Source organism: Nocardia colli (assembly GCF_008704205.1).
Classification (GTDB): Bacteria; Actinomycetota; Actinomycetes; order Mycobacteriales; family Mycobacteriaceae; genus Nocardia; species Nocardia colli.
The window spans coordinates 344660-400283 of record NZ_VXLC01000006.1 but is presented as its reverse complement, the minus strand read 5'-3'; the positions used below and the strand labels follow the sequence as shown (position 1 = coordinate 400283).

At 67.3% G+C, this 55624-nt stretch carries 61 protein-coding genes, 2 tRNA genes and 1 pseudogene (2 of these 64 cut by a window edge); 27 read left to right on the top strand and 37 right to left on the bottom strand.

What is annotated here, in order from left to right; genetic code table 11:
• Positions 1-97 carry the 3' end of a lasso peptide biosynthesis protein gene (locus F3087_RS18865; RefSeq protein ID WP_191094032.1) on the top strand. Its footprint begins 407 nt before the window's first position, so the window shows 97 of its 504 coding nt (coding positions 408-504); its start codon lies off the left edge, out of view; its stop codon occupies positions 95-97.
• A gap of 171 nt (positions 98-268) precedes the next feature.
• Positions 269-1945, top strand: a complete 1677-nt coding sequence (locus F3087_RS18860; protein WP_150403280.1) for an ABC transporter ATP-binding protein — start codon at positions 269-271, stop codon at positions 1943-1945.
• Positions 1946-2447: 502 nt separating this feature from the next.
• Here F3087_RS18860 and F3087_RS18855 read toward each other — a convergent pair.
• From F3087_RS18855 to F3087_RS18835, 7 genes and pseudogenes are all read right to left on the bottom strand, one after another.
• A pseudogene (locus F3087_RS18855) lies at positions 2448-2912 on the bottom strand (ABC transporter permease); the annotation flags it as partial.
• A gap of 10 nt (positions 2913-2922) precedes the next feature.
• Complete coding sequence (locus tag F3087_RS18850) at positions 2923-3348, bottom strand: hypothetical protein (protein ID WP_150403278.1); 426 nt, start codon at positions 3346-3348, stop codon at positions 2923-2925.
• Positions 3349-3355: 7 nt separating this feature from the next.
• Positions 3356-3619, bottom strand: coding sequence for an HNH endonuclease (locus F3087_RS46620; protein ID WP_223885185.1), 264 nt, complete (start codon positions 3617-3619; stop codon positions 3356-3358).
• On the bottom strand, positions 3616-3864 hold the full coding sequence (locus F3087_RS46615; RefSeq protein ID WP_223885184.1) for a hypothetical protein: 249 nt from the start codon (positions 3862-3864) through the stop codon (positions 3616-3618). Before F3087_RS46615 ends, F3087_RS46620 begins: the two co-directional genes overlap by 4 nt.
• Before the next feature lie 510 nt (positions 3865-4374).
• Positions 4375-4506 (bottom strand): hypothetical protein, encoded by a 132-nt coding sequence (locus F3087_RS47135; protein ID WP_263407216.1) that lies wholly within the window; start codon positions 4504-4506, stop codon positions 4375-4377.
• Positions 4503-4712, bottom strand: a complete 210-nt coding sequence (locus F3087_RS18840; protein WP_150403276.1) for a hypothetical protein — start codon at positions 4710-4712, stop codon at positions 4503-4505. Before F3087_RS18840 ends, F3087_RS47135 begins: the two co-directional genes overlap by 4 nt.
• Positions 4713-4862: 150 nt before the next feature.
• Positions 4863-4938, bottom strand: a tRNA-Lys gene (locus F3087_RS18835).
• Positions 4939-5201: 263 nt separating this feature from the next.
• On the opposite strand from F3087_RS18835, the gene F3087_RS18830 reads away from it, so the two are divergent.
• Positions 5202-6419: a L,D-transpeptidase gene (locus F3087_RS18830; RefSeq protein ID WP_150403275.1), complete on the top strand. Its 1218-nt coding sequence runs from the start codon at positions 5202-5204 to the stop codon at positions 6417-6419.
• Positions 6420-6475: 56 nt separating this feature from the next.
• Here F3087_RS18830 and F3087_RS18825 read toward each other — a convergent pair whose 3' ends face one another.
• The 3 genes from F3087_RS18825 to orn all read right to left on the bottom strand — a co-directional run bounded on the left by F3087_RS18825 (position 6476) and on the right by orn (position 7685).
• Positions 6476-6709: a hypothetical protein gene (locus tag F3087_RS18825; protein ID WP_150403274.1), complete on the bottom strand. Its 234-nt coding sequence runs from the start codon at positions 6707-6709 to the stop codon at positions 6476-6478.
• 197 nt (positions 6710-6906) lie between these two features.
• Positions 6907-6979: transfer RNA gene (locus tag F3087_RS18820), tRNA-His, on the bottom strand.
• 55 nt (positions 6980-7034) lie between these two features.
• Positions 7035-7685: an oligoribonuclease gene (gene orn, locus F3087_RS18815; RefSeq protein WP_150403273.1), complete on the bottom strand. Its 651-nt coding sequence runs from the start codon at positions 7683-7685 to the stop codon at positions 7035-7037.
• A gap of 190 nt (positions 7686-7875) precedes the next feature.
• Between orn and F3087_RS18810 the strand changes: the two genes are divergently transcribed.
• Positions 7876-9654, top strand: coding sequence for a helicase HerA-like domain-containing protein (locus tag F3087_RS18810; RefSeq protein WP_191094031.1), 1779 nt, complete (start codon positions 7876-7878; stop codon positions 9652-9654).
• A gap of 81 nt (positions 9655-9735) precedes the next feature.
• On the opposite strand, the gene F3087_RS18805 is transcribed toward F3087_RS18810, so the two are convergent.
• From F3087_RS18805 to F3087_RS18790, 4 genes are all read right to left on the bottom strand, one after another.
• Positions 9736-10998, bottom strand: coding sequence for a diaminopimelate decarboxylase family protein (locus F3087_RS18805; protein WP_223885183.1), 1263 nt, complete (start codon positions 10996-10998; stop codon positions 9736-9738).
• A 177-nt stretch (positions 10999-11175) separates the two neighbouring features.
• The gene (gene lysA / locus F3087_RS18800; protein WP_150403271.1) at positions 11176-12519 is read right to left on the bottom strand and encodes a diaminopimelate decarboxylase; all 1344 of its coding nucleotides are present in this window, start codon (positions 12517-12519) and stop codon (positions 11176-11178) included.
• A gap of 151 nt (positions 12520-12670) precedes the next feature.
• A complete protein-coding gene (gene cmrA / locus F3087_RS18795; RefSeq protein ID WP_150403270.1) occupies positions 12671-13474 on the bottom strand; it encodes a mycolate reductase in 804 nt (267 codons plus the stop codon).
• A gap of 18 nt (positions 13475-13492) precedes the next feature.
• The gene (locus tag F3087_RS18790) at positions 13493-14842 is read right to left on the bottom strand and encodes an MFS transporter (protein WP_150403269.1); all 1350 of its coding nucleotides are present in this window, start codon (positions 14840-14842) and stop codon (positions 13493-13495) included.
• Between the two features lie 109 nt (positions 14843-14951).
• Here F3087_RS18790 and F3087_RS18785 point away from each other — a divergent pair, with 109 nt between their 5' ends.
• Both F3087_RS18785 and F3087_RS18780 read left to right on the top strand, forming a co-directional pair.
• A complete protein-coding gene (locus F3087_RS18785; protein ID WP_150403268.1) occupies positions 14952-15509 on the top strand; it encodes a PadR family transcriptional regulator in 558 nt (185 codons plus the stop codon).
• 26 nt (positions 15510-15535) lie between these two features.
• Positions 15536-17566, top strand: a complete 2031-nt coding sequence (locus tag F3087_RS18780) for an NADPH-dependent 2,4-dienoyl-CoA reductase (protein ID WP_150403267.1) — start codon at positions 15536-15538, stop codon at positions 17564-17566.
• 63 nt (positions 17567-17629) lie between these two features.
• Here the strand turns inward: F3087_RS18780 and F3087_RS18775 are convergent, their stop codons facing one another.
• The gene (locus F3087_RS18775) at positions 17630-18058 is read right to left on the bottom strand and encodes a pyridoxamine 5'-phosphate oxidase family protein (protein WP_150403266.1); all 429 of its coding nucleotides are present in this window, start codon (positions 18056-18058) and stop codon (positions 17630-17632) included.
• A gap of 87 nt (positions 18059-18145) precedes the next feature.
• Here F3087_RS18775 and F3087_RS18770 point away from each other — a divergent pair, with 87 nt between their 5' ends.
• From F3087_RS18770 to F3087_RS18760, 3 genes are all read left to right on the top strand, one after another.
• Complete coding sequence (locus tag F3087_RS18770) at positions 18146-18652, top strand: hypothetical protein (protein WP_150403265.1); 507 nt, start codon at positions 18146-18148, stop codon at positions 18650-18652.
• A gap of 365 nt (positions 18653-19017) precedes the next feature.
• Positions 19018-20259 (top strand): oxygenase MpaB family protein, encoded by a 1242-nt coding sequence (locus F3087_RS18765; protein ID WP_150403264.1) that lies wholly within the window; start codon positions 19018-19020, stop codon positions 20257-20259.
• A 147-nt stretch (positions 20260-20406) separates the two neighbouring features.
• Positions 20407-21423, top strand: a complete 1017-nt coding sequence (locus tag F3087_RS18760; protein WP_396897566.1) for an alpha/beta hydrolase — start codon at positions 20407-20409, stop codon at positions 21421-21423.
• 6 nt (positions 21424-21429) lie between these two features.
• On the opposite strand, the gene F3087_RS18755 is transcribed toward F3087_RS18760, so the two are convergent.
• From F3087_RS18755 to F3087_RS18735, 5 genes are all read right to left on the bottom strand, one after another.
• Complete coding sequence (locus F3087_RS18755; protein ID WP_150403330.1) at positions 21430-22575, bottom strand: RNA polymerase sigma factor; 1146 nt, start codon at positions 22573-22575, stop codon at positions 21430-21432.
• Positions 22575-22982 (bottom strand): YciI family protein, encoded by a 408-nt coding sequence (locus F3087_RS18750; RefSeq protein WP_150403263.1) that lies wholly within the window; start codon positions 22980-22982, stop codon positions 22575-22577. Before F3087_RS18750 ends, F3087_RS18755 begins: the two co-directional genes overlap by 1 nt.
• Positions 22983-23043: 61 nt before the next feature.
• Complete coding sequence (locus tag F3087_RS18745; protein WP_150403262.1) at positions 23044-23541, bottom strand: pyridoxamine 5'-phosphate oxidase family protein; 498 nt, start codon at positions 23539-23541, stop codon at positions 23044-23046.
• Between the two features lie 77 nt (positions 23542-23618).
• The gene (locus F3087_RS18740; protein WP_150403261.1) at positions 23619-24278 is read right to left on the bottom strand and encodes a CPBP family intramembrane glutamic endopeptidase; all 660 of its coding nucleotides are present in this window, start codon (positions 24276-24278) and stop codon (positions 23619-23621) included.
• Positions 24279-24423: 145 nt separating this feature from the next.
• Positions 24424-25044, bottom strand: a complete 621-nt coding sequence (locus tag F3087_RS18735) for a TetR family transcriptional regulator (protein ID WP_223885181.1) — start codon at positions 25042-25044, stop codon at positions 24424-24426.
• A gap of 205 nt (positions 25045-25249) precedes the next feature.
• On the opposite strand from F3087_RS18735, the gene F3087_RS18730 reads away from it, so the two are divergent.
• Genes F3087_RS18730 through F3087_RS18720 form a run of 3 tightly spaced genes read left to right on the top strand, consistent with a single transcriptional unit; the run spans position 25250 to position 27849 of the window.
• Positions 25250-26365, top strand: a complete 1116-nt coding sequence (locus F3087_RS18730; protein WP_150403259.1) for a ferredoxin reductase — start codon at positions 25250-25252, stop codon at positions 26363-26365.
• 20 nt (positions 26366-26385) lie between these two features.
• Positions 26386-27534 (top strand): fatty acid desaturase family protein, encoded by a 1149-nt coding sequence (locus F3087_RS18725; RefSeq protein ID WP_150403258.1) that lies wholly within the window; start codon positions 26386-26388, stop codon positions 27532-27534.
• A gap of 42 nt (positions 27535-27576) precedes the next feature.
• Positions 27577-27849 (top strand): hypothetical protein, encoded by a 273-nt coding sequence (locus F3087_RS18720; RefSeq protein ID WP_317983929.1) that lies wholly within the window; start codon positions 27577-27579, stop codon positions 27847-27849.
• Here the strand turns inward: F3087_RS18720 and F3087_RS18715 are convergent, their stop codons facing one another.
• Positions 27850-28383, bottom strand: a complete 534-nt coding sequence (locus F3087_RS18715; protein WP_150403256.1) for a DUF4254 domain-containing protein — start codon at positions 28381-28383, stop codon at positions 27850-27852.
• Positions 28384-28778: 395 nt separating this feature from the next.
• Here F3087_RS18715 and F3087_RS18710 point away from each other — a divergent pair, with 395 nt between their 5' ends.
• Positions 28779-29099, top strand: a complete 321-nt coding sequence (locus tag F3087_RS18710) for a hypothetical protein (protein ID WP_150403255.1) — start codon at positions 28779-28781, stop codon at positions 29097-29099.
• Here F3087_RS18710 and F3087_RS18705 read toward each other — a convergent pair.
• A complete protein-coding gene (locus F3087_RS18705) occupies positions 29096-29758 on the bottom strand; it encodes a TetR/AcrR family transcriptional regulator (protein WP_150403254.1) in 663 nt (220 codons plus the stop codon). The two genes, F3087_RS18710 and F3087_RS18705, sit on opposite strands and share 4 nt — an antisense overlap.
• A gap of 128 nt (positions 29759-29886) precedes the next feature.
• On the opposite strand from F3087_RS18705, the gene F3087_RS18700 reads away from it, so the two are divergent.
• On the top strand, positions 29887-31944 hold the full coding sequence (locus F3087_RS18700; RefSeq protein ID WP_223885180.1) for a CocE/NonD family hydrolase: 2058 nt from the start codon (positions 29887-29889) through the stop codon (positions 31942-31944).
• Here the strand turns inward: F3087_RS18700 and F3087_RS45985 are convergent.
• Together F3087_RS45985 and F3087_RS18695 are read right to left on the bottom strand one after the other, a co-directional pair.
• Positions 31941-32099 carry a hypothetical protein gene (locus F3087_RS45985; RefSeq protein WP_191094030.1) on the bottom strand — a complete coding sequence of 53 codons (159 nt, stop codon included), beginning with the start codon at positions 32097-32099 and terminating at the stop codon, positions 31941-31943. The genes F3087_RS18700 and F3087_RS45985 overlap by 4 nt on opposite strands.
• A gap of 111 nt (positions 32100-32210) precedes the next feature.
• Positions 32211-32426, bottom strand: coding sequence for a class I SAM-dependent methyltransferase (locus tag F3087_RS18695; RefSeq protein ID WP_223885179.1), 216 nt, complete (start codon positions 32424-32426; stop codon positions 32211-32213).
• A 134-nt stretch (positions 32427-32560) separates the two neighbouring features.
• On the opposite strand from F3087_RS18695, the gene F3087_RS18690 reads away from it, so the two are divergent.
• Positions 32561-33265, top strand: coding sequence for a DUF4389 domain-containing protein (locus F3087_RS18690; protein ID WP_150403253.1), 705 nt, complete (start codon positions 32561-32563; stop codon positions 33263-33265).
• A 32-nt stretch (positions 33266-33297) separates the two neighbouring features.
• Here F3087_RS18690 and F3087_RS18685 read toward each other — a convergent pair whose 3' ends face one another.
• From F3087_RS18685 to F3087_RS46610, 3 genes are read right to left on the bottom strand one after another with little or no spacing between them, the layout of a single operon-like run.
• Positions 33298-34287 (bottom strand): ABC transporter ATP-binding protein, encoded by a 990-nt coding sequence (locus tag F3087_RS18685; RefSeq protein WP_150403252.1) that lies wholly within the window; start codon positions 34285-34287, stop codon positions 33298-33300.
• A 1-nt stretch (position 34288) separates the two neighbouring features.
• Complete coding sequence (locus F3087_RS18680) at positions 34289-35116, bottom strand: ABC transporter permease (RefSeq protein WP_150403251.1); 828 nt, start codon at positions 35114-35116, stop codon at positions 34289-34291.
• Positions 35109-35963 carry an ABC transporter permease gene (locus F3087_RS46610; protein ID WP_150403250.1) on the bottom strand — a complete coding sequence of 285 codons (855 nt, stop codon included), beginning with the start codon at positions 35961-35963 and terminating at the stop codon, positions 35109-35111. The genes F3087_RS18680 and F3087_RS46610 overlap by 8 nt, the downstream gene beginning before the upstream one ends.
• Positions 35964-36093: 130 nt before the next feature.
• Between F3087_RS46610 and ectB the strand changes: the two genes are divergently transcribed.
• From ectB to F3087_RS18655, 4 genes are all read left to right on the top strand, one after another.
• Positions 36094-37350: a diaminobutyrate--2-oxoglutarate transaminase gene (gene ectB, locus F3087_RS18670; protein ID WP_150403249.1), complete on the top strand. Its 1257-nt coding sequence runs from the start codon at positions 36094-36096 to the stop codon at positions 37348-37350.
• Positions 37351-37504: 154 nt separating this feature from the next.
• A complete protein-coding gene (locus F3087_RS18665) occupies positions 37505-37828 on the top strand; it encodes a hypothetical protein (protein ID WP_150403248.1) in 324 nt (107 codons plus the stop codon).
• Positions 37825-39243 (top strand): hypothetical protein, encoded by a 1419-nt coding sequence (locus F3087_RS18660; protein WP_150403247.1) that lies wholly within the window; start codon positions 37825-37827, stop codon positions 39241-39243. Before F3087_RS18665 ends, F3087_RS18660 begins: the two co-directional genes overlap by 4 nt.
• Positions 39230-40249, top strand: a complete 1020-nt coding sequence (locus tag F3087_RS18655) for a hypothetical protein (RefSeq protein WP_150403246.1) — start codon at positions 39230-39232, stop codon at positions 40247-40249. Before F3087_RS18660 ends, F3087_RS18655 begins: the two co-directional genes overlap by 14 nt.
• Positions 40250-40252: 3 nt before the next feature.
• On the opposite strand, the gene F3087_RS18650 is transcribed toward F3087_RS18655, so the two are convergent.
• Positions 40253-41491 (bottom strand): MFS transporter, encoded by a 1239-nt coding sequence (locus tag F3087_RS18650; RefSeq protein ID WP_150403245.1) that lies wholly within the window; start codon positions 41489-41491, stop codon positions 40253-40255.
• A 211-nt stretch (positions 41492-41702) separates the two neighbouring features.
• Between F3087_RS18650 and F3087_RS18645 the strand changes: the two genes are divergently transcribed.
• Both F3087_RS18645 and F3087_RS18640 read left to right on the top strand, forming a co-directional pair.
• Entirely contained in the window at positions 41703-42410 is a 708-nt protein-coding gene (locus F3087_RS18645) for a respiratory nitrate reductase subunit gamma (RefSeq protein WP_150403244.1), read from the top strand.
• Between the two features lie 107 nt (positions 42411-42517).
• Complete coding sequence (locus F3087_RS18640; protein WP_150403243.1) at positions 42518-43972, top strand: purine-cytosine permease family protein; 1455 nt, start codon at positions 42518-42520, stop codon at positions 43970-43972.
• On the opposite strand, the gene F3087_RS18635 is transcribed toward F3087_RS18640, so the two are convergent.
• Together F3087_RS18635 and F3087_RS18630 are read right to left on the bottom strand one after the other, a co-directional pair.
• Positions 43945-44208 (bottom strand): GlsB/YeaQ/YmgE family stress response membrane protein, encoded by a 264-nt coding sequence (locus tag F3087_RS18635; RefSeq protein WP_150403242.1) that lies wholly within the window; start codon positions 44206-44208, stop codon positions 43945-43947. The genes F3087_RS18640 and F3087_RS18635 overlap by 28 nt on opposite strands.
• Before the next feature lie 119 nt (positions 44209-44327).
• Positions 44328-44990 (bottom strand): TetR/AcrR family transcriptional regulator, encoded by a 663-nt coding sequence (locus tag F3087_RS18630; protein ID WP_150403241.1) that lies wholly within the window; start codon positions 44988-44990, stop codon positions 44328-44330.
• Positions 44991-45060: 70 nt separating this feature from the next.
• On the opposite strand from F3087_RS18630, the gene F3087_RS18625 reads away from it, so the two are divergent.
• Together F3087_RS18625 and F3087_RS18620 are read left to right on the top strand one after the other, a co-directional pair.
• Positions 45061-45702, top strand: coding sequence for a TetR/AcrR family transcriptional regulator (locus F3087_RS18625; RefSeq protein ID WP_150403240.1), 642 nt, complete (start codon positions 45061-45063; stop codon positions 45700-45702).
• A gap of 18 nt (positions 45703-45720) precedes the next feature.
• A complete protein-coding gene (locus F3087_RS18620; RefSeq protein ID WP_150403239.1) occupies positions 45721-46398 on the top strand; it encodes an oxygenase MpaB family protein in 678 nt (225 codons plus the stop codon).
• A 20-nt stretch (positions 46399-46418) separates the two neighbouring features.
• Here F3087_RS18620 and F3087_RS18615 read toward each other — a convergent pair whose 3' ends face one another.
• Positions 46419-48440: a putative bifunctional diguanylate cyclase/phosphodiesterase gene (locus F3087_RS18615; RefSeq protein WP_223885178.1), complete on the bottom strand. Its 2022-nt coding sequence runs from the start codon at positions 48438-48440 to the stop codon at positions 46419-46421.
• 227 nt (positions 48441-48667) lie between these two features.
• On the opposite strand from F3087_RS18615, the gene F3087_RS18610 reads away from it, so the two are divergent.
• Entirely contained in the window at positions 48668-49474 is an 807-nt protein-coding gene (locus tag F3087_RS18610) for an SAM-dependent methyltransferase (protein ID WP_150403237.1), read from the top strand.
• A 7-nt stretch (positions 49475-49481) separates the two neighbouring features.
• Here the strand turns inward: F3087_RS18610 and F3087_RS18605 are convergent, their stop codons facing one another.
• Complete coding sequence (locus tag F3087_RS18605; protein ID WP_150403236.1) at positions 49482-50021, bottom strand: hypothetical protein; 540 nt, start codon at positions 50019-50021, stop codon at positions 49482-49484.
• A 179-nt stretch (positions 50022-50200) separates the two neighbouring features.
• On the bottom strand, positions 50201-51019 hold the full coding sequence (locus tag F3087_RS18600; RefSeq protein WP_150403235.1) for a M15 family metallopeptidase: 819 nt from the start codon (positions 51017-51019) through the stop codon (positions 50201-50203).
• Positions 51020-51177: 158 nt separating this feature from the next.
• On the opposite strand from F3087_RS18600, the gene F3087_RS18595 reads away from it, so the two are divergent.
• Both F3087_RS18595 and F3087_RS18590 read left to right on the top strand, forming a co-directional pair.
• The gene (locus tag F3087_RS18595; protein WP_150403234.1) at positions 51178-52092 is read left to right on the top strand and encodes a hypothetical protein; all 915 of its coding nucleotides are present in this window, start codon (positions 51178-51180) and stop codon (positions 52090-52092) included.
• Between the two features lie 121 nt (positions 52093-52213).
• Positions 52214-52891 carry a PAS and ANTAR domain-containing protein gene (locus F3087_RS18590; RefSeq protein ID WP_150403233.1) on the top strand — a complete coding sequence of 226 codons (678 nt, stop codon included), beginning with the start codon at positions 52214-52216 and terminating at the stop codon, positions 52889-52891.
• Between the two features lies 1 nt (position 52892).
• Here the strand turns inward: F3087_RS18590 and F3087_RS18585 are convergent, their stop codons facing one another.
• The 4 genes from F3087_RS18585 to F3087_RS18570 all read right to left on the bottom strand — a co-directional run bounded on the left by F3087_RS18585 (position 52893) and on the right by F3087_RS18570 (position 55323).
• Positions 52893-53906, bottom strand: coding sequence for a YdcF family protein (locus tag F3087_RS18585; RefSeq protein WP_150403232.1), 1014 nt, complete (start codon positions 53904-53906; stop codon positions 52893-52895).
• A gap of 131 nt (positions 53907-54037) precedes the next feature.
• Positions 54038-54337: an ANTAR domain-containing protein gene (locus F3087_RS18580; RefSeq protein WP_150403231.1), complete on the bottom strand. Its 300-nt coding sequence runs from the start codon at positions 54335-54337 to the stop codon at positions 54038-54040.
• An 82-nt stretch (positions 54338-54419) separates the two neighbouring features.
• Positions 54420-54806, bottom strand: a complete 387-nt coding sequence (locus tag F3087_RS18575) for an NYN domain-containing protein (RefSeq protein ID WP_150403230.1) — start codon at positions 54804-54806, stop codon at positions 54420-54422.
• Between the two features lie 79 nt (positions 54807-54885).
• A complete protein-coding gene (locus tag F3087_RS18570; RefSeq protein ID WP_150403229.1) occupies positions 54886-55323 on the bottom strand; it encodes a MarR family winged helix-turn-helix transcriptional regulator in 438 nt (145 codons plus the stop codon).
• 75 nt (positions 55324-55398) lie between these two features.
• Here F3087_RS18570 and F3087_RS18565 point away from each other — a divergent pair, with 75 nt between their 5' ends.
• Positions 55399-55624, top strand: partial view of a maleylpyruvate isomerase family mycothiol-dependent enzyme gene (locus tag F3087_RS18565; RefSeq protein ID WP_150403228.1) — the 5' end (the start) only. Its footprint extends 440 nt past the window's final position; 226 of the gene's 666 nt are visible here — the first part of the coding sequence; its start codon is at positions 55399-55401; its stop codon lies beyond the right edge, outside the window.

The window sequence follows — 55624 nt, the reverse complement described above, 5'->3', positions numbered from 1 at the left end:
TGGCGTAGTTATCAACGACGAGCCCGATGTGCAGCTGGGGTACCGGGTCCTGCACCGAGTCACGGGATTAAGAGGAGAACCGAGGAGCAGCCGGTGAGCATCGCATAGTCATTACTCTGCCTTGCGTGAATTATGTTGGTGCTCAGCCGAATCGAGCATTCCTATGCTGATTTGATAGGTTTTGCGGCGATCATCGAGGACAGGGCTTCTATTCGGCTACTTCGATGCCGATGCCGATGCAGTTCAGAGAGGGACGAAGGTGGGGGTAATGGCTAACAAGGGCAGCCTGCGAGCGTTGGCATCGCTGGTTCGAGGCCATCGCGGTGCTGTCGCAGTAGCTGTAAGTTTGTCTCTGGTGGGCACTGGTGTGGGTTTGGCTGAACCGCTGCTGGCCAGTGCGACGGTCAGCGCGGCCGCCGAGCACCGGCCATGGGGGTGGCCGGTCGCCGCACTGGTGGTGTTCTTCGTTGCCGAGGCGGTGATCTCGGCGTTGTCGCAATATATGCTCGACCGCACTGGCGAAAACGTGGTCTTGGATCTGCGGATACGGATTGTCGACCGCCTGTTGCGGCTGCCGATCCGCCGCTATGAAGACCACCGTCTCGGCGACCTGCTCACTCGCACCTCCAGTGACACCACTTTGCTGCGCAACACGTTGTCCTCGGTGATGGTACAAACCGTCACAGGAGCATTGTTTGTGGTCGGAGGTGTGATCGCGATGATCCTGCTGGACCCCGTGATGTTCATCATTGTCGCGGTCACCGTCCTCGCTGGAGTGGTACCCGCGGTCGCGGCAACGTCGCGGATCCGGCAAGCGACACTATTGGCGCAGGAAAGCCTCGGAGGGATGGCTGCGGAACTGGAACGCGCCCTCTCAGCGATCCGTACCGTACGAGTCGCCGGCGCCGAAGATCGCGAACGCGACCGCATAGCCGAACCGGCCAGGAAGGCATATCGAGAAAACATATTTGCGGCTCGTCGAACGGCTGTCATCTTTCCAGCAATCACGCTAGCGCTACACGGATCGATGATCGTCGTACTCGTAATCGGCGCCCTGCGGGTATCGACGGGGTCGGTTTCATTAGCGGATCTGGTCGGATTTCTACTCTATGTCAGCTTCATCGTCAGCCCTATCGCCAATCTGGCTTTTGGCGTTGTCGCGATGCATAAAGGCCTGGCGGCTTTACAACGAGTCCAGCAGATTACGGACCTACCGACCGAAATCACAGACCAACCTGGCACGGCAGTACTACCAATCCCTTTACGGTCGGGTGCAGCCGCCGTCGAGTTCCGCAATGTGTGGTTCGGCTACGACCCCGAAACTCCTGTGCTGCGTGGGCTATCGTTCACCGTGCCCGAACATAGCCACGTCGCACTAATTGGACCGTCCGGGGCAGGTAAAACGACGGTACTGGGACTGCTGGCACGGTTCTTTGATGCCAACAGCGGGCAGATACTGATTGATGGTAGAGATATAACCGAGATGAGCCCAGCAGAGTGTCGCTCACGGATCGGTCTGGTAGAGCAGTCCGCGCCGGTCCTGTACGGCACCCTTGAGGAAAACATCCGCTATGGGTGCCCCGACGCCACCATCGACGAGGTCGAGCGCGTGGTTGCGCTCGCCGGACTCCAGGAATTGATCCGAAGACTGCCAGATGGTCTACACACACCTGTCGGAGAGCACGGCAACCTACTGTCTGGCGGTGAACGCCAACGCGTAGCAATTGCCAGAGCACTCCTGCCCAGACCACAACTGCTGCTTCTCGATGAGCCCACCTCTCAGCTCGATTCCGCGAACGAGGCGCTGCTCATTCGCACGATCAATCACATCTCTACAGAGTGCACACTACTGGTGGCCGCGCATCGCGCCTCAACCATCGAAGCAGCGGATGCACGCATCACCCTCAATCAGTCCGCAGAACTTGCGAGCACGCCAACGCCGTAACCCGCCACCCAACATCGCAATATGAATCGGATGTCCCGTTCTCGTACCGGGCTGGTCCATCCCAGCCAACAGCGCCAGGGCCCGCCGAAACAGCGGTAAGATGTTTCCGATGGCCCTCCGTGAGTTCGGAGATCTGTTGTGATGTAGCAGCTTTCGCTGCGGTTGGTGTCGGATGAGTTGTGAGTCTTGGTCGAACAGTTGGTCCGGGAGTTCGCCCCGTGACCGCAAGGCGGTGACACCGCGCCAGTCGGGTGCTCACTGTGGTCGCGTGTACGTGCTGACCAGCGGCTGCGCCTGATGATATCTGCAACCATCTTTCGTGGTCACGGGTTCTCACCGCACACCGTCGATTCACCCGGCGATTGGCTGGTAACCGCAGAAGGTAACGCGGGCCGGCCGTCCACTTGATCACCAACATCGGCTCACACGGCGCAGATCTCGATACGACGTGCGTGCTGGATTCGATCGGTCGGCATGTCGCGAAAGGCATCTGACCTGCCCTTTAAACCCAATACGGAACGCGAGAGCGGAACTTGCGCAACGCCATCAGGGCGACAGCCCAGCCGAAAATCGTGATGGCGATGACGATATACCAGTGGTAAGCCACGACCGGCTGCCCGAGCATCGGTGCCCGAACAATCTCAAGATAGTGATAGGTAGGGATGAGCTCCACTAGTTTTGCGGCTGGCCGGTGGGTGCACTGAAGGTTATTGGTGTCCCAAATAACCGGTGTCAGCAGGAATAATACCAACGTCACACTGCCCAGGATGGGCGCGATGTCGCGGAACCGGGTGGCGAGAATGCCGAACGCAATCGATACCCATGCAGAGTTGAGCACGACCAGTGCCAACGCAGGGAAAGCAAGCAGCGACGACCAGCCCAAATGTCGCCAAGTCCCGAACGCGAACAGCACTATTACGTAGATCACGAGATTATGGCCGAAGAACAATAGATGCCGCCACACAAGGCCGTGTCGTCTACCCCTTGGGGGTATGTGTTCCTACCCCCGGCGCTGCGGCCCCGGCGGGAAAAAGGGAGGTCGGCGCTTTGGTGTCCGCCGGGCGGCCAGCCAAAGAACCGGCGGCGGCGCGAGCTTGTGAGGCAATGACGGTGTTCGGTTCATCAGCGAGGCGGGCCAGGGCGACGCGGCCCGCGTCGGCGGGCCACACGTCCGGGCAACCCACCCCGGCCACGTGGTGGACATACAGCGGTACGCCCTGCACACGCGTGAGCAGCAGCTCACCACCGGACAGCACGGTAGCGCTGTTGTCGCTGTCCACACGCACGCGCCCGTGCTCGTTGGGCTCCACGTCCAGCGGCAGCAGCCGGGCAGTGGTCCGGGTCAGTCGCCACGCCAGCGGCGCACCGCAGCCACGGCAGTAGGTTTCGGTATCGAGTTCCATTGCAGCGCTACCACTCTCGGGACGGGGCCGCCGTGGCGGCCTGGTATCGACGCGACGCGTACCACTCGTGTAGCCACATGTCGCCGCGTGCGGAGTTGCACGACTTGTGCGCCGGGCGCAGGTTCTCCAGCGCGTCGGGGCCGCCCTTGCTGTGCAGGATGAGGTGATCGGCGGTGTTCGCACCGGGCCGCCCGCACAGGTGACACGTCGTGCCGTAAGTCGCCAGGCACAGCAGCCGCAGCGCTTGCGCCCGGCGGCCCGACCAGCTCACGGCCGGACCGATTTGTCGGGCACCGGAGCGAGTCCGGCCGGCTCGGCGGCCACCGGCGGCGGGCCGAGGTACTGGGGTGGCGGGCCGGGCCGCTCGATCGGCCCGCCGACGATGACGTGATCCGGTTCGCCGATCCGATCGGCCAGCGGCAGCAGGCCGGGTCGGGCAATGTTTCCCTGAGGCTTGATCAGCTCTGGAACCTGTAGCAGTTCGCCGCCGTTTTTCGGAGGATCGGTGGTAACCATTCAATTGCTCGTTTCCGTTGTGGTGCATAGATATTTGTCTGATGGATAGAGATCAAGCCTTGCCGGGTAGCCTCCCAGCGCTTGCCTCCCAGTTTTTCCGCTCACCGCCTGCTACCCCAGCGCCGATAGCCCCATGTCCGTTGGGACACAAGGCTTTCGGTATGTCCCACCGTGGTCGATGATCAGTCGATTCGGGTGAGCCGTACGCCGGTTCGCACGGGATTAGTTGAGTGAGCACATACCGGGGGCAGTCGGTTTACGGCGGACTTGCCAGATAGCGCCGTGGAACGGCTCAGCCTGCGTAGGCATCACCCCGGCGGGTAGTGGGTGCCCAGCCGCTACCGGGACCGGTGTCGACCGGTAGCGGCTGGGAGCTGGGATCGGCGCGGCACTCGGCGCAGCGCCACACCGCACCCGTAGGCAGTCGCGGAACGCGTGCCTTCGGATGGAAGGGGCGGCGGCAGTGCGGGCAGCGCGGAAGCGGGTAGTTACGCCGCACCGGGCGGGGCGTCATGGCTTGACCTCACGAGCGGAGGCCAGGGCACGGTCCATCTCGGCAGCGCAGCTGTATCCGAATGCTCGCGCGATGGCGTCGAGTTCGGCGGGCGTGGCGATGGAGTCGTCGGCGTAGCGCGGCGTCATTCGGCACCGCCGGATTCGAGCGCATCGGCCAGCTCGCGCAGCTTGGCCACGGCCAGGGCTACGGGCGGCGCGGCCGGGCCGTCGTCGGCCTGAAACGTGTGAGCCACGACACGGTCCGGGTGGTCCGGGTCGCGGCCGATGGTGATGACGGTCGAGGCGTAATAGACCGCATCCAGCAGTTCTACGGGCGTAGCGTGCCTGCTCACGACAAAGCCCCCTGTTCCCAGGTGGGAAAGGGGGCTCTCGTTAGGTCACGCGACGCGCGTAGGGCCGTTAGGATGCCTGCATGACTCTTAACAACTACGCGCACAACGGTGCGCCGAGTGATAGCGAAATCGCATCGCTCGGCACCGTTTTGGTGCGCCATCAGGGACTCGAACCCCGAACCCGCTGATTAAGAGTCAGCTGCTCTGCCAATTGAGCTAATGGCGCTTGCTCCGTGTTCCGGTGCGGGACAAACTTTAACAGGCCGAGGCGGCAGAAGTGAAATCGCGCTCTGAGCGGGGACGATGCGCGGTTCGGGCGCGGTGTTAACGCCGAACCGGGCAGTTCGGATCTATCCCGTGTAACACCCCTGTGTCGACGCGGTATTTGCGTTGGTGCGAGCTCCTCGCACTGGCAGAATGACCGGACGTGGTCTCGACCGCTCCGCGGGCACGGCGGGTTGAGCTGTAGGGACTTGAAACGGGGTTGAGATGAGCGTTGGTCGAGGTCGGCGTCGGTGGATACGACATATCACCGCACCTGTCGTGGTGTTCGCGGTGGCCGGACTGGTGTTGTCGGGGTGCTCGTCGTCGAAGACGCCGGATGCGTCCACGGTCGCGATCGACCGTAACCCGCTGCTCGAGCTCATCAAGCCGAAGTTGTTGTCCCCGATCAAGGATGGCGAGATGGGGGTCTCGCCGGGGGTGCCGCTGGCCTTCCAGGTCGAGGACGGCAAGTTCACGAACGTCACCCTGATGAATGCGCAGGGTCAGCCGGTGGGCGGCGGCAAGCTGGCCGCCGACGGCCGGTCGTGGGAGACCACCGAGGTGCTCGGTTACGGAAAGCCGTACCGGCTCAAGGCCGATGCGATCGGTCTCGGCGGCGCCAACTCGACTGTGTTGAGCTTCACCACCAGCTCCCCGGACAGCCAGACCAAGCCATATCTGCTGCCGGGCGAGGGTGAGGTGGTCGGTGTGGGCCAGCCGGTCGCGGTGCAGTTCGACGAGACGATTCCGGACCGCAAGGCCGCCCAGGATGCGATCAAGATCACTACCGAGCCGGCTGTCGAGGGCGCGTTCTATTGGGTGAACAATCGTGAGGTCCGCTGGCGTCCGGAGAATTTCTGGGCGCCTGGGACCAAGGTCACGATCAATGTGAACGTGTATGGCCGTGATCTCGGCAACGGGCTGTTCGGCCAGGACAACATCCAGTCCTTCTTCACCGTCGGCGACGCGACCATCTTCACCGCCGACGACAACACCAAGCAGGTGACGGTCGAGCAGAACGGTCAGGTCATCCGGACGATGCCGACCTCGATGGGCAAGAACAGCACGCCCACCGACAACGGCATCTATATCGTCAGCGACCGGCTCGAGAAGATCATCATGGACTCCTCGACCTACGGCGTGCCGGTGAACTCGCCGGACGGTTACAAGACGCCGATCGACTTCGCGACCCGAATCTCCTACAGCGGCATCTTCTTTCACTCCGCGCCGTGGTCGGTCGGGCAGCAGGGCTACAGCAACACCAGTCACGGTTGCCTGAACCTGAGCCCCGCGAACGCGCAGTGGGTGTATCAGAACGCCAAGCGCGGCGACATCACCATCATCAAGAACACCGTCGGCGGAACCCTTTCCGGCGTAGACGGTTTGGGCGACTGGAACATCCCGTGGCCGGTGTGGAAGGCGGGTAACGCCGACCCGCGTTGAGCCGCAACGTCAACGGGCCACCAGTGTGAACTGGTGGCCCGTTTGCTGTCGGTGGATCAGGGGAGCATGTTGCAGCCCAGGTGCGCGTCGCCGATGATGGCCAGCGCGCTGCCGGTGGCGATGCACGCCAGTTTGCTGCCGGATCCGGTGCCGACGAGCCCGCCCGCCGACCCGCTGGACGCCGAACCGGAGTCCGGCATGCCGGGCAGCCCGATGCCCGCGGCCGCGGTCCCGGTAGCTCCGGTGAAGAGGGTGGCGCCGAAGAAAGCTGCGATTACCGCGGAACGCATCACGACCTGTGTCTTTCTGGTCAAACCGGGGTGATGCTCCAGCGGCACCGCCCACGCGCCGCAGTCTACGGACGGGGTGCGCGATCCGTCCCGCAATCGGAAGAAGGATGTTTCACATTGTGATGTGGGCGGTGAGGCACCACCGGGCAAATGAAAAAGCCCGGGTCGGAGATTTCTCTCCGACCCGGGCCCCTCAGGGTGACCGACGGGACTCGAACCCGCGACAGCCAGGATCACAACCTGGTGCTCTACCAACTGAACTACGGTCACCATCACCGGATGAATACCGGCGCCGTCGATATTAGCGTGTCACCCCTTCGTCTCCCTAATCGGTTTCCGGCGAGGCGTTGACCTGGGCCGATTCGGCGGCCGTCGCGGCGCTGCTGATCTCGGCGGCGACCGCGGCGATCTCGGTGGTGGACGGTCCGGGGGCGGCGACGAACGCGGTGCGGCGGTAGTACTCCAGCTCGCGGATGGATTCCTTGATGTCGGCCAGGGCGCGGTGGGCCAGGCCCTTCTCCGGCTGGCCGAAGTAGATGCGCGGGTACCAGCGGCGGCACAGCTCCTTGATCGAGCTGACGTCGATCATCCGGTAGTGCAGGTGGGTGTCCAGCGCCGGCATGTCGCGGGCGATGAAGCCGCGGTCGGTGGCGATCGAGTTACCGGCCAGCGGCACGGTGCCCGGGGTCGGCACGTACTGCTTGATGTAGTCGAGGATCTGCTGCTCGGCCTCGGCCATGGTGACAGTGGAGCGGCGCACCTCCTCGGTGAGCCCGGAACGCGCGTGCATGTCCACGACCACCTGCGGCATGGCGGCCAGCGCCGCGTCGTCGGCATGGATCACGACATCCACACCCTCGCCGAGGATGTTGAGATCGCTGTCGGTGACAAGCGCCGCCACCTCGATCAGCTTGTCGCTGTCCAGGCGCAGCCCAGTCATCTCACAATCCATCCACACCACATATTTATCCGACACGGCAGCAACATTAGCTCTGTCTGATTTGTGACGCCTGTAGCGCGGCGTGATTGCGGCCCGCTTCCTGGGTGGGAGGCGCACAACGGGCACTTGCGGGGATACAGTTTCTGCAGATCGGCACAGGCGTTTTCGGTACGACAGCAAACACTGCGTAATGCAGTTCGAGTCTGATCAGACGGAGGATCGTGCGATGACAACCCCCCAGGAGAAAGCGGCCGCTGCGCGGAAGGCTGCGGAGGAGGCGGCGAAAGTCGCTGCGGAGGCGGCGGCTGCCGCGGAGGCCGCGGAACGTGAGCTGGCCGAGCAGGAGACGGGCGACAGCGGGAAGGCGAAGCAGAAGGCCGAGAGTGCCGCTGCCAAGGCCGACGAGACCGCCGCTGCCGCCGCCGAAGCCGCGAGCAAGGCGGAGCAGAAGACGGCGGACGCGGGGGAGGGCGCGAAGCCGGGCACGGGGTCGGCCGCCGCGCAGGAGATCGCCGCCGGGTACGCGTTCGACGGGGTGGCGCTGGAGCTGGGCACCGTCGTGGTCGATGGCGAGGTGGATCCCGCTGCGCGCGTACGCATTCCGATGCGGACGATGAACCGGCACGGCCTGGTGGCCGGCGCGACCGGCACGGGTAAGACGAAGACGTTGCAGGGCATCGCCGAACAGCTGTCCGCCGCAGGCGTTCCCGTGGTGCTCGCCGACATCAAGGGCGACCTGTCCGGCCTGTCGCAGCCGGGCGCGGCCAACGACAAGCTGAGCGCGCGCGCCGCGGAGACCGGCGCCGAGGACTGGAAGCCGACCGGCTTCCCGACCGAGTTCGTCTCGCTCGGCACCAACGGCATCGGCGTCCCGATCCGCGCGACCATCACCTCGTTCGGCCCGGTGCTGCTCAGTAAGGTGCTGGGGCTCAACGAGACTCAGGAATCCACGCTCGGCCTGATCTTTCACTGGTCGGACACGAACGGCCTCGCGCTGCTCGACCTCAAGGACCTGCGCGCGGTGATCACGCACCTCACCAGCGCCGAGGGCAAGGAAGACCTGAAGGGCATCGGCGGCGTCTCGGCGGCCACCGCGGGCGTCATCCTGCGGTCGCTGGTGAACCTGGAGGCCGACGGCGGCGACACGTTCTTCGGTGAGCCGGAACTGGATCCGAGCGATCTGGTGCGGGTCGCGGGCGGGCAGGGCGTGATCACGCTGTTCGAGCTGGGTGCGCAGGCGGCGCGGCCGGTGATGTTCTCCACCTTCCTGATGTGGGTGCTGGCGGATTTGTTCCAGACGCTGCCGGAGGTGGGTGACGTGGACAAGCCCAAGCTGGTCTTCATCTTCGACGAGGCGCACCTGCTGTTCGCGGACGCGTCGAAGGCGTTCCTGGACCAGGTGGAGCAGACGGTCAAGCTGATCCGCTCCAAGGGCGTCGGTGTGTTCTTCTGCACCCAGTTGCCCACCGATATCCCGAATCAGGTGCTGTCCCAACTGGGTGCGCGCATCCAGCACGCGCTGCGCGCCTTCACCCCGGACGATCAGAAGGCGCTGTCCAAGACGGTGCGCACCTACCCGAAGACCAGCACCTACGACCTGGAGAAGGCGCTCACCTCGCTCGGCACGGGCGAGGCCGTGGTGACCGTGCTTTCGGAGAAGGGCGCGCCGACTCCGGTGGCGTGGACCAGGATTCAGCCGCCGCGCTCGCTGATGGACACCATCGGCGACGACGCGATCAAGTCGCGGGCGCTGTCGAGTTCGTTGCACAGCAAGTACGGCCAGACCATCGATCGGGAGTCGGCGTACGAGATCCTGGCGGCGAAAGTCGCTGCGGCAGAACAAGCTCCGCAGTCTGCCCCGGCCCCCGGCCGCTCGCCGAAGGAAGCGGACACCACCGCCGAGCGCATCATGAAGAACCCCGCGGTCAAGAGCTTCCTGCGTTCCGCGGCCACCGCCGCCGGCCGTGAGATCAGCCGCAGCATCTTCGGCACCCGGAAGCGCTGACCGCCGCACACCTCTCGATTTCCCGCACAGGGGATCGCATGCAATTCCCTGTGCGGGAGGTCAGAAGGTATGCGGCTGCGGTCAGCTCGCGTCGCGGTCGAGGAGGGTGGGCTCGCGGCGGACGAGTTGTGCGTAGTGGCCCTCGCGGACCGCGATGACCCGGGTGCGCGGGGAGCCGTGCTGGTAGGCGCCGGTGCACGGCACGGCGAGCAGCTCGCCCGGGCGCAGATCGGCGGGGAGCCGTGCGTCGGTGGCGAGGATGACGTCCCCGGCCCGGCCCGCGACGGTCGCGCTCACCAGCGACCCGGCCGCCCGCCGATTCGCGACCATCACGCCCGCGAAACTCCCTGTCCTGGTGCGGGTCTCGCTATCGATGACAACGGACACATGCCCGCCGTCGCTGTGCTTGACCGACAACACCCGATACAACGTCACCCCGGCCCGCGCCACGATCCCGCGCCCCGGCTCCAGCGCGATGTTCGGCCGCGGGAAATGCTGCCGCGCGCACGCCGCGTCCAGCGCGTCCTCGATGATCGCGGACAGCTCGGCGAGATTCATCTCGGCGTCCCCGTTGCGGTAGGCGATCGCATGCCCGCCACCGAGATCGAGATCGGTCAGAATCCGATCGTGGTCGTGCCGGACCAGCGCCATCTCGGCGACCATCCGCCGGATCGCCTCGCCGTAGTGATCGGGGTTGTAGATCTGCGAGCCGAGATGGCAGTGCAACCCGATCAGCTCGAGCATCGGCGTGTCCAGCACCTGCGCCACGGCCGCGGCGGTGGCGTCGCCGAGCGGGAACCCGATCGGCTCGGCCGAGTCGCACTCGACACCGGGGCACACCCGCAACAGCACCCGCTGCGGACGGGTGGCGACGGACGCGAGCAGGTCGATCTCGGCGAGCGAGCCGACCACGATCCGGCCGACCCGCCGGGCTACCGCGGTCGCCAACGTCTCACGGGATACGCCATTGGCGTGCAAGATGATCCGCCGTGGTTCGACCCCGGCGTCGAGCGCGGCGGTCAGCTCGCCGAACGAGCACACCGCGACCGAGAGTCCTTCTTTGGTGATCCAATCCGCCACCGCACCGACCAGCAACGCCGTTGCCGCGTAGGCGATCTCGGCCTCCGGAAAGGTCTTGCGATAAGCGCGGCAGCGCTGCCGGACCTCGCGCTCGTCGAGCACCCGCGCGGCGGTGCCGTACGTTTCGGCGATATCGGTGAGCGCGACGCCACCGACGACGATCCGCCCCTCGGCGTCATACCGGGCCTCGGCGGGCCATACCGCGGAATCCAGGTGTGCGGCCGTTCCCGGCCGAGTCGGCGAGAAGAAGTCCACAAGCGTCACGGGTGCTCTCCTGATCCGCTCCCCGCTTTCTCCATCTGCGGGGCCTACCAAGAACTACGCCGACCAGCCCGGCGCCGGTAGCCCGCTTAGCGCAACGTTGACCACCGCCGACCTGATCTTGACGGATCACTGACACGCCGGGGCCGCGCGGCTGCCGCGCGGCCCGCGTCGTTCAGCTCACCAGCCGATGTCGCGGCACATCAGATCCGCGACCGTCTCCCGGCGCACCAGCTCCCGGCACTGCCCGTGCCGCACGGCCACGATCGGCGGCCGGCCCACGCTGTTGTAGGACGAGGCCAGGCTGTGGTGGTACGCGCCGGTGCACGGCACCGCGAGCACCTCGCCGGGCCGCAGGTCGACCGGCAGTTGCACGTCGGTGGCCAGGATGTCGCCGGCCTCGCAGAACCGTCCGGCCACGGTCGCGGTCATGCTGGCGCAGGTCGGGTGCCGGTTCGCCACGACGACGCTGTAGCGCGCGCCGTACAGCGCGACGCGCGGGTTGTCGCTCATGCCGCCGTCCACCGTGACGTAGGTGTGCCCGCCCTCGATGTGCTTGACCGACAGCACCCGGTACAAGGTCACCCCCGCGTGCGCGACGATCGCCCGGCCCGGCTCCAGCGCGATCTGCGGGCGCGGAAAGTGCTGGCGCGCGCAGGCCGCGTCGAGGGCGTCCTCGATGATGGCGGCCAGGTCGCCGAGGTTCATCTCGCCGTCGCCGGTGCGGTAGGCGACCGCGTGCCCGCCGCCGAGGTCCAGCTCGGTGAGCACGTGCCCGTGCTCCTGGCGGACCCGCGCCATCTCCGCGACCACCCGGCGCACGGCCTCGCCGTAGTGGTCCGGGTCGCTGATCTGTGAGCCGAGGTGGCAGTGGAAGCCGACCAGGTTCAGCTTCGGCTGGCGCAGAATCCGCGCGACCGCCTCCGCGGCGGTGTCGCCGCCGAGCGGGAAGCCGAACTTCTGATCGGTGACCCCGGTGCGCACCGCGGGATGCCCGTGCACGTCGATGCCGGGGGACAGGCGCAGCAGCACCTTCTGCGAGTCGGTGACCAACGCCGAGAGCAGCGTGATCTCGGCCAGCGAGTCGACCACGATCCGGCCGACCCCGGCCTTGATCGCGGCGGTCAGTTCGTCGAACGATTTTCCGTTGCCGTGCATGATGATTCGCTGCGGCAAGACGCCGGCGGCCAGCGCGATGGCCAGCTCGCCGGAGGAGCACACGTCCACCGACAGGCCCTCCTGGGAAACCCAGTTGGCGACCGCGCGGATCATCAAAGCCTTACCCGCGTAGATGATCTCGGCCTCGGGGAACGCCTTGCGGTAGGCCCGGCAGCGCTCCCTGACCTCGCGCTCGTCCAGGACATAGGTCGGAGTGCCGTACTGATCCGCGATGTCGGCCAGGGCCACCCCGCCGATCGTGATCCGGCCCGCGTCGTCGTAATGCGTGTCGCGCGGCCATACGGCCGAGTCGAGGCGTGAGGGCATCCCCGACTTCAGCGACGGGAAGATTTCCAGCAGCGTCACGGTGTCTCCTGTGTGCGCCCCCGCTATTCCGTAGGCGGGGCCGCTGTCAGGACTACGCCGCTTTCCTCTTGGGCAAACGTCCAGCTTACGACTGCTTGACGACCGGGAGCCCGATCTTGACGGATCCCTGACCCGGCGGTGACGGGCGTCTCTAGCTGCCGAGCTTTTTGTAGAACTTGCCCGCGATCGGCGCGGTGACGGCACGCGGACCGTACTGCCCCGCCACGCTCATTCCCTTGCTGATCAGGCCGGGGACCACGCGCATCTTGTTGCGCGCCAGCGCGTCGATGGACACCTTCGCGGTGTACTCCGAGGACACCCACATGAAGTCGGGCACCAGCCGGTCGACGATCGAGGCGTCGGCCGGATCCGGCACGTCGGTGCGCACCGGGCCGGGGGCGAGCAGCGTGACGTTGACGCCCGATCCCTTCAGCTCGCCGCGCAGCGACTCGGAGAAGGTGTTGGCGAACGCCTTGCTGGCCGCGTACGTCGCGTTGTTGGGGATCGGCATGTTCCCCGCCGCCGACCCGCTGATCAAGATGCCGCCCCCGCCGCGGGAGATCATCCCCGGCAGCACCGCGAGCGTAAGGTCGTGCACCGCAACCGCGTTCAGCTCCATCTGGGCGCGCTCGTAGTCGAAATCCAGCTCGGCGACCGCCCCGAAGGTCGCGATCCCGGCGTTGTTGCACAGGATCGCGATATCGCGCGCCGACAGCTCCTCGACCAGCGCCCCGCGCTGCGCCCGGTCGGACAGATCCACCGCCCGCACCTCCGCGGTGATCCCGTGCGCCAGCGTCAATCGCTGCGCCAGCTCGGTGAGCACGTCGCCGCGGCGCGCGACCAGAATCAGCGAATAGCCGCGCGCGGCCAGGTCGGCGGCCAGCGCGGTGCCGATGCCGGAGGAGGCGCCGGTGACGACCGCGCGGTTCTCGGAAGTGGGGGAGGGCAGGCTCACGCGAGGGAGCCTAGCGGGTCAGTCGAGCCGGTCGATGGCGGCGATCTCGGTCGGGTCGGGCGAGCGGACGGGCAGCAGCGCGATCAGGCCGACGGCGAGCACCAGGATGATGCCTATGATGCCGGCCCGGTCGTTGTCGAAGAACCAGACGAACAGGCCGAAGAAGGTGGGCGCGAGGAAGGAGACGGCGCGGCCGGTGGTGGTGTAGAGGCCGAAGAGCTGGCCTTCGCGCCCAGGCGGGGCGAGGCGGGCGAGGAAGGAGCGGGCGGCGGATTGGGCGGGGCCGACGAAGACGGTCAGCAGCAGGCCGAAGATCCAGAACATCAACGGGCCGGAGACCACCAGCAGGGCGACGCCGCAGACGATCATCGAGGCCAGCGAGACCACGATGACGATCTTCGGCCCGCCGCGGTCGTCGAACCGGCCCGCGACGATCGCGCCAAGCGCCGCAACCACATTGGCGGCGATGCCGAACAGCAGCACGTCGGAGTCGGCGATGTCGTACACCCGGACCGCAAGCACCGCACCGAAAGTGAACACCCCGGCCAGTCCGTCGCGGAAGACCGCGCTGGCGATCAGGAATCCGGCGGTGCGCCGATCGGTCACCCAGAGCTCGCGCAGGTCGCGGAACAGCACCCGGTAGGAGGCGAAGAAGCCCGCGTTGGCCGCGCCGGGATCGGCGTCGGTGCGCGGCAATTCGGGCACCGCGAACAACACCGGCAGCGCGAACGCGGCGAACCAGACCGCCGCCACGATGGCGACGAGACGGATGTTGAGCCCGTCGTCGGTCGGGATGCCGAGCAGCCCGCGACTGTCGCCGCTGCCGGAGATGAAGCCGAAGTAGCAGATCAGCAGCAGGAAGATGCCGCCGAAATAGCCCATCGCCCAACCGAATCCGGACACCCGCCCGACGGTCGCCGGGGTCGACACCTGACGCAGCATGGCGTTGTAGGGCACGCTGGCCAGCTCGAAGAACGCGGAACCGAACCCGAGCAGCAACAGCCCCAGCCACAGATAGTGGTAGTCGTCGTGCACGAAGAACATCAGCGTCATCGACGCGATGCAGAGTCCGGTCAGAACCGCAAGGGAGCGTTTACGTTTCGCGGACGCGTCGAACCGCTGCCCGCTGACCGGCGCGGTCACCGCGACCACCAGCCCCGCGAGCCCGAGCGCCCAGCCGAGCCAGGCGCTCGGCGACACCCCGCCCGGGAGATCGTCGCCGACCTTGTCGGTCAGATACACGGAGAACACGAAGGTCAGGATCACCGCGTTGAACGCCGACGATCCCCAGTCCCAGAAGCCCCACGCCACCACTTGCCCGCGCCCGGCGGCCTGCCCGACAGTCGCCCGCGCGTCTACCTCACCCATGCCGCGCAGCCTAGTGTGATTTCCCCCTCGGAACGGGTCCAACACCGACACCGAAACCGGGGTATGCACCCAGTTGCATAGTACTGGGTGTCACGGCTACTCTTGCCGCATGGCCCTCGAGCACGCGTTGCTGGTTTCGCTGACCGAGCGGGCCGGCTCGGGGTATGAGCTGGCGCGCCGCTTCGACAAGTCCATCGGGTACTTCTGGAGCGCGACGCATCAGCAGATCTATCGCGTGCTCAAGCGGATGGAGGAGTCCGACTGGCTGATCAGCGAGTCGGTCACGCAGGAGGGCCGTCCGGACAAGAAGGTGTACGCGGTGAGCGCGGCGGGTCGCGCCGAGCTGGCCCGCTGGATCGCCGAACCGTCCGACACCGGCACCCCGCGCAACGAGCTCGCGGTCAAGATCCGCGCCGCCGCGTACGGCGATATCGGCGCGCTGCGCACCGAGGTCGCCCGGCATCGCGACGAACACGCCCAGCGCCTCGAGGTCTACCGCCTCATCGAGAAACGCGACTTTCCGGCACCGGATCAGCTCTCCGGTACGGCTCTGCACCAGTACCTCGTCCTGCGCGCGGGCGTCCGCGTGGAGGCGGGGTTCGTCGAATGGTGCGACGAAGTTCTGCACGCCCTGCATCCGCCCGCGACAGCCCCGCGCGCGGAGTGACCAACGGAGAAAGGTGAGACTCGCCGATGAGTTCCTACCCTCATTTATTCGAGCCTCTTGACCTCGGCTTCACCACTCTGCGCAATCGCGTGGTGATGGGGTCGATGCACACCGGCCTGGAAGACCGAGCCTGGGATACGAACAAGCTGGCCGCCTATTTCGCCGAACGGGCCCGTGGCGGTGTGGGTCTCATCATCACCGGCGGTTACGCGCCCAACCGCACCGGTTGGCTGCTGCCGTTCGGCGCCAAGCTGACCAACAAGTCCGAGGCCTACCGGCATCGGGCGATCACCAAGGCGGTGCACAAGGAGGGCGGCAAGATCGCCATCCAGATCCTGCACGCCGGCCGCTACTCCTACATGCCCGGCAGCGTGTCCGCGTCCTCGATCAAGGCGCCGATCAACCCGTTCCGGCCGCGCAAGCTCTCGGCCAAGGGCGTCGAGCAGACCATCGACGACTACGCGCGCTGCGCGAAGCTGGCCCAGTTCGCCGGCTACGACGGCTGCGAGATCATGGGCGGTGAAGGCTATTTCATCAACCAGTTCCTCGCGCCGCGCACCAACAAGCGCACCGACAAGTGGGGCGGCTCGCCGGAGAACCGCCGCCGCATCGCGGTGGAGATCGTGCGCCGCACCCGCGCCGCGGTCGGCCCGGACTTCATCATCGTGTTCCGGCTGTCCATGGCCGAGCTGGTGGAGAAGGGCCAGACGTTCGATGAGATCGTCGCGCTGGCAAAGGAACTCGAGGCCGCGGGCGCGAACATCCTGAACACCGACATCGGCTGGCACGAGGCGCGCGTCCCGACCATCGTGACCTCGGTCCCGCGGGCGGCTTTCGTCGAGTTCACCGCGAAGATCACGCAGCAGGTGAACATCCCGGTCTGTGCGTCCAACCGGATCAACATGCCGGAAATCGCCGAGGAAATCCTGACTCGCGGTGACGCGCAACTGGTTTCGCTGGCCCGCCCGTTCCTCACCGACCCCGAATGGGTGAACAAGGCCAAGCAGGACCGGGTCGACGAGATCAACACCTGCATCGCCTGCAACCAGGCCTGCCTGGACCACGCCTTCGTGCACAAGACCGTGTCCTGCCTGCTGAACCCGCGCGCCGGGCACGAGACCGAGCTGAAGCTGCTGCCCACCCGGCGCACCAAGCGCGTCGCGGTCGTCGGCGCGGGCCCGGCCGGTTTGTCCGCCGCGGTCAACCTCGCCGAGCGCGGCCATCACGTCGACCTGTTCGAGGCCGACGACAAGATCGGCGGCCAGTTCGACATCGCCCGCCGCATCCCGGGCAAGGAAGAGTTCAACGAGTCGATCCGGTACTACCGGCGCAAGCTCGAAATCACCGGCGTCACTGTGCATTTGAACAAGCGGGTGAGCGCCGCCGAGATCGTCGCCGGCCGCTACGACGAGGTGGTGCTGGCCACCGGCGTCAAGCCGCGCATCCCGAACATCCCCGGCATCGACCACCCGATGGTGCTGTCCTACGCCGAACTGGTCCGCGAGGAGCGCCCGGTCGGCAAGCGGGTCGCGGTCATCGGCGCGGGCGGCATCGGGTACGACGTGAGCGAATTCCTCACCGTCGAGGGCCATCCCACGCTGAAGCTCGACGAGTGGAAGGAAGAGTGGGGCGTCGACGCCGACGACGAGCAGGTGCGCGGCCAGCTGACCAAGCCGAAGCCGTCCCCGGCCGCCCGCGAAGTCGTTCTGCTGCAACGCAAGTCGACCCCGTTCGGCAAGGACCTCGGCAAGACCACCGGCTGGGTGCACCGCGCTGCGCTGAAGGCCAAGGGCGTCGATCACATCGGGGGCGTCAACTACGAGCGCATCGACGACAACGGCCTGCACATCAGCTTCGGTGAGAAACGTCAACGCCCGCAACTGATCCCGGTCGACAACGTGATCATCTGCGCGGGCCAGGAATCGGTCCGCGACCTGGAGGACGAGTTACGCGCCGCGGGCGTGAACCTCTATCTCATCGGCGGCGCCGAACTCGCCTCCGAGCTGGACGCCAAGCGCGCCATCGATCAGGGCACCCGCCTGGCCGCGCGCCTCTGAAATAGGCTCGGTGTCGTTGCGAGGCAACGACACCGAGTACTCGGACGATATCCGTGCAGGTGGTTACATTTGGCTGTAGTCCTGGCTGCTCCAGCGGTCGGGGCGCACGGTGAACAGCACGGACGCGGTGCCGTCCATGCGATCGACGAAGGCGCGGCCCTCTTCGGGGCCGAGGTAGCGCGTCGCGATCGCCTCGCGCGCGTCCCGCGGCGAGGGAGTGGCGGCGTCGACGACCGTGCCCTCGACGATGACGTATTGGTACGGCAGCTCTTCGCGCTGCACCGTCAGCGTCACCACACCGGCCTCCTGAACGAGCCGGGCCTTGCGCCGCCCGGCACCGGTATTGATCCGGATGTCGCCGCCGGGCGTGTAGTCGTACCAGATCGGGACGGCCGCGGGCGGACGCCCATCGGTCGCCGCGACCGACAGCACCGCAATGTGCTTGCCCGCGAGGAATTCCTGACGTTCGATCTCCGTGAACGGTCTCGGCATGCGCAGACCAACACCCCGGGCCGGGAGTGTTATTCCCGTCGGACTCGACGCGATTTCGCAGGCCGCGGGCGGGTTCCCGCATCGGCCTTGATCGTCTCGGCCGTTGCCGGCACCGTGGTCGGCGCGGCTCCGGCGCAGGCCGAGTTCGCCTACTGGCTCATGTACAACCGCGGCAACGGTCAGTGCATGACCATCGAGAACGACCCGCACAACGCGGTCGGCGGCACTGCCCGATTCGCGCCGTGCAACGCCAACGATCGACGCCAGTGGTGGCTGCGCGCGACCACCGGGCCGGACACGATCGCGTTCAGCACCCACGACCTGACCCGGGGCAAGCATCAGTGCATCGAAAACGCCGCGGGCGGCTGGGGTTTGGCCTTCCTCGGGGATTGCGACTCGGGCAACTACAAGCAGAACTTCACCCTCGAGTACGTCTTCTTCCCGGACGGGAAGGCCAGCACGGTCTACAAGGCGGCGCTGGACACCCGCAGGCTCAGCGTCCCGTCGGCCGCGGGGACGTCCTACGTCACCATCCGCGACGGCTTCGCCAATGAAGACGCGCGGATGCAGTGGGACCAGCTCCCCACGCCGTGACGTCAGGCTGAGCACATCCCGCGCGGGATGTGCTCAGCTGCGTCCATGAAGTGACTGCAAGTTATCGACTCTCAAAAATCGATGTAGCGCGGTTGCCGCCTATCCGGGATGCCGCATGGGGGATCGCTACGAATCGCGACACTGTTCAGTTCGCTGTCAATACCCCTGATAATGGCAATATTTCAGCTCCCTTGCTGCTCAGTGCTACGCAATGAGAGAGAATCGGCCTCAGTTTCTCAAAGTCGAGACGACGAGCTCGTCGCAGAGTTAAGTTAATGACTATTCCTCCACTGAAAGGCGCGAACCGGCGCTACTCGCCGTCCCTGCGCCGACCCGGTGGTGTCAGCTCAGCGAGGAGTAGCGACATGGACGGATTCAGCAGGCGCAACGCGTTGAAGGCCGGCGGAGCATTGGGCGCGTTCGGCGCACTGGCAATGGCCGGGCCGGTCCGGGCGGAGCCGTGGAGCTGGTCACCGGGCGGCTCGGTGGCCGGCAGCGGGTCCGGAGCAGACCCGCTGACCGTGTGGGATGCCGAGGCGGATCCCCTCGTCGCGGGCTTGATCGACCGCGGCGAAGTGCCCAGGGTGAACGACCTGCTCCGGACGTGGACCCGGAACGGTCAGCCCCTGCCTGCCGGATTGCCCACGGAGCTAAGGGATTTCATGGAGTACGCGCGCCAGCTCCCGCAGTGGACCGATCAGGGCAAACTCCGCACCGCCGTCGAGTTCAACAAGAAGCGCGGCCTCTATCTCGGCGTCCTGTACGGCTTGGCCAGCGGCATGATGAGCACGGTCATCCCGAAGGAGGCGCGCGCGGTCTACTACTCCAAGGGCGGCCAGGACCTCAAGGACCGCATCTCCAAAACCGCGAAGCTCGGCTACGACATCGGCACCGCGAACGCCTATGCGCCGGACGGTGAAATGGTCGTGACCTGCGTCAAGACCCGGCTGGTGCACGCCGCCGTGCGCCATCTGCTGCCGCAGTCGCCGCACTGGGTGAACTCCGCCGCCGAGGACATCCCGATCAGCCAGAACGACATCATGGTCACCTGGCACAGCCTGCCCACCACGGTGATGAAACAGCTGACCGCCTGGCAGGTTCCGATCCCGGTCGGCGAATCCGACGCCTTCCTGCACTCCTGGCAGGTGTGCGCACACATGCTCGGCGTCCGCGACGAATACATCCCCAATTCGTGGTCGGCGGCCAACTCCCAGTCCGCGCAGGTCCTCGACCCGATCCTGGCACCGACCCCGGAGGGCGTGGCCCTGGCCGACCGGCTCCTGCGACTCGGGGTCAACCTCGACCTCGCCGTGCTCAGCAAGCCGGTCCTCGGCGCGTTCACCCGCTTCCTGCTCGGCGACAAGATCGCCGACGGTCTGGCCATTCCGCGCGAACCGGTCTGGGATCCGCTGCTCCGGGTGAGCTGGGGACCGTTCATCGCGGTCCGCGAGGGCCTGCTCCCGGTCGTCCCGCTGGCGCCGGAGGCGTACTGGCTCTTCGACGAGTTCCTCCGCCAGGCGGCCCTGATCTACCTGGCCGAACTGCGGTTGCCGATCAGCATCGAGATCCCGCAGATGAATCGGGACATGAGCCAACCACCGCGCTGATCGAAAAAGATCGGCGTCGGACCAAACCGGTGATCGTAGCAACGCGAATTTCTATCCGATGCCAAGTCAGGGCGTCAGCCGCTAGTGCGGCGTGTCCTGGCTGCCATCGGGGATAGTGGCCGACTGCGAGGAGAGGTTCTGGTGACTTTGAGACAACGGCGATCGACACGCACAATAACGCTGAGCTGGGTTCTTGCCGGGGTAGTCGCCGCGGCAGGCCTGATTGCGACGGCGGGCACCGCGGCCGCGGCGCCCGCCGTCGTTTCGGTACAGGATGTGAACGACCGCCAGCAGGTGGTCACGGTTTTCTCACCCGCGATGAACCGGCCGATCCCGTTACAGATCATCCGCCCCGCCGACCGGGGGACGCCCCGGCCGACGCTGTATCTGCTCAACGGCTCCGGCGGCGGCCCGAACGAGAGCGGCTGGGATGTGCAGACCGACGCCGTGAGCTTCTTGAGCGGCAAAGACGTCAACGTCGTCACCCCGTTCGGTGGCGCCAACTCCTACTACACCGACTGGATCCGGGCCGACGCCGTCCTGGGCTTCAACAAGTGGCAGACCTTTCTCAACGACGAGTTGCCGCCGGTGATCGAGGAGTTCCTGGGCGCCAACGGAAGTCGCGCGCTGGCGGGCGTTTCCATGAGCGGCACCTCGGTGCTGAACCTGGCGATCGCCAAGCCCGGCTTCTGGAACAGCGTCGCGTCCTACAGCGGTTGCGCGCAGACCTCCGACCCCATCGGACACGAATTCGTCCGGCTCACTGTGGAGAACTGGGGCGGCGGGCAAAGCGTAGAGAACATGTGGGGCCCGGCCAGCAATCCGCTGTGGCGGGAGAACGATCCGCTGGTCAACGCGGAGCGGTTGCGTGGAACCGCGGTGTATCTGAGTTCGGGCAGCGGTATCGCGGGCATACCGCACGACACCCCGTTCGACCGGCGCGTGCTGGAGGGCCGGATTCCGCTGCCGGTGCAGATCGCCTTCGGCGGGCCGATCGAGGCGGCCATCCACTACTGCACGGTGAACCTGACAAACCGGTTGCACGAGTTGAACATTCCGGTCACCTTCGACGATCGTCCGGTCGGCACCCACTCGTGGGGTTACTGGGAGGACGACCTGCGCACCTCCTGGCCGTTCCTCGCGCAGTCGGTCGGCATCAGCTGAGATCGCTCAACCACGCAGCTGTGCGTTGAGCCGGGCGGCCTGCCGGGTGAGGTGATCGCGTTCGGGCAGGCTGGTCGCCGCCTGGGCGGCCTCGGCGTAGCGCTGGGCCGCCGTCGCCGGGTCGCCCGCACGTTCGTGCAGGTAGGCCTCGACGGCGGCATAGCGGGGCAACGTGGGGTCGAGCCCGGCCAGGGCGGCCAGGCCGGCTCGCGCGCCGTCCGCCTCGCCGACCGCGACGGCCCGATTGAGCTGGGCCACCGGGCTTTCGGTGATCCGCACCAGTTCGTCGTACCACTCGACGATCTGCACCCAGTCGGTCTCCTCGGCCCGCTGCGCGTCGGCGTGCAGCGCGGCGATCGCGGCCTGCGCCTGGAACTCGCCGAGCCGGTCGCGGGCGAGGGCGGCTTGGAGGATGTCGACGCCCTCGGCGATCAGGCGGGTGTCCCACCGGCCGCGGTCCTGCTCGGCCAGCGGCACGAGGCTGCCGTCGGCGCGGGTCCGGGCCGCACGCCGGGCATGGTGCAGCAGCATCAGCGCGAGCAGTCCCGCCACCTCTTCGTGGTCGGTCATGGCCGCCACCTGGCGGGTGAGCCGGATCGCCTCGGCGGCCAGGTCGATATCGCCGGAGTAGCCCTCGTTGAAGACCAGGTAGAGCACGCGCAGCACGGTCGCCACGTCACCGGTCTGGTCGAACCGCACGCTCGACACGGTCCGCTTGGCCCGGCTGATCCGTTGCGCCATGGTCGCTTCCGGCACCAGGTAGGCCTGCGCGATCTGTTTCGTGGTGAGGCCGCCGACCGCGCGCAGGGTCAGCGCGACCGCCGAAGCCGGCGTCAGCGACGGGTGCGCGCACAGGAAATACAGCTGCAACGTGTCGTCGGTGTGCTCGGTCGGTCCGGGCGGCGGCTCGGCCTCGATCCGCTGCTCCCGATCCCGGCGCGCCGCCTCGGAGCGGTGCGCGTCGAGGAACTTGCGCCAGGCGACCGTGACCAGCCAGCCCCTGGGATCGGCGGGCTGCTGGTCCGGCCAGCTCAGCGCGGCCTGGATCAGCGCCTCCTGCACGGCGTCCTCGGCGGTCGCGAAGTCGACCCCGCGATGCACGAGCACGCCGATCACGGCCGGCGTCAGCTCCCGCAGCAGCAGTTCGTCGATCACTCGGTGACCGTCGGCGTCGCGCCGTAGGCCGGGCGCAGCTCGAGCCACTCGTGGATCGGCTTCCCGCCCGCGCCCGGCGCCGCGGACAACTCCGCCGCCAGTTCCAGCGCCCGCTCGTAGGAGTCGACGTCGATCACCATCCAGCCGGCGATCAGATCCTTGGTTTCGGCGAACGGGCCGTCGGTGACCGGCGGGCGTCCCTCGCCGTCGTAGCGGACGAACGTGCCCTCGGGGGAGAGCGCCTGCTCGCCGACGAATTCGCCGGTCCGCTCGAGCCGGGCGGCGAAATCGCGCATGTACTGGATGTGCGCCGTAACCTCTTCCGGCGTCCACTGATCCATCGGCACGTCGTTGGCCGAGGCCGGGGCACCGCGGTAGTGCTTGAGCAGCAGATACTTGGCCATCATGTTCTCCTCGTGCGGTTCGGGCCGTCGTGGGCGTTTCTACTATGGGACGCAGCGGCGCTCAAGCGTGCTGCCGCGCCTCGCGCTGCTGGAACAACTCCTCGACCGCGCTCGGCAGCGTCGACTCGAAGTCGATCAGCTTGGCCCAGGTCGGGGTCACCACGATGCGGACCATCTGGTCGTAGAGCGAACGCACCTCGGCCTCCCAGTGCACCCGCTGCTCGGGGGTCATCTCGTAGGTGGTGTTCATCTCGAGGTACTCGTCCGGAATGCCGTCGACGACGTCCAGCTCGGCCCGGCCGCGGATGAGCAGGATCTTCGGCGGATGCACCTCGGTGTCGATGGTCAGGGCGACCATCGGGTTCGCCCGCAGCGCGGGCAGTTTCGGCGCGTTCGTCGTGGTGCACATGACGATCTGCGATCCGTTCCAGCTGAACGAGATCGGGATGTTGCGGGGCGTGCCGTCCTTGGCGACGTAGGCCAGCCGGGTCAGGTCGCGGGCCAGCATTTCCTGGCTGAGCGGCCGGTTCAGCACCTCGGCGATCTCGTTGCGGTCCATGGCAATTCTCCTTCGTCCGCGCGGCCCGTCGTGGCCGCTGATACTCCTGGGACGGAGCCGGAGTCGCCTTCTCGACATCACCTGTTCGGCAGGGCTTCAGTGCCGTGATAGAAGTACGTGCCCAGGCCGACGGTGAACACCAGGATCCCGTAGATCGAATGCTCGACCGACGCGGTGAACAGCGACTGCGTCTGCTGGTACCGGACCGCGAAGATCGCGCCGCCGAGCCCGCTCAGCACCACCGAGATCCAACTGCCGAACACGATGTGCACGTAGGCGAAGGCCGCCGCACTCGCGACCACGATCCCGGTGCCGTCACCGAAGGCCGGCGCGTACCGGTGGAACAGGAACGACCGGAAGATCAACTCCTGCGGATACACGCTCAGCACTGGATACAGCACCATCACCGCCAGCCAGATGGCCGGATTCTCGCGCGGCAGGTCGAAGAGGCTCCTGCGCCGCAGCAGCGCCACCGCCGCGGTCAGCGCGAGCGCACTCGATCCCGCCAGCCTCGCCATCGACCGAGTCTGCCCGGGCAGCGCCTGCGGCCGCCACAGCGCCCCCCGATCGAAATCCGGCGATCGCCGCAGATAACTCGCCGCGAGCGCGGCCGACACCACCAGCGCCGGAATCGGACTCGTGCCACGCATATACCGGTGGTAAACCGTTGCGCCCCCGAAGAACAACGCCGCGTACTCCGCGGTCAGATACGCCCGCCGCCACCGCCGAATCCGCACCAGCTCAGCCTAGTGCCGCCGACGGTCCGTCGCCCGGCGAGCAGCGGGCCGCGTCCCTCGCGCCCGGTGTCCAGCATCGGGTCCAGTGCTCCCCGTGGACGGCGGCCGCTCAGTCCTGGCCCTCGACCCCGAGGCTCGCTGAGGATCAGCGTTCCTTCGGCGGCCACCAGGCGCCCATGCCCAGCGAGATCAAGCGCATCTGCTGCACGGTGCGGTCGATGATGTTGTCCTGTTCGCGCGGCAGGGCGGAGATGTAGGCGACGATGCCGTCGGTGACGGTCGAGACCAGCAGGTCGGCGGCGATCTCCAGGTCCGCGGGGGACCAGGAGTCGAGCGCGGAGATGCGGGAGAGGTCGGCGACGAGTTCGCGGACGATCAGCTGGAGTTCCAGCGCGATGGATTTGCGCAGGGTGGCGGAACCGCCGTGGCGTTCGCGAGTGAGGAAGCCGAAGAGTTCACGTTTCGGTTCGACCTGGGCGAATACGAAGCGCACCGTGTCGGACAGGCTCGCGTCGGGCTTGCGGCGCACCTCGCGCAGCGCCAGGCGCAATGCGGTGATGCCGTCGTCGACCAGTTGCGCGCCGAGGTCATCCAGCGACGCGAAGTGCCGATAGAAGGCGGTCGGCACAATGCCTGCGCTACGGGCGATCTCGCGCAGGCTCAGCGCGGCGAACCCACGGTCGGCGGCCAGCGCCAGGGTGCCGTCCAGTAGGGCCTGTCGCGTGCGCTCCTTGCGCTCGCCTCGAGTTGCTGCCTGCTCGCTCATCACGGTGAGCATACATCCGTTCACCATTCCATTAATCCCAAGATGTTGTTCGTGTCACATGTTTTGCCGGTTGACACCGGACCCCGGTCATCGGTCACACTAGTTGAGTGTACAGACGTACACTGAAATTGGAACGCAACGTCGCGGCCCTGATCAGTCGACCAGCCCTCGACCAGAGGCACCCGACACGAGGCACGGAGAACGAATGGTGGATCTCATCAACCTGGTGCAGACCCTGACCTCGCCGCACCCGCTGGACCGGTACCTGGAACTCGTGCGCCCCACGCTCACCGCGCGGGAGATGCGCGCCGAGGTCATCCACGTGGACCGCTCGGTCCCCGGTTCGGTGACGCTCACCCTGCGCCCGACCCGGCAATGGAAAGGCCACGCCGCCGGGCAGTACGTCCAGATCGGCGTGGTGATCAACGGTGTCCGCCACGCCCGCTGCTATTCGCCGGTCAATCCGGCGGCCGGGCGGAGCAGGCACATCCAGCTCACCGTCAAGGCGCACCCCGACGGCCTGGTCTCGCAGTACCTCGCGCGCAACGCCGCGCCGGGCCTGGTGGTCGATCTGGAACCGGCCGCGGGCGTGTTCAAGCTGCCCGACCTGCGCCCGGACCGGGTGCTGCTGATCAGCGGCGGCAGCGGCATCACGCCGGTGCTGTCGATGCTGCGCACCCTGGCCGACGAGGGTTACCCGGGTGAGGTCGTCTTCCTGCACTACGCGAAATCGCCCGAGGTGGTTCCGCACCGTGCGGAACTCGACGCGATCGCCGAGCGGCACCAGAACTTCCGCATCGAACTGCGGCATCCGTGGCGCTCCGACAGCACCCGGATCGACGCGAGCGCCCCGTGGGTCGACGTGGCGCCCGCGCAGTCCAGCGGGTATTTCGACTACGACGAGCTGGAGCGGGTGGCGCCGTGGTTCGCCGACGCGCACACCTACGTCTGCGGCCCGCAGCCGCTGATGGACGCGGTGCGCAAGATCTACGAGGCCGAACAGCTCGACGATCGGCTGCACACCGAGGAATTCACCCTCTCGCTCACGCCGGTCAACGCCGATGACGTCTTCGGCACGGTGAACTTCTCGGCCAGCGGCATCGCCGCGGACAACGACGGCGCGCCCCTGCTGGAACAGGCCGAGGCCGCGGGCCTCAGCCCGGAATTCGGCTGCCGGATGGGAATCTGCTTCTCCTGCACCGCGGTTCGCCGCACCGGTTGCACCCGCAACCTGCGCACCGGCGAGACCGACAGTGACCCGGATCAGCCCATCCAGCTCTGCATCAACGCCCCCGTGGGCGACGTCGACATCGACATCTGACGAACAAAGGATTCCTCGACATGACAATCCTCACCGAAACCAAAGACGGCCCGCTGGTACTGAGCCCGGACCAGATCGAAGAACTCGGCAAGGCGCTCGACGAGCTCCGCGCCAGGACCGTCGCCGACCTCGGCGATCGCGATCGCGAATACCTCTACTCGATCATCAAGGCGCAGCGCGGTTTCGAGATCGCCGGCCGCGGCCTGATGTATCTCGGCTTCCTGCCGCCGGTCTGGCTGGCCGCGGTCGCCGCACTGAGTGTGTCGAAGATCCTGGACAACATGGAGATCGGCCACAACGTCATGCACGGCCAGTACGACTGGATGCGTGAGCCCGGCCTGAATTCCCGGGTCTTCGAATGGGATACGGTCTGCCCGGCGGATCAGTGGAAGCACTCGCACAACTACATCCACCACACCTTCACCAACATCCACAACAAGGACCGCGACATCGGCTACTCCATCCTGCGGATGGACGAGAGCCAGTCCTGGAACGTCCTGCGGCTCGGCCAGCCGCTGTACGCCTTCGCGCTGATGATGCTGTTCGAGTGGGGCGTGATGGCGCACGACCTGGAGATCGAGAATGTCGTGCGCGGCAAGCGATCCTGGGCCGAGATCAAGCGCACCGTGCTCGGTCAGGTCAAGAAGGCGGGCAAGCAGGCGCTCAAGGACTACGTCGTGTTCCCCGCGCTGACCGGCCCGCTGTTCTTCAGCACGCTGGCCGGCAATGTGACCGCGAACCTGGTCCGCAACGTGTGGGCCTACTCGATCATCTTCTGCGGTCACTTCCCCACCGGCGTACAGACGTTCACCGAAGCGGAGACCGAGAACGAGACCCGCGGCGAGTGGTACATCCGGCAGATGCTCGGCTCGGCCAACATCACCGGCAGCAAGCTGTTCCACATCATGTCCGGCAATTTGTCGCACCAGATCGAACACCACCTGTTCCCGGACATCCCGGCCGCGCGTTATCCGGAGATCGCGCCGGAGGTCCGCGCATTGTGTGAAAAGTACGGATTGCCGTACAACACCGGCTCGTTCAGCAAGCAGATCGGCTCGGTGTGGCTGAAGATTTGCAAGCTCGCGCTGCCGCCGAGCTTGGTCAAGAGCGATCCGTCGCCCGGTGTTATCGTGATGCGTCAGCGAAAGGCAAGCGAAGTGGGCGTGTGAATGATCGGGAAATTCGAAAGCAACAAAGACCTCATTCAAGAATTGACATCCTCGGGCGCCAAGCATGTCGGCAATATCGCCGGCATCATCGCGGGCACCGTCGCGGAGGTCACCAAGGAGATCGGTGAGTGGTTCACCGACGCGATCGAGATGAAAGAGGCCGCCGAGGCCGCCCGGCGCGATGCCGAGGCCGGGCGCGACCTGGATCTCGATCTCGACGATGATCTCGAGCCGGCCCCGAAGCCGACGATCAGCACCGAGGCGCCGTTCGTCGACGCCGAGGTGGTCGAGCCCGGAGTCGACGAGACCCGCTGATCACCACACCGGCAGCCGGCGCCGGTGCTCGGTGACATCGGTGATCAGATCCCGATACCCGTCGGTCAGTTCGGCGAGCCTGCACCACTGCAGGTGGGCTTCCCCGTCCACCTGCACCGGGAGCGTTCGCTGCTGCGGTGTCCTGCGTAGAGCTCGTTGTGCCGCAATCCATTTCGCCGCCAGTCGATCGATCACCGCGCCGAGCGTCTCGGTATGCAACGAGGCGCCGCCGCGGTGTTCGACGTTGTCGGCCACCCAGGCGTCGATGCGCCCGACCAGCTCGGCCCGATCGCCGTCGATGTCCTCGACCAGCATGCTGCACGCCACGACCCGCCCCGCCGGTGCGTCCGGTGTGTGCGCGGCCTCGATCGCCGTGCTCCTGCGTTCGTGACATTCGACGAGTTGCCGCGCGGCGCTGAGCACGCTGTGCCGATGCCGTTTCGGGTCGTCGGGTTCGCGGAAGGCGCGCAATAGTTCGGCAGGCGGGGGTAACTCTTCGGTTCCGTTACGGACGCGTGCGTATTCGGTCGGCATGTGCGTACACCCCTGCGGTAACGATCCCATTCTGGATGCGCCAGGGCCGAGGGGGATTTCGGGGAGGGGCACCCCTCGGCTCCGGCGCAGCCCCGCACTCGGACGCCACCCCCCATAGTCCACCAGCACGGCAAAGTTACCGGGAAATCCGCGACGATGCGATGAGGAAGACGCCCCGAGAAATCGGGACTCTTTCAGGAAAGCGCGGCTACCGAATCGACGCAATAGTATGGTGTACAAATCTGAAACCCGCTGGTAAATCGTTATGCACCGTTACGGCGAGGTCACGCGAGTGCACCGTCGGTATTACCGGCGGGCGAGTGCGGGCGCACGAGCAGCTATCGGATCGGCGCGGCGGCTGCGCGGCGTCGTTCGATCGGCTAGCCTCGGTGTTCGTGCCCGCCTACGTGTCATCACCCGAACTCACATTCGGGTTCATGTTCGCGCTGGAAGACCCCGAGCGAATCGGAGAGGTCGTGCGCACGCTCATCGTTCGCAAGACCGTATCGGTCTTCCGCCTCGCCCGGCTGTCCGACGACGACGGGCCACCGGAACGTTATGTGGTGAATTGGGCGGTCATACCCCAGATTTCGATCACCACCGAGGCGCCGGAGTCCGATGAACTCGAGGCCCAGGGCATCATGCTGGTCAACGCATTCCTCAGTGAGGACGGCGAAGTGAGCCTGTATTCGTCGCAGGGGACCGGTCCGGGCTAGGCGTCCCATTCCGGCACGCCGAACAGCGCCATGGTGATCTGGTACAGGTGTGCACCGAGCGACGGCAGTGCTTGCGCGCCAGGGCCTTCCAGGCAATCGCGAATGCGATCGTCGACCGCGCCGATGAGTGCGTCGAAGATGTCGGTGGGAATGTCGACCGGGATATCGCCCTCGCTGCGCCCGATCCGGAAGGCCGCGCGCATCCGGTGTGCCAGCAGCGTTTTCATCTGCCGGCGTTGCTGGGCCACGATCGGCCCGGCGACCAGGCATTCGATGTGCAACGCGCGGGCGTAGATCCCGTTGTCGGCCAGCACCTGCAGATAGGTCTCCAGCGTGGTGCGGATGAGTGCGCGCCATTCCGCCCGCGGGGTGGCCCGCACGCTGCTGTCGAGTTCGCCGAGCACGAGTTCGACCGCCGCCTCGAAGGCCTCGGCGAAGCAGTCGTCGCGGCCGCGGAACAGCTGGTAGAAGGTGCGCCGCGAGACGTTCGCGCGGGCCACGATATCGCCGACAGTTGTTTCGCCGTAACCTCTTTCGGCCACCGCCTCCAGTACCCCCAGGAACATCCGCATGCGCTGCGAATGGGCCACCGCCTCCGGCGTCATGCCATGTGTACCGCGTGGCAGACGGCCGCGGTCGACGCCGGCTTCTAATCCCATCTCCTGACAATAGTCGCTCGCCGAGCGTGATCGCGGTCATACTTGCCCATTCAGTGTGGTCCCCGTTACTCTCACATCCAGCATGGGTACGCCAGTGTTTCTAAGTAGGTAGCAAGGGGTCGAGGTCGATGAGGACAGTTCGCCGCGCGTTGAGCCGGGTCGGGATCATGGCGATCGCGACCACGATGACCGCACTCTGGGTGGTGCCGAGCACCGCCACCGCCGAGTCGCCACCGGACGGCGGTGATCTGGGCCGGCAGTGGACCGCCGCCTACGACGCCCCGGCGAAATACCCCGGACCGGTGCATATCGACTTCGATGTGCCGATCGCCATGAGCGACGGAACGGTGCTCAAGGCCAACATCTACCGGCCGGTCGACGCCGCGGGCCGGATCGTGGACGAACCGCTGCCCACGATCGTCAACCTGACTCCGTACACGAAGTTCGCGTCGCTGATCGCGGACATCGCGCTCAACATCCCGGTCCTGTCCGACGCGCTGATCCAGCTGGTCAACCGGTTCGACTTCGGCGGCACGCCGTTCGACTCGATCACCGATCTGACCAAGGCGCTGGCCGGCGGCGCGCCGCGCGCGTTCGGCGCGGACCGCAAGCTGGTGCAGCAGGGCTACACCTACATCGTCGCCGACGTGCGCGGCACCGGGTACTCGCAGGGCGCCTGGCAGTTCTTCCAGAGCCGGGAGAATCAGGACACCCTGGAACTGATCGACTGGGCGAGCAAGCAGGCGTGGTCGGACGGCAATATCGGCATGTCCGGCATCTCCTACTCCGGCATCAATCAATTCAAGGCGGCCGAGCAGAATCCGCCCGCGCTCAAGGCGATCTTCCCGATCGAGGGCAGCACCGACCCGCTCACCGATGTCGCCTTCCCCGGCGGTGGACTCGGATTGTTCGCCCCGCTGTATATCGCGGCGGTCGACCTGATCTCGAATTTCCCGGACCCGGTCGGCATCGCACTCGGCCACCTGGATTACCAATGGCTGCTGGACCGGGTGGCCACGCCGCTGGAATTCTTCGATTACATCCTGATGGCCCTGTCGCTCAACGTGGATTCGGTGCCGCAGCCGTTGAAGGACCAGTTGCTGCCCGGCAGCTCGCTGCGCTCGGCGTTCACCGACAGCCATCCGGAACGGATCCAGGTGCCGACCTTCGCCTACGGCGGCTGGCAGGACATCTTCGCCTCGTCGAGTGCGCGCTCGTTCTCCGATATTCCGCTGCCGCCCGAGCGCAAGAAGCTCATCATGGGCGACACCTACCACTTCAATCCCGGGTCCGGTCTCGGTGATCCCGGCAAGCCGCCGCGCCTGGACGTGCTCCAGAAGGCCTGGTACGACAAGTGGCTCAAGGGCATCGACAACGGCATCGACCAGTACGGCCCGGTGGTGCTGTGGCAGCAGGGCGGCGGCTGGACCACCGCGTCGTCGTTCCAGCGTCCGGACATGGAATACCAGCGGATGTATCTGTCGCCCACCATCAGCGGCACCGCGACCAGCGTCTACGACGGTTCGCTCAGCGCGCAAACACCGGATGCCGCAGCACAATTGACCGTCTCGCCGGTCAACGGGCTCACCTCACTGTGCTCCCGCGACGCGGCGGTCGAGTCGGCGGGCGCGATCAGCCTGCTCAATTTCTGCGGCCGCGACGATCGCATCCACGAGCTCGGCGGCCTCACCTTCACCGGTGCGCCGGTGGCCGAACCCACCGTGCTGTCCGGCCCGATCAACGTGCACCTCAACACGATGTACGACAACATCGAGGGCTACTGGGCGGTCACCGTGAATGACGTTGCGCCGAACGGACAGTCGACCGTGCTGGCCAGCGGACAGCTCGCCGCCTCGCTGCGCGCGGTGGACGAGGAGAAGAGCACCAAGGACGCCGACGGCGACTACACGCACACCGTGTACAAGCTGACCCTCGCCGACCGCCAGACCCTGGTGCCCGGCCAGCCCACTGTCCTCGACGTCGGCGTCAATCCGGTCGACGCCGTGCTCCAGCCGGGACATCGGTTGCGGGTCAACGTGTTCGCGAGCAACTTCCCGCGCGGGTTCCTGCCGCCGCCGCTGCTGTTCGACGGCGGCATCCTGAACTCGGTTGCGCCGCAACACCTGCTGCTCGACCCCTCGGCGCCGAGCTTCGTGAACGTGCCGCTGAGCCGGCCGCTGGGTTAACCGCGCACGACGGCCCGCAGCAGGTGCGGGCCGGGGCGCAGTTCGGCGGCGAGGTCCTGCGGGGCGAAGAAGCTGAGCCGGCGTTCGTTGATCTGGGACAGGCGCTGCTTGCGGAACTCCGCGGCGGCGTGTTCCTCCGGCGTGGAGGGGATCACCGGTTCGGGCGTAGTCGAGCACCAGCTGGCTGCCCGCGGCGAGGGTGCCGAGGTAGCCCAGGGGCGAACCGATGGCAGCGCGGGTGAGGTAGACGGTGACGCCGAGCCAGATCACGAACGCGGGCTCGGCCGGCTCGAAATCCGTTGCGCCGAGGGCCCGGCACCGAGAATGATCGCCTGCCTGGTCCTCGCGGCGACCGCCTCGGCCAGCGCGTCCTCGGCGAATCGCGATCGGGCGGCGACCAATAGCCGGATCCGGCCGTGTGTCCCCTTACAAGCTGCGACCGAGCCTACCGGGCGATTACGGCTGAGTTTGTGACACGCCATTCTCCTGCATCCCTATTCGTTGGCGTGTCGGTACCCGATCGTGGCGTCCGCGACCGCCGAATACGCGAGAATCACCTATATTCCGCACCTGGTTTGTGGCGTGGATCGAAAGGCACCCGAAAGGAGCGTCGATCATGGAACCCGAAAACCCTGTCAGCACTGCGAAACTGGCTTATCCGGTCAATCCCGTTCGTGTCCGAGGCGATCTGGATCCCGCGTTGTCGCGGTGGATGTGGCTGGTCAAGTGGCTGCTGGCCATTCCGCATTACATTGTGCTGATCTTTCTGCACATCGCCTATTTCGTCCTCACGGTGGTCGCGTTCTTCGTGATTCTGTTCACCGGTAAATATCCGCGGGCGATGTTCGACTTCAATGTCGGGGTGATGCGCTGGACCTGGCGGGTCGAGTTCTATGCGCTCGGCGTGCTCGGCACCGACAAATACCCGCCGTTCAGCCTGCAACCGAACGCGGACTACCCGGCCGATCTCGAGGTCGACTATCCGGAGCGGCTGCATCGCGGTCTGGTGCTGGTGAAGTGGTGGCTGCTCGCCATTCCGCACTACCTCATCCTCGGCGCGGCGATGAGCGGCGGCATGACGTTCTACATGTACGACGACGACAGCTGGTCCGGTGCGGGCAGCATTCCGCTGATCAGCATCCTGCTGGTGGTCGCGCTGATCGGGTTGCTGTTCACCGCGCGGTATCCGCAGGGCGTGTACGACTTCGTCATGGGCATCAGCCGGTGGACCATCAGGGTGCAGGCCTACGCCACGCTGATGCGCGACGAGTACCCGCCGTTCCGGCTCGACCAGGGTGCCCGCGAGCTCGAAACCCGTTGAGTTACACCGCAACACCGAATCCGCCCGCTGGCTCAGCGGGCGGATTCGTATATCCGGCGGACCACGTCCTCGATCTCCGGCTCCTCGATGGACAGATCGCGCACCTCGGCCCGATCGGAGACCAGCGCGAGCAGCTGTGCGGCCGTGGTCTTTTCCGGATCGAAGGCCAGTCGCTGCCGCATCCCGCCTGCCTCGGAGCTCAGTAGCCGCGCACAGGGCAGGTCGTCGATATCGGCGGCCGGCTCGGCCAGGTCGACCACCAGCACCCGCCGCGCGCCCACCGTGGCCGCCAGGCCGGTCAGCGACCCGTCGTAGACCAGCCGGCCGTGATCCACCACGAGCACCCGGCCGCACAGCCTTTCGATGTCGCCCATGTCGTGCGTGGTGAGCAGCAGCGTGGTGCCGCGGTCCGCGCGTTCGGCGCGCAGGAATTCGCGCAACCGTTGTTTCGACAGCACGTCCAGGCCGATGGTCGGTTCGTCGAGGATCACCAGTTCGGGTGAATGCAGCAGCGCCGCAGCGACTTCCGCGCGCATGCGCTGGCCGAGCGAGAGCTGGCGCACCGGGGTGTCCATGGTATCGGCCATCTCCAGCTGCTCGATCAGCTCGTGCTTGCGTTTGCGCGCGACGTCCGGTTCCAGCCGGTGGATGGCGGCGAGGATCGAAAACGACTCGCGCAGCGGCAGATCCCACCACAGCTGGGAACGCTGCCCGAACACCACGCCGATCCGCGCGGCCAGCTCGCGCCGCTGCCGGACCGGTTCCAGCCCGCAGGTGCGCACGCTGCCCGAGGTCGGCACCAGGATGCCGGTGAGCATCTTGATCGTGGTCGACTTGCCCGCGCCGTTCGCGCCGATATAGCCGACCGCCGTGCCGCGTTCGATCCGGAAGGACATCCGGTCCACCGCGGTCAGCGTCTCGCGGTGCCGCCGCCACTGCCTGCCGATCTTGCGGGACAGGGTGAATTGCCGGGTCAGGTCTTCGATGTCGATGATCGCGTCCGCCGAGCCGGATGCTGCCACGTTATCCGCCCCCTCCTTGATAGTGCCGAGTACCGAACCGCCAGAAACTCAACGCGAGCAGCCACACCCAGAGCACCGCCAGCGGGGTCAGCCAGGCCAGCCACGCGGGCAGCAGCGCCGGACCTGGCAGCCCCAGCAGCGCGATGGTCGGCAGATACGCGGTGAAGCAGACCGGAATGGCGAAGCCGAACAACAGCTTCAGCGGCGCCGGAAACACCGTGGCCGGTTGCACCGCGGCGAACGAGCCGCCGTAGGTGAAGCTGTTGGTGAGCTCCGCGCCGTCGATCAGATAGAACTGCAATCCGGCCGCGCACACGAAAATGCCGCCGAACAAGGCGATTCCGCCGATCAGGGTGAGCAGCACCAGTCCGAAGGCGGCCGCGTTCCAGTCGATGTCGTTGCGCAGGAACCCGAAACCGAGCACCACCAGCGCGACGGCCGCGCGGGCGAAGCGGCGCAGCGAGATGTCGCTGGTGATCAGCTGGAGCAGCAGTGGTTGCGGCCGTAGGTGATACGCGTCGAGCTGGCCCATCCGGATCAGCGTCGGCAGCGTGTCCAGATGGCCGAACAGCACCTGCGCCAGCGCGAAGGTCGACTGCCCGAAGCCGAACAGCAGCAGCGCGGCGTTCAGATCCAGGCCGCCGAGCACCCGGACGTTGTGGAAGATCACCCACACCTCGGCGAACTCGACCAGGCCGATCAGGAACGCGCTGAAAACCTCACTGACGAAGGACAATCGGTAAGCCTGCTGGGCACGGATGCGCGAGCGCAACACCGCCGCGTACGGGGTGAACCAGGTCCCGGCCCGCGTGAGGCCCGGCTCAGCCACCCTGCACCTCCAGCTTGCGCCGCCCGGCCGCGAGCAGTACCCGGCCGATGCCGCCGACCACCAGCACCCAGAACACCTGCACGGCAACCACACCCACGGCGGCCGTTCCGGTGATCCGGCCGGAGAGCACATCGATCGGCGATTGCAGGATCGAGGGGAACGGCGTCGCCTGGGCGATGGCGCGCAGCCAACCGGGAAACATGTGCACTGGCACAAAAAGCCCGGCGAGGAAGGTGCCGGCGACTTGGTACAGCACCCGCAGGCCGCGGGTCTCGACGACCCAGAAACCGATCAGCGCGACGGCGAACAGGCAGAGGAACGAAATGGCCACGGCGAGCAGCACGCTCACCGCGCCGAGCAGGTAGGGCAGGGGAGTGCCGGGCAGGACGAGCCCGAAGGTGAGCACGCCGATCAGCACGCTCGGCACCCCGCGCGGCAGGATGGTGCACGCGGCCCGGCCGAGATCCCCGGCCAGGTAACCGAACTGCACGTCGACCGGGCGCAGGAAATCGATCGCGATGTCGCCGTTCTTCACCCGATCGGCCAGGTCCAGCGGCGGTCCCATGAATTGCATCGCGCCGAGCAGGCCCTGCGAGAGCCACACATACGCACCGATGGACCCCTCGTTGTAGCCGCCGAAATCGCCGGTTGCCCGCACCGCGGCGAGCATCACCGCCGCCCGGACGAAGCCGAACACGCAGTTGGTGAACAGGCCGGCGAACATGGCCAGCTTGTATTGCGACTGCCGGCGGAAACCCGCGCGCACCAACTGCGCGTATACCGCGAACGCGCGCCACGAATGCCTGGTCGCGACGAGCCTCCCCTCCCCGTTTGCTCTCCCGCGCACAAAGAGTCAAGCCTAATCTCTGCCGGAGGGCACACGGAACCCCCGGCGGCGGTTTTTGGAAAAGTGCCTCATAGCGCTCGCGGCAGTGTTAGAAACACAGTCACTTCAGATTGTGTGAGAAGGATCGCCGATGACCGCCGCCGGGATGACCATTTTCGAGGCCCTCGAATCCAATGTGCGCGGCTACTGCCGGTCCTGGCCCGCGGTGTTCGACACCGCGAGCGGCGCCTGGCTGCGCGACGAGCACGGCAGGGAGTACCTGGATTTCTTCGCCGGCGCGGGCGCGCTGAACTACGGCCACAACAATCCGGTGCTGAAACGGGCGCTGCTGGACTACATCGCCGGCGACGGCATCACGCACGGGCTGGACATGTCGACCGTGGCCAAGCGCGGGCTGCTGGAAACGCTGCGGGACACGGTGTTCGGTCCGCGCGGACTGGACTACAAGGTGCAGTTCCCCGGGCCGACCGGGGCCAACGCGGTGGAGGCCGCGCTCAAACTCGCGCGGAAGGTGACCGGGCGCGCACCGATCCTGAACTTCACCAACGCCTTCCACGGGATGTCGCTCGGCGCGCTGTCGGTCACCGGCAACGCGGCCAAGCGTGCGGGTGCGGGCGTGCCGCTGCCGCACACCACGCCGATGCCCTACGACGGATACCTCGACGCGCCCGACGAGCTGGCCTGGATGCGGCGCGCGCTGGACGATTCGTCCTCCGGGCTGGACAAGCCGGCCGCGGTGATCGTGGAGACGGTGCAGGGCGAGGGCGGCGTCAATGTGGCGCGCGCGGACTGGCTGCGCGAACTCGCCGAACTCTGCGCGGCGCGCGGCATCCTGTTGATCGTCGACGACGTGCAGATGGGCTGCGGCCGGACCGGTCCGTTCTTCTCCTTCGAGGCCGCGGGCATCCGCCCGGACATCGTCACCCTGTCCAAGTCCATCGGCGGCTACGGATTGCCCATGGCGCTGGTGGTTTTCAAACCCGAGTTCGACCAGTGGACCCCCGGCGAGCACAACGGCACCTTCCGCGGCAACAACGCCGCCTTCGTCACCGCGCGGGTCGCGCTGGAGCACTACTGGTCCGACGCGCGGCTCGAGCACGCCACGCTGGCCAAAGGCGCACGGATCGAGCGGGAGCTGACCGCACTGGCCGCGACCGTCGCGGGCGCACGGGTCCGGGGTCGCGGGCTGGTTTACGGCCTGGCCTTCGACGATGCCTCGCTGGCCGGCAAGGTCTGCCAGTCCGCGTTCGACCGCGGCCTGCTGGTGGAAACCTCCGGCGCGGTCGGCGAAGTGGTGAAACTGATGCCGCCGCTGACCATCACCGATGCCGAAATCGGCCACGGCCTGGGCCTACTGGCCGACGCCGTGACCGAGGTCTGCCACTGATTCCCAGCGCCAGCGCATGACATTGCGCGCGATGATTGCCATACTCAGGCGGCACGGACTCGCGACGATCGGACGCAGGGTGTCCTGGTCGCGCAGTAGGCTTGTCTCGAATCAGGTCGCGGTAGCGAAAGACTCGGAACCCGGGAGGGGAACGGTGGACACGCTGAAGCTGGATCCGGCGGCGGTGGCCGCTTACACCGCGATCGCGGACGCGGTCTCCCAACAGTTGGCCTCGGCCGCGGCGGTCGCCTCCGGGGCGGTGAATCAGGACCGGCTGACCGCCGACCTCGGCTTGATCGGCGCGGATTTCGCGGCGCGCTTCACCACGGCGGTGTCCGAACACGCCCAGGCGCTGTCCACGGCGGGACAACTCGTCGGCACCTACGGCGAAATCCTGCGCGGCTACAGCACCGACATGCAGGGTATCGATACCGAGACCGCGGGCGTCATCACCAAGACCGGAGAGGCCCTGACATGAGAACCCTTTCCGGACTACGCAGGCGATCGGCGCCCCCGACCCGCACCGAGACCGCCGCTCCCGCCACGACTTACCTCGATCCGAACGTGGATCCGCCGATCGTCGCCGCCCTGGTGCGCCCGCTGTTGCAGCTGCGCGCCACCCTCGGCACCGGCGTCGGCGTGCCGAACCAGACCGCGACCAGCGCGCTGTCGTCCGCGTCCACGCAGGCCGCCGAGGTGGAAGGCCCGCACCGCGACGGCCTGCACGCGCTGGAGTCGACCTGGACCTCCCGCGGCGCCGACGCCGCGGTGCCCGCGCTGCGCACCACACAGACCGAGATCGGCGAAATCTCCGATCGCGGACCGGCTTACCTCAGCGTGCTCGGCGACGCGCACGCCACCAGCGCCCGCGCCGCGCGGACCGTGGACCAGATCATCGCCGACTTCCGCCGCGACGCGCGCGAGATCCTCGGCAACGCCACCGCGGCCCCGGACACCGACGCGGTGATCGCGCGCGCGACCCAGGCCCTGCGGGACGCCCTGACCACGGTCAACACCGCGCAGACCGAGATGGACGACCACAGCAGGCGACTCGACCAGATGGGTCCGCTGACGGTCACCCAGCCGTCCGGCGTCACCGCCGCGCAGCCGGGCAACGGCCAGTTCATCCCGGGCGGCACAACGCAATTCAATCCCGGCGCCACGAGCCCGAGCCAATACGTCCCCGGCACCACGGTCCCCGGCGTCGGTGCGAACGGGCAGCCGGTCGATCCGGCGCTGGCCGCCCAGCTCCAGTTGCAGCAGCAGCTGATCTCCGCGGGCGTGCAGGTCGGCACCGCCGCGATCAACGCGGGCGTCGACATCGGCACGAACATCATCGACAAGATCGCCGGCGTCGGCACGCACATCATCGACAAGGTGGCCGAGGTCGGCACGCACGCCATCGACACGGTGGCGGCCGGCGCGGACAAGGCGGTGACCGAGGCGATCCGCCCCGGCAGCACCACCGGCGGCGATCAGTCGAACGGCTCGACCAACTCCGGCAACTCGCCGAAGCTGTTCGACTTCGGCGCGGGCGCAAGGCCGTCCACGCCGTCGCAGCCCACCGGCCCCGGCACGGTGATCCCGCCGGCGCAGCACGGATCCACGGGCGGGTCCGCGCCGTCGGCGCAGGTGACCGCGCCGCCCCCCGAATCCAAGCCCGCACCGGCGCCCGCGCCCGAGGCGCAGGCCCCGGCGGACACCCCGTCGCGCTCGGCCAGCCCGGACCAGCAGTCCCATCCGGGAACCAATGGGGGAGTGGCGATGCCACCGCCGCCGCGCGCGGAGGACCAGGAGCACAAGCCCAAGGACGGTCAGCTCGGTGTCACCGTGCCGACCGCCGCTGTCGCGGTGACCCCAGTTCTCGGCGACTACGACGATGACACCCTCTGATCCGAACTCTCCGAGTCGGCCAGAGGGGCAGGGTAATCCGTTCGACACCGGGCTGCCCATGCTGCGCACACCCGTCGGCAAGACGAAGAAGCGGCGGCGCTCACCCGGTCGCCGCGCGCCGGTGCGTCGCCGAGAACCGGAGGTCGCCGTGTCGGACCCGCTCATCCCCGCCGATCCGGATCGACCGCGGCGCACCGGGGACTGGGAAGAATGGCTCGAACCGCAGCGGATGTCCGAGCCGCCGCTGGAACCGCAGATCGAGCACGACCGGCGCCGGATGCGGGCCGCGGAGTTCGACGCCGAAGGCTACGAGGACAACGTCGCCCCGGCGCCCGCCATCATCAACCGGTCCGGCATCCACCCGGGCGTCCCGCTGCGTCATCCGACCAAGCGGCGGGATCCGCAGCGCGGCAACAAGGTCCTCGCGGTCCTGATCGTGCTCGGCATCGGGATCGCGGTCGTCTCGATCCTGCTCGCCGCAGTGCACGGATTCGGCAAAGACAGCTCGTCCACCGCGGCCACCGTGACCGGCCTGACGCCCGCGACCGCCCCGGCGAAGAATTCCGCCGGAACCTCCGCCGCGCCAACGACAGTCGCGCCCGCACCGGCCTCGGCCATCGCGACCCAGGGCTGCGAACAGAAACGCACTCCCGACGCGGTGTCCGGCACCGACCCCGGCGGCACCGCCAACGGACCCGATGCCATCCTCGCCTTCGAATACGCCTACTACGTGGAACGTTCCGGCTACCGGGCGCGTGCGGTGGTCGCCGACAACGCCATCGTCTCGCCCGCCGAGCAGATCCAGCGCGGCATCAACCAGATCCCGGTCGGCACCCGCTACTGCGTGCAGATCACCCGGACCCGCGACGGCGACGACGGGCTCGCGCACTGGGAAGTCCAGCTCACCCAGCAGTATCCGGGCGAGCAGCCCAAGACCTTCACCCAGCTCATCACCACCCGCACCGTCGCGGCGCGCACCCTGATCACCGCGATCGCCTCCGCCTGAGAGTTATTCGCGGGCCGAGCGCCACGGCAGCAGGACGACCGAGACCAGCATCAGCGCCGCCCCAGCGGCGATCGCGGTGCGCGCACTGGTCTGGCCGGCCAGCACCCCCCAGGCGACGGTGGCCGCGGCGGTGACCACGCGGGCGGTGATGGTCCAGGCGGTGAGCACGCGCGCGACCTTGTCGTCCGCGGTGTGCAGCAGCCGATAGGTACTGAACGCCGGGTTGAAAACGCTGATGCAGGTGATCATCCCGATCTCGACCGCCATCACCAGCAGCAGTCCCTTCGCGCCCGGCTGCACGAGCGGCAGCCCGAGCAGCCACGGCACCCGCGCGACGCCGAACCCGAGCAGGATCCGCCGCTGCCCGTAGCGGCGGACCAGCGGCCGGGCCAGCCGGGCGCCGACAACCCCGCCGAGGCAGGGCACGCCGAAGCCGAGCCCGTACTGCCACGGCGCGAAACCGAGGTCGTTCAGCATCAGATAGGCCAGCACCGGAGCCGTCGCCATGATCAGCGAATTCACCAGCACGGTGTTGCACAGCAGCACGCGCAGCACCGGATTCGCGGCGATCGTGCGCCAGCCCTGGGTGATCTCGACCAGCCGGGACGGCGCGGCGGGCCGGACCGGCGGGGCGGGCTCGGGCACCTCGATCGAGCGAACGCACAAGGCGGACAGCACGAAACTGACCGCGTTCAGCACCACGGTGACGACCGGACCCAGCACGCCGATGAGCACCCCGCCCAGCGGCGGCCCCACCGCCGTGGAGACCCACGTGGCCGTCTCGAACCGCCCGTTGGCCGCGAGCAGATGATCTTGGGGGACAAGACCTTTCAGATGCGCGCTGCCGGCGCCCAGGAAGACGATGTCCGCGACCGCGACCACCATCGCGACCACGAGCAACTGCGGATAACTCAGCGCGCCGGCGAAGTACGCGACCGGCACGGTCAGCAGCACCAGGAACCGCAGCAGATCGGCGCGAATCATCAACTGCCGCTTGGGCCGGAACTCGATCCAGGCGCCCAGCGGGACCGCCAGCACCGCACCCACCGCGCCACCGGCGGCCGCCATCAACGACACCTGCAACGCGCCCACGTGCAGCACCAGCACCGCGATCAGCGTGAAGGCGTCCAGCGCGAGGAAGGTGCCCACCGAGCTGATCGCGAACCCACGCCAGAGCCGCTCGAAATCCCGCCCGAGCCCGGGGCCGACCACGACCTGAGCCGACAACCGATTGGTGACCATCGCAGCGATCCAACACCGCCCCGCCGCCCGGGGCAAGCCGCCCGAGCCGGGGGCAGCCGCAGTCCCTTGATTTATGGCATTGATTGACAATTCAGCGGAATGGGTGCCGATTAGGTGCCCTGGATAAGACGGGTAGTTCGGCACTTGTTTGAACGCCGGGTGTCTGCGAAGGTAATGCGTACCTCGGATAGTTTCGATTTCTATCAGTTCGATGGAGAAGGCGGGTCGGCAGATGATGTCGGTGCTGTGGATCATCCTGCCTTACAGCGCGTTTCTCTCATTCCTGGTCGGTCACGTGTGGCGTTATCGGCACGATCGATTCGGCTGGTACACCGCCATCCCGGAGACCGATCGGGCGCAGCGGATCGGGGCGAGCGCGTTCCGCATCGGACTGAGCGGCGTATTCGTCGCCCGGATCACCGATTTCCTCATGTCGGGCCCGCATTCGCATCCGGAAGGCTGGATCTACGGCACCATCACGGTCATCGAGATCTGCGCCCTGACGACCGCGACGATCGGCGCGGTGCTGCTGTTCGTGCCGGACATGATCGGCAGTCCGGCCCGCTCCGCGGTGAGCCCGCTGGACCGCATCACCTTCCCGATTCTGGTGGCCGGCCTGCTGACCTGGGTGGCGATCAAGTTCGACCCGAACTCCTCCGGCGACGGATACCGCACCGCGGAAACGCTGTTCGCCTGGTTCCGCTCGCTGTTCAGCCTGCACCCCAACCCCGAGCCGATCGAACACGCCCCGATCATCTACCAGACGCGCGGCCTGGTCCTGATGCTGTTCATCGCGATCTGGCCCTACACCCGCCTCGCCAGCTTCATCGCCGAGCCGCTCTACCGCCTGGCCCGGCGCTGGCAGCCCACCTCCTCGGCACAGCCCGAGCGGGAGTTGTCCGCCCCGCGGCGCAGCTGAGCCGGGTTCGCTGCCCCCATTTCCGGTGCTACACAAAGAAGTACAAGACCGACCGGTGTGCGCCATACTGCATGATCGGACACGGTGACAGTGCGGAAGGCGGGCCCATGGCGGATGAGCGACTCGACGCGGGCGGTTCGATCGAGCGCCGCACCATCGAGGTGATTCCCGACGCGGAGCGCCACGGCACCCCGGTCAGCCAGTTCACCCTGTGGTTCGGCGCGAACATGCAGATCACCGCGGTGGTCGACGGCGCGCTCGCGGTGGTGTTCGGCGCCGACGCGCTGTGGGCGATCGTCGGGCTGCTGGTCGGCAACGTCCTCGGCGGCATCGTGATGGCCCTGCACTCGGCGCAGGGCCCGCGCCTCGGCCTGCCCCAGATGATCTCCAGCAGAGCACAATTCGGCGTCTTCGGGGCCGTGCTGCCGCTGCTGCTGGTGGTCGTGATGTATCTCGGCTTCGCCGCGACCGGCACGGTGCTGGCCGGGCAGGCGGTGAACAAGATCCTGCACATCGACAACCCGGCGGTCGGCATTCTGGTCTTCGGCGCGCTCACCGCGGTGGTGGCGGTGACCGGGTATCGGCTGATCCATGTGGTCGGCCGGATCGCCACGGTGGTCGGCGTCATCGGCTTCACCTACCTCGGCATCCGGCTGTTCACCGAGTACGACGTGAGCGCCTACCTCGGGGTGAAGTCGTTCGACATGGTGACCTTCGTGCTGGCGATCTCGCTCGGCGCGGGCTGGCAGCTCACCTTCGGTCCCTACGTCGCCGACTACTCGCGCTACCTGCCCCGCTCGACCAGCGACCGCACCACCTTCCTGGCGACCTTCGCGGGCAGCGTGCTCGGCTCGCAGTGGTCGATGACGTTCGGCGCGCTGGTGGCCGCGGTGGCGGGAAAGGCGTTCCTGGGCAACCAGGTCGGCTTCATCGGCGAACTCGCGGGCCCGTCCGCGCTGGCGCTGCTGATCTATCTGGTGATCGTGGTCGGCAAGCTGACGGTGAACTGTCTCAACGCCTACGGCGGGTTCATGTCCATCCTGACCTCGGTGACCGCGTTCAACCGGCAGTCACGCACCACGCCGTTCGCCCGCGCGGCCTATATCGTCGGCTTCACCGCGGTGTCGATGCTTGTCGCGATCGGGGCCAGCGCCGACTTCCTCGGCAACTTCAAGAATTTCGTGCTCACCCTGCTGATGGTGTTCACGCCGTGGAGCGCGATCAACCTGATCGACTACTACCTGATCTCCCGCGAACGCATCGACATCCCGGCGCTCTACGACCCGGACGGCCGCTACGGCCGCTGGAACGTCACCGCGCTGGCCTGCTACGTCCTGGGGGTGCTCGCCCAGATCCCGTTCCTGGCCCAGCAGCTCTACACCGGCCCGATCACCGAAAAGCTCGGCGGCGCGGACGTTTCCTGGATCGTCGGCATCGTGTTCACCGCCGCGATCTACTACCCGCTCGCCCGGCGCACGAGTAACCCGCCGGATCGAATGATCTATCCGGCGGGCACCGTGGTATCAGCGGAGGATCAGACTCGCGCGCGCACGAACTTGTAGATGACCAGCAGGATCACCGCGCCGACGATGGCGCCCAGGAAGGCGTGATTGACCGGCGGCTGGAGGGTGAACTTGTGCGGCGCGAACACCAAGCTGCCCAGCGTGCCGCCGACATAGCCGCCGACGATGCCGAGCACGATCGTGCCGATCCAGCCGAAGTTCTCCTTGCCCGGGACCAGCAGGCGCGCGATGGCTCCGGCGATGAGGCCGATGATGATCATCGAGATGATGCCCATGGATTCGCTCCTTGAAATTCACAGGGTGTGACGCACGGGAGACGCCGCGATCAGTGTGCGGGATACCCGGGTTTCGCGCGCGGTAATCGCGCGCCGGATACGCATCGAATGGATGAACTTCATTCCGCGTCCAGCATCGGCGCGAGGTAGCGCCGGGCGAAGTCGCGGGCCTGGTCGGCGGTGTCCAGCGGGATCGAGCTCGGCTGGGTCAGGATGAGCGACAGGGTGATTCGGATATGCAGTTCCGCCACTGTGCGCAAATGCCGCAGGGTGTCCTCGGAAACCGCTGTGTCCCCATAGAACTCGCGTTTCCAGAGGGTGACGCAGAATTCCTGGAACAGGTCGACGATCGGCGCGGCGCCGGTGGTGAGCGCGGGCAGGACGGCTTCCGGCTCGGTTTCCAGGAGCCGGCGCAGCAGCGGGTGCCCGTGCAGGAACTCGACTGTGTAGGCGCAGCTTTCGGCCATGCGTTCGGTGGCGGTCGGCTGGGTGCTGGTGGCGGCAGTGCTGCCGGCGAGGTACTTGCGCAGCTCGGACAGCAGGACGGCCTCGGTGAGCGCGTTCTTGCTCGGAAACTTCCGGTAGACGGTCGCGCGGCCGAGGCCGGCTCGTTTGGCGACGTCCTCCACAGTCGAGCGACGCCAGCCGACGACCGCTATCTGTTCGAAGGCCGCGGCGAGAATCCGCTCGGTGATCTCGTCGGCCTCGTCGAGCAGGCGGAGCACCTCCGGATCGGGCGTGGCCAGCGTGTTCAGCAGCGTATCCCTGGTCGCCTTCGGCACGGCTCTCCTTGTCGTGGTCGATCCGTCAACAGTACTGCCGAGACAACTAGACGCTCAATGTCTCGGCGGTATGAAGCAGAGCCTCGCCGCACTCCTCACCGCCGGAATCCTCGGCAATGCCGACGAGCGCGCCGACCGGACCGAGACCCGGATTCTCGACGCCGCGGTAGTCGAGGCGGCGGCCACCGGGATCTCCCGGCTGAAGATCGACGCGGTCGCGCGCCGGGCCGGGGTCAACCGGGCGACCGTGTATCGCCGCTTCACCGACCTCGACGGCCTGTTCGAAGCGGTCGTCATGCGGGAGGGCAGGCGGATGGCCGACACCGTGCTCGGTGCCGTCGACGGCGTGGTCGGGCACCCGGCCCGGCTGGTGGAAGGTTTCGTCGCCTGCATGCGCATGGCGCGCGAGCACCCGGTCATCGCCCGCGCCGCGGCCCTGGAGCCGGACCGGCTCGTCGCGGCCGGCCTCGCCGACGACGCCGCCCTGCTCCGGCTCGGCAGCGCCCTAGTGGCCGACCATATCCGCATGGCGCAAATAAACGGCCTCGCAACACATTTGGACCCGGACGAGACAGGTCAGAGCATTGCCATGCTGTTCGCGGCCTGCGTGCTGATGCCGACCGAGCAGGGCATCGATCTGCGCACCGACGAGTCCGTGCGCGCCTACGCGCAACGCACCGTGGCACCCATGGTCTTCGGGCCGAGCAAGTAGCTCGACGCCCGGCAGGAGATCCACTCGAAGATCACCGGCACCGAGCCGATCAGCGGATTGCGTTACGACGCCAACGATCCCGGCGCGCAACTGTGGATCCACCTGACCGCGTGGCATTCGGTGCTCTACACCTATGAGAAGTTCGGCGTCGACGAGGTGCCGCGGTCGCGCGCCGAGATGCGCGCGTATTACGAACGCATGCGGCCGATCCTCGCCGCGACCGAGGCGACGCAGCAGCACGTCGATCTGTTGCTGAACAGCGCGTCCACCCTGTTGCCCGACTCGGTGCTGCTGCGGCCGGTCGCCAAGCTCACCCAGACGCTGTTCCGGAAGGCGACCATCGCGACGTTGCCGCGCTGGATGCGCAAGATGGGCGGCGTTCAGCAGTCGCGGGTGACCGACGCGGCCGTCACGGTCGCCTTGCGGGTCATGTTCCGGTCGATCGCGCAAAGCGTTGCGGCGCAGCGCTTTATCGTCCGCCTGACCAGTCCGCTGACGGCGCCGGTGCTGGATCCGATCCTCTGCGCGGTGCCGCCGAAGAACCCGGTGGTCTGGACGCCGGAGGAGGCCCGCGCGCACTACGGGACGGTCCGCCCCGCCGAGCAGTACGCCCAGATCCTGGCCGCCCGCACCGCGAAGCCGCTGCCCGAGCACGCCGCCGCCGACGGCAGCGAACCCCTACTCGCCTTCGGTTAAACCCTGCCGCAGTGCGCTTTTCAGCTCAAGCGCAGATCGGAGACGCCGAGCAGCGTCGTCACCTGATCGGCCGGCATCGGGTAGTGGAAGTGCCAGCCCTGCGCGGTGTCGCAACCGAGATCGCGCAGCTGGTCGGCCTGATGCCGGGTCTCGACGCACTCGGCGGTGACGGTGAAGCCGAGCGCGTGGGTGAGATCGATGATCGTCTCCAGCAGCAGCAGATCGGTGGGACTCGCGGTGTCCGGGGTGCGGATGCGCTGGATGAACGGGCCCGCGAGTTTGACCACGTGCAACGGAAGTTGGCCCAGGTAGGCAAGATTCGAGTACCCGGTGCCGAAGTCGTCGATGGCGATGCGGACCCCGGCGTCGGCCAGGGTGTGCAGCGCGCGCAGCGGCCGGCCGGTGGTCTGCATGAACGCGCGCTCGGTCAGTTCCAGTTGCAGCAGGCTCGCGTCCATGCCGGTCTCGGCGATCACCTGCTGCACGTGGTCCAGCCAGGCGGGATCGGCCACCTCGGCGGCGGACACGTTGACGCTCACCGTCGGGGTGTGCGGATAACGGTCGTGCCATTCGCGGCTGGCCCGGCAGGCGGTCTCCAGCACCACCGCGCCGAGCGCGCCGATGTGCCCGTTGTCCTCGGCGATGTCGACGAACCGGGCCGGGCTGAGGATGCCGAGATCCGGGTGTCGCCAGCGCACCAGCGCTTCCACCGCCACGGTCTGCCCGTCGGTGAGCGAGACGATCGGCTGGTAGTCGAGGTAGAACTCGCCGTGCCGCAAGGCGGACGGCATCGCCGCGGACAGCTCGGCGCTGGTGTGCTCGCGGCGGCCGCGGGCGGCGTCGAAGATCGCGTACCGTCCGCGGCCTGCCGCCTTCGCCCAGTACATGCTGGTGTCGGCGGCCTGGAGGAATTCGCCGGTGGACAGGCCGTCGGCGCGTCCCTCCATCACGCCGATGCTCGCGGTGACGGTCAGCTGATGCTCGTGCACATAGAACGGTTGCGCCAGCGCGTGCAGCACGGTCCTGGCCACGTTGGCCATTTCCTCGACCCCGGTGGAATGCGGGATCAGCACGACGAATTCGTCGCCGCCCATCCGCGCGACCAGCTGATCGGTCCGGGACACGCAGGCGTTCAGCCGCGCGGCGACCTGCGCGAGCAGTTCGTCGCCGACCGCGTGCCCGAAGGTGTCGTTGACCGTCTTGAAGTGGTCCAGGTCGATGTAGCAGACGCCGACCCGGACGCAGTCGGCGAACGCGGCGGTGAGCCCGTCGAAGAAGCGGGAGCGGTTCGGCAGGCCGGTCAGCTGGTCGTGGTGCGCGCGGTACTGCAACCGTTCGCGCAGCGCGCGGCGTTCGGAGACGTCCTCGACCAGCACCAGCGTGTACTGCGGCTGACCGTGCTCGTCGCGGATCAGCGAGACGTTGATGTGCGTCCACACCGTGCCGCCGTCGCGGTGCCGGTAGGCCTTCTCCAGCTGCACGTTGTCGTACTTGCCCGCGAGCACCCCGGCGTACTTCTGCCACATGTCCGGGCCGTCGTCGGGGTGGGTCAGATCGGTGACCGACAGATTGCACATCTCCTCGGGCTGGTAGCCGAGCATCGCCGCGAAGGCGTTGTTGACCTCGATGATCCGCCCGGTCATGTCGGAGAGCCCGGTGCCGATCCCGGCCTGGGAGAACACCGCGCGCAGCCGGGCCTCGCTGGAGCGCAGCTGCTGCTCGACCACGCGGCGGGCGGCGATGTCGGCGGCCCGGACGCTCTCCTGTTCGGCGAGCAGCCAGGCCCGGAAGGCGCGCAGGTAACCGGTGGCAAAGGCGGCCAGCAACTCGGCAGCGCGGTCGGCGGGGACCGCGCCGGGGCCGAGCAGGTGCGCGTTGAGCACGGCCAGGCTGCGGCCGAGGACCTCGTCGCCGACGAAGTGCGCGCGGGCCAATTCGCCGCCGATCGCGGCGATTCGATCGGTGGAATCCGGGCCGGCGGCGGCGTGGATGAATTCCTGCGCCAGGGTGCTGAGCAAACGACGGGTTTCGGCAGAGCTCATGGGCACGACGTGATTTCGCGGCCCGCCACCGAGTGCGGCCGCCCATTGCCCGGCCAGTTCCGCGTGCGGCCCGCCAGGATCTGAACCGCTCCCGGCATCCCACGCCATAAGCTCTGATGGTAGTCCGATTTGCGGGCTTCCGCCCAACTGCACGTGCACGCGAACCCCGCTACGATGACCATGCTTTCGTCGCCGGCATGCGACGCTGTGAGAAGGGTTGGCGCCAGATGACCAGACCGAGTTGGGCTCCCGAGGGTATCGATCTGGATCGTCCCAGCGCCTCCCGCGTGTACGACTACTTCGTCGGCGGCATGCACAATTTCGAGATCGATCGGATGCTGGCCCGCCAGATCGAGGAGTTCACCCCCGGCGTCGGCGAAACCATGCGGGCCAACCGGGATTTGCTGCGCCGATGCGTGCGATTCCTGGTCGACGAGGGCATCACCCAGTTCCTCGATATCGGCTCCGGCATCCCGACCGTCGGCAATGTGCACGAGGTGGCGCAGGCGGTAAATCCTTCGGCCCGTGTGGTTTACGTCGACATCGACCCGGTCGCGGTCGCGCACAGCCGGGCCATCCTGGACGGAAATCCGGCCGCCACTGTCGTCCAGGCCGACATCGGCCGACCGGAGACCATTCTGTCCGACCCGCAGGTCGCTCAGCTGCTCGATTTCGATCAGCCGGTGGCCGTGTTGCTGCTCGGCGTGTTGCATTTCGTGGCCGACGACGCCGATCCCGCGGGCTGCGTCGCCCGCCTGCGCGACGCCATCGCCCCCGGCAGTTACCTCGCGATTACCCACGCCACCGCCGACGGGCAACCCGACGAGGTGCTCGAGGCGCAGAAGCTCTCCGGCCGCACCTCCACCGAGATCGTGCTGCGGGCCAAGCCGCAGATCGCCGAATTCTTCCAAGGCTGGACCCTTCTCGAACCAGGCCTGGTCCACCTGCCCCTGTGGCGGCCCGACAACGCCGCCGACGTAGGCGAGCACCCCGAACGTTCGGGCGCCTACGGCGGCGTGGCGCGTAAGGACTGATCGCCGCTCAGGCGAGGGCGGTGCGCAGGGCGAACCAGCCGGCGGCCGGGTCGGCGAAGCCGTGGTAGGTCAGGCGGATTCGTTGATCTACGTGCAAGTGGCGGTAGACGGCGAGCATCGCTCGGCGCATCGCCTCCTCCTGGAAGTCCTCGGTGCGGCGGAAGCCGATGGGGCGTTCGGGTAGTAGCGCGAGGCGGGTCAGTTCGGCGGGGTCGTCGAGGTCGAGGCCGACCGGGGCGGTGTCGGTGATGTGGCGGTCGTGCAGGATGGTGCGGCTTCGGGTCGGATCCGGCAGGCCGGTGCGGAATGCGCGGAATTCGGCGTGCACCAAGGGGCCGGGGGCGGTGGTCGAGTCGGTTTGTACCAGGTCGACCAGGTCGGCGTCCGGGGTCGGCGCGGCGGAGCCCGCGGCGAGCGGCGCTTGTTCGAGCAGGTGCAGGATGCTGCCGCCGGGGATCAACGGCTCGGGCGCGAGGAACAGGGTGACGGTGGGGCAGTCGCAACCGTGGCCGAGCAGGCAGATCTTGCGGTGTGCTGGATCGGGCATACCGCCTCCTCCATGAAACGGGCCGAATCCTCCGGCCCTGGACGGATCGGGACTTCGAGAATTGCCGATCGCTGAGTTGCCGTGGCGCTCCGACGGTCGACCGTGCCGCAGTTACCCAGTGTAGGAGCCCGGCCGACCTGCGTATAGACGGCAGCGGGTCGGTTTCGGTGCGGCCCGGGTCAGCGCACGGGGAAGTCGAAGAAGGTCTTCGGGAACGGTTCGTCCTTCAACGTGAAGTGCCACCACTCCTCGGGAAGATTGGTGAAGCCGTGTTCCTCCATCAGCTCGGCCAGCAGGGTGCGCACGGCGCGCTGGGTGCCGCCGATGGCCGGGTTGGCGGTGTGTGCGGCCGGGTCGAAGCAGTCGTAGCCGGTGCCGAAATCGAGGATGTTGTCGTGGAAGCGCTGCTCGGCCGGGAGGAAGCACTCGCGCAGCGGGTCGCCCGCGCGATACGGCTCGGGGTCGGCGGCGGGCAGCGCGACGATGGCGAGATCGAGGGTGCTGCCGCGGCTGTGCCCGGACTTCTCCGCGATGTAGCCGTCGCGGAACAGATTCGCCTTGTCGACGGTGGGGTAGAACTCCTGCTTCATCTTCACGTCGCCGAGATCCTTTGCCCACGTGACGAACTGGTCGACGGCACGCTGCGGGCGATAGCAGTCGTAGGTCTTGAGCGTGAGATTCATCGGGCGCAATTCCGCCTGCACCTTCGCCAGCGCGGCGGCCGCCTGCTTGGTCAGCAGACAGCGCGGCGCCTCGTAGCCGGCGATGCGGGTGCCGAGGAAGTTGTGCTCGCCGAAGTAGCGCGCGTCCACGAGGATCGTCGGATCGACATCGGTGATCGAGACGAAAGCCGTCTCGTCCGCCGCTGGCGTACTCGGGGCGGGCGCGCTCGTCGCCGGTGCATCGGGACTCGAGTCCCCGCACGCCGCGAGGGCGAGAGTCAGCACGCCGGCCACCGCCAGCGAGCCGATACGACGTAACGACCGAACAGAACTCATGCGTTTCTCCTCGCCATTCAGGCTGGGGTTCAACCACTTTCGCCAGCGTCGAGTCCGACGAATATGAGCATCGCACAACCCTCGCGGTTCGGTCCGTGATCGGCCGTCTGCGGTATGGTTGGCGTCGTGATGAAGCGAATCGAGTTCTATCCCGCCCGGTGAGTGCAGTCGACGAGCGCAGTGCGCTCGAGCACCCGGTTTCCTTGATCGAACAGATCGAGCGACTGCATTGTCGTTTTCCGGACGAACAAGTCTGGGACCAGGCCGTCGCAATCCTGCTACAGATGACCTCGGCCAAGGGCTACCGCACCGAGATCGATCACTGTGCCCGACAGGTGTTCACCCTCGTCGCCGCCGAAACCGCCCGCGTGACACCGACTTCCCGCCGCTGCGCCGACCTCGCCGCGCTCGTCGTAGACCTGCGCACCGGTGCCGCCGCCTGCCTCGACTGGGCCGAATACGAGCGCTCGGCCGTGCTCGACCGGTTCCTGTCGGTCCTTCGATCCCAATCCTGGCTCCGGACCTTGGAATCCGTCCCCGGCTGCGCGGACCCGTTCGTACCGCGGCGAAACCGCTGGATTCGCGACGTCCTCGACCGGCGTAACGAGGCAATAGGCCGGAACCGCTTCGAGATTCACGTCGTCGTGCCTGTCGCCCCCGGGCCGACGGTCTATCCCGTTGCGGAGACCAGGATTCTGCTCGCCGGCCATCCGATCATCGCCGAACTCCTCCCGCACGGCGTGGGGGAGCCGCCCGAGCAGCTGCTGCACCAGACGGGGCTTCGAGCCACCGGACAACCACGCCGAGTAAAGCTCGCCTCGTGCGCCGAAGAATGTTGCGGCGCACTCTATGTCACGATCGTGCGCGAAGACGGTTATGTGATCTGGCGGGACCGGGAGTCGCCGATGCCCGGCGATTCACCCGAATTCCGTTTCCCCGCAGACGAATACGACCTCGAGGTGGCCGGCGCCGAAGACGACGATTCCTGGCGATTGCTCGTGCCTCCGCGCTCGGCACGTCAGCACGGCGTCAGAGGCGAGCCGAAGACCGCCAGAGCGTTCTGCGGCAGGTAGCCCCGATCGGGCCGGCCCAGCGCGGGGCCGGCCCGGAAATCCCAGGTCGAGATCGATCATTCACCGCCTAGTTCCCGGGGTCGGGTTCCGAACCGGGACCGTTTCGGCGGATACTGGGGCGGTGACGCTGGGCGAAGAGGTTGCACCGGAGGCGGTGAGCGCGATGGAGGAGACCATCGGCATCGACGCTTGTGCTGAGCCCGGATGGTTTCGATTCTGGTTTGCCGACCAGCGGTGGGAATGGTCCGACGAGCTCGCCGCGATGTACGGGTATGCGCCGGGTGAGGTGGAACCCACCACCGACCTGCTGCTGTCCCACAAACACCCCGATGACCGGGAGCACGTCGCGAGCTGCATCGCCGCCGCGCTGGAAACCGGGCAGCCGTTCTACGGCAGGCACCGGATCATCGACACCCACGACGAGGTACGCGAGGTCGTGGTCGTCGGCGACCTCATGACCGACGGGGACGACAAGGTGATCGGCACCTCCGGCTACTACGTCGACGTGAGCGAACGGCTCGAGGAGCAGCGTCAGGAAGTGCTGGAGGAGATCCTGCCCGAGGTGATCGAGGCGCGCGCCGTGATCGAGCAGGCCAAGGGCGCGCTGATCCTCGCCTACGGGGTGAACGCGGAGCAGGCCTTCCGGGTGCTGCGCTGGCGCTCCCAGGAGACCAACACCAAGCTGCGCGATCTCGCCGCACAGTTCGTCGACGAGCTCAGGATGCTGAACAAGGAGACCGCCGGGTTCCGCACCCGCTTCGATCACCTGCTGCTGACCGTGCACGAACGCGTTTCCTGAACTACCGGTTCGTCGGCATCCCGCCGGTGGCCAACGCGAGCAGCAGCGGCAACGACACCAGCGTCAGGCACGTGACCGCATTGGTCCACTTGTAGGCGACCACGATCGCGACGAACTCGCGCAGGATCGCGCTCGGCAGGTAGTAGAAGGCGGTGCGCGCGCCGGTCACCTCCGCATCCAGCTTCAGCCTGCGGGCCAGGATCGCGGTGCGCAGGATGTGAAAGTTGCTGGTGACCAACACCATTCGGGTCGACAGCCCGCGTTCGCCGAGCAGCCGCTTGATGAAGAGCAGGTTCTCCCTGGTGGTGGTCGAGTGTTCCTCGCGCGCCACGCTGGCCTCGGGGATGCCGCGCGCCTGGAGATAGTCCGCCATCGCGGCGGCCTCCGACACCGCCTCGTCGGAGCCTTTGCCGCCGCTGGTGATGATCACCGGACGGCGTCCCTCCGCGAGCTCGGCCCAGTAGATCTGGGCCGCCCGGTCCAGGCGGCTGGCCAGCAGCGGCGATACCCGCGCGCCGACCAGTCCCGAGCCGTGCACGACGATCGCGTCCATTCCCGGCCGGTACGGCAGCCAGCCGTAGAGCAGCGAATACAGCACGAAGCTGGTGAACACGAACCCGAAATAACTCACCGCCATGACCAGCGACGCGAACAGGACCGAACGCAGGCTGCCGGTCGCGATGGCGACCCCGAGCAGCACATACGGCACCAGCAGGACGATTCCCGGCCCGATGGAGAGCAGATTCGCGATCCGTGCGCCCTCGCGGCGCATCATCTGCATGCCGTTGGCGATCAGCAGCCCGGCCAGCACGAGCACCACCAGCGGGGACAACACCACCAGCAGCCCGACCAGGGCGAGTGTCAGGTCCGCGTTGTCGCCCGAGCCGATCGCCCACACGCTGAGGACCGTGACGCCTAGGAGGAGATAGACGCCGTTGCTCAGCCGTCGCCGGTCCAGATGGAACCGCAGTGCGAAGACACCCAACAGAACCAAGCCGACGGTGAGCAGGATCACCAGCGCACGGTAACGGGCAGCCGGCGTCCGATTGCATCGGGGCCGGGTCAACGCAGCGCACGCCGGCGGATTGTCCGATACGTCCCAACGGTTTTCACGCGGATCCGGATCGGATCGGCGCTGGTCAGCGGTCAGGAGTTGGGCTTGGGCTGATGTGCGATGTGCAGCAGGTAGTCGACCTTGGCGCGGAGTTCGGGGGGTGCGAGGTCCAGCGAGGGGAGTTCGGCGATCAATTGCGCGGCCAGCGCGCGAAGCTTGACGTTGGTCGCCTGCGATCGGCGACGCAGCATGGTGAACGCCTGCTCGGCGTCGACGCCGTAGACCAGCATCAACGCGCCCTTGGCTTGCTCGATCACCGCCCGGGCAGCCAGCAGATCCGGGGAGGCGCGCCCGAGGGACGGTTGGCCGCGTTCCTCGAATAACTCGCTCATACCCGGGGGACTACCCAGCGAGCGGATTGTTATGGGGCCGTTGACAAACCTTCATAGACCAGTACCGGTACTGGTCGGTCCGCTACGGACCTATGCGGTCCAGTAGCCAGCCCGGGCCGACGGTCTTCGCACCGAGTGCTTCGACGCGGTCGCGGAGCCCGCGGTCCGCGGTCACGACGGTGATTGTTCGCCCGCGGTGCTGTTCGGCGACCACATCGACGATCGCGTCATCGCCAGAGCCCGCAGCCAAGACCACGCGCACGCCTTCGACATCGGGGTCCGCCGCTTTCGCTTTGCCCTCGAGCACGACGACCACCTCCGCGGGCTGGTCCAGCCGATCGGCCACAGTCGTCAGCTGTTCAAGCAACCTCCGGGCCGCGCCCGCGCGGTCGCGCCACCAGCCATCGGGTCGCGACCCGACGACATTCGCGGCATCGACCACGATCAACTGAACCTCGGCATCCGTCACGGGTCCAGTCTGCTCTCTTCGACTTCGATAAGGTTCGCTGACCAATTCGATCAGGCGCGCTGACCTGTTCCCCTGTCGATCAGGCGTAGGGGTCGGTGATCTCGCGCAGTGCGCCGAGCGCCGCGCGCAGCTCGCGCATGCGTCGAGCGCCGAGGTGTGCGGCCCACTCGGCCTCGATCCGATCGGCGATCGAGTTGGAGAATTCGGCCACCTGCTTACCGCGGGCGGACAGGCGAACCAGCCGGGCGCGGCCGTCGCTCGGATCGGGGACGCGCTCCACGTAGCCGGCCCGTTCCAGCTGGTCCACCAGGAATCCGACGGTCTGCTTGGTGATCTGCGCCTGCTCGGCCAGCTCGGTGAGCCGGGTGCCCTCGGCGCCGACGCGCTGGGCGACCCGGCCCTGGGCCACGGTGATGTCGTCGAAGCCGGCCGTGCTGAGCTCGGCGAAGATCCGGTCTTCCATCGACCGGTGCGCGATGTACATCAGCAGACCCGCGTTCAGCTCGCCGTCGGCCATTCCGCTCCTTGACAGTAGTACGACCAACTGACTATTTTAGTCAGTGATACTGACCAATGTTACCGGAGGTGTCCGATGCCGGCGCAACTTCGACAGCCGCTCGACCGCGAAGCCAGCTGGCGGGTCATCGAACAGCAGCGCCGCGCCATCGCCGACGTGCTCGCGGAGCTGACGCCCGCGGAATGGGAGTCGCCGTCGCTGTGTGCGCACTGGCGCATACGCGATGTCGCCGCGCACCTCGCCCTGACTCCGCAGCCGCCGTCACTCGGGGCGCTGTTCATCGCCGGGCTGCGCGCGAACG

Coding starts and splice junctions, on each gene's coding strand:
- F3087_RS18660 (WP_150403247.1), top strand. CDS start 37,825: ATGAGAACCCTTTCCGGACTACGCAGGCGATCGGCGCCCCCGACCCGC.
- F3087_RS18615 (WP_223885178.1), bottom strand. CDS start 48,440: ATGAGCTCTGCCGAAACCCGTCGTTTGCTCAGCACCCTGGCGCAGGAA.
- F3087_RS18655 (WP_150403246.1), top strand. CDS start 39,230: ATGACACCCTCTGATCCGAACTCTCCGAGTCGGCCAGAGGGGCAGGGT.
- F3087_RS18785 (WP_150403268.1), top strand. CDS start 14,952: ATGGCCCTCGAGCACGCGTTGCTGGTTTCGCTGACCGAGCGGGCCGGC.
- F3087_RS47135 (WP_263407216.1), bottom strand. CDS start 4,506: ATGACGCCGCGCTACGCCGACGACTCCATCGCCACGCCCGCCGAACTC.
- F3087_RS18605 (WP_150403236.1), bottom strand. CDS start 50,021: ATGCCCGATCCAGCACACCGCAAGATCTGCCTGCTCGGCCACGGTTGC.
- F3087_RS18725 (WP_150403258.1), top strand. CDS start 26,386: ATGACAATCCTCACCGAAACCAAAGACGGCCCGCTGGTACTGAGCCCG.
- F3087_RS18750 (WP_150403263.1), bottom strand. CDS start 22,982: ATGGCCAAGTATCTGCTGCTCAAGCACTACCGCGGTGCCCCGGCCTCG.
- F3087_RS18600 (WP_150403235.1), bottom strand. CDS start 51,019: ATGAGTTCTGTTCGGTCGTTACGTCGTATCGGCTCGCTGGCGGTGGCC.
- F3087_RS18690 (WP_150403253.1), top strand. CDS start 32,561: ATGGAACCCGAAAACCCTGTCAGCACTGCGAAACTGGCTTATCCGGTC.
- F3087_RS18580 (WP_150403231.1), bottom strand. CDS start 54,337: ATGAGCGAGTTATTCGAGGAACGCGGCCAACCGTCCCTCGGGCGCGCC.
- F3087_RS18610 (WP_150403237.1), top strand. CDS start 48,668: ATGACCAGACCGAGTTGGGCTCCCGAGGGTATCGATCTGGATCGTCCC.
- F3087_RS18700 (WP_223885180.1), top strand. CDS start 29,887: ATGAGGACAGTTCGCCGCGCGTTGAGCCGGGTCGGGATCATGGCGATC.
- F3087_RS18745 (WP_150403262.1), bottom strand. CDS start 23,541: ATGGACCGCAACGAGATCGCCGAGGTGCTGAACCGGCCGCTCAGCCAG.
- F3087_RS18830 (WP_150403275.1), top strand. CDS start 5,202: ATGAGCGTTGGTCGAGGTCGGCGTCGGTGGATACGACATATCACCGCA.
- F3087_RS18635 (WP_150403242.1), bottom strand. CDS start 44,208: ATGGGCATCATCTCGATGATCATCATCGGCCTCATCGCCGGAGCCATC.
- F3087_RS18825 (WP_150403274.1), bottom strand. CDS start 6,709: ATGCGTTCCGCGGTAATCGCAGCTTTCTTCGGCGCCACCCTCTTCACC.
- F3087_RS18650 (WP_150403245.1), bottom strand. CDS start 41,491: ATGGTCACCAATCGGTTGTCGGCTCAGGTCGTGGTCGGCCCCGGGCTC.
- F3087_RS18640 (WP_150403243.1), top strand. CDS start 42,518: ATGGCGGATGAGCGACTCGACGCGGGCGGTTCGATCGAGCGCCGCACC.
- F3087_RS18570 (WP_150403229.1), bottom strand. CDS start 55,323: ATGGCCGACGGCGAGCTGAACGCGGGTCTGCTGATGTACATCGCGCAC.
- F3087_RS18730 (WP_150403259.1), top strand. CDS start 25,250: ATGGTGGATCTCATCAACCTGGTGCAGACCCTGACCTCGCCGCACCCG.
- F3087_RS18625 (WP_150403240.1), top strand. CDS start 45,061: ATGAAGCAGAGCCTCGCCGCACTCCTCACCGCCGGAATCCTCGGCAAT.
- F3087_RS18790 (WP_150403269.1), bottom strand. CDS start 14,842: ATGGGTGAGGTAGACGCGCGGGCGACTGTCGGGCAGGCCGCCGGGCGC.
- F3087_RS18715 (WP_150403256.1), bottom strand. CDS start 28,383: ATGCCGACCGAATACGCACGCGTCCGTAACGGAACCGAAGAGTTACCC.
- F3087_RS18645 (WP_150403244.1), top strand. CDS start 41,703: ATGGAGAAGGCGGGTCGGCAGATGATGTCGGTGCTGTGGATCATCCTG.
- F3087_RS18775 (WP_150403266.1), bottom strand. CDS start 18,058: ATGCCGAGACCGTTCACGGAGATCGAACGTCAGGAATTCCTCGCGGGC.
- F3087_RS18810 (WP_191094031.1), top strand. CDS start 7,876: ATGACAACCCCCCAGGAGAAAGCGGCCGCTGCGCGGAAGGCTGCGGAG.
- F3087_RS18765 (WP_150403264.1), top strand. CDS start 19,018: ATGGACGGATTCAGCAGGCGCAACGCGTTGAAGGCCGGCGGAGCATTG.
- F3087_RS18850 (WP_150403278.1), bottom strand. CDS start 3,348: ATGGAACTCGATACCGAAACCTACTGCCGTGGCTGCGGTGCGCCGCTG.
- F3087_RS18735 (WP_223885181.1), bottom strand. CDS start 25,044: ATGAGCGAGCAGGCAGCAACTCGAGGCGAGCGCAAGGAGCGCACGCGA.
- F3087_RS46615 (WP_223885184.1), bottom strand. CDS start 3,864: ATGGTTACCACCGATCCTCCGAAAAACGGCGGCGAACTGCTACAGGTT.
- F3087_RS18780 (WP_150403267.1), top strand. CDS start 15,536: ATGAGTTCCTACCCTCATTTATTCGAGCCTCTTGACCTCGGCTTCACC.
- F3087_RS18695 (WP_223885179.1), bottom strand. CDS start 32,426: ATGGCGTGTCACAAACTCAGCCGTAATCGCCCGGTAGGCTCGGTCGCA.
- F3087_RS18860 (WP_150403280.1), top strand. CDS start 269: ATGGCTAACAAGGGCAGCCTGCGAGCGTTGGCATCGCTGGTTCGAGGC.
- ectB (WP_150403249.1), top strand. CDS start 36,094: ATGACCGCCGCCGGGATGACCATTTTCGAGGCCCTCGAATCCAATGTG.
- F3087_RS18705 (WP_150403254.1), bottom strand. CDS start 29,758: ATGGGATTAGAAGCCGGCGTCGACCGCGGCCGTCTGCCACGCGGTACA.